This is a genomic window from Xanthomonas sp. D-99 (assembly GCF_017746145.1).
In the GTDB taxonomy this organism is placed as follows: Bacteria; Pseudomonadota; Gammaproteobacteria; order Xanthomonadales; family Xanthomonadaceae; genus Xanthomonas; species Xanthomonas cissicola.
Genome location: NZ_JAGHWU010000016.1, coordinates 287,992 through 339,402, shown reverse-complemented (window position 1 = coordinate 339,402; position 51,411 = coordinate 287,992). Strand labels below are relative to the sequence as shown.

The window sequence follows — 51,411 nt, the reverse complement described above, 5'->3', positions numbered from 1 at the left end:
TTGAGCCGGCGGTTCTCCTCCTCCAGCTCCTTCATGCGCGCGACCATGGACACGTCCATGCCGCCGAACTTGCTGCGCCACTTGTAGAACGTCGCCGAGCTGATGCCGTGCTCGCGGCACAGCTCCGGCACGGGCGCACCGGCCTGGGCCTGCTTGAGCACGGCGATGATCTGGCTGTCGGTAAAGCGGGACTTCTTCATGGAACCTCCTCGAGAAAGGGTACGAGAAAATTCCACTTCTGGCGTCTGCTAATGGGCGGGGGGATTACCCCGCGACGGTGGGCGGGAAACGACCAGTCGGCTTGGTCGGTACTCAGAGTTTTCAACAAGCGATCAGCACTGGCGACACGGCGTATTCGCTCTTCAACAAAACCATCAGCAAACTATCTGGTGCGGTGTCCTCGCCGATTGCGGGACCGTTGGCGGCATGGATGCCGCCATCGAGCCCCCATGGACGGGTTTACGGCGTGTCCCGCGAGCGGTGAGGGCACCGCGCACTCGAGCTCGAGTTCTTCGCGTTCGCTGCAGGGCCCTTGCCCGCCACCATCGCGGGACACGCTGCAAGTGCGTCCTTGTGAGCTCTGTGGCGGCATCCATGCCGCCACGGGTCCCGCGACGGTGAGCGGGCAAGGACCAGTCAAGTTGGTCGGTGCGCAACGTTTTTAATAAGCAACTAGCAATGCGCTGGCGCGGTGCTTCTGTTCTTCAACAAGCAACCGGCCAATGACGACGAGCGTTACGACAGCAAGGCTGCGATCAGGCGCCCTCGCGCAGTAACTGTGCGTCCAGCTCGGCCAGCCGCTGTGGTGTACCGACATCGGTCCAGCGCCCGGCATGGTGGATGCCGTCGATCAGGCCTGCCGCCATCTGCGCGCGCAAGATCGGCGCCAGCGCAAACCGCGGTGCCGTGCCGGTCTGTACTGGCAACGGACCAATCACCGATTGCCAATCGCGCAGCAGTGCAGGTCGATACATGCCGATGCCGGAATAGGTAAGCGTTGCGGGCAGATCTGCGCGCACCTTGCCATCCCCATCCAGCGCAAAGTCTGCGCGCGCTGCATAGACGGGGCGATCGACAAGCACCAGCTGCGCCAGCCCTGCCGGTGCCCGCGACAGCCGGGCAAAGTCGAAATCCGTCCAGATGTCGCCATTGACCAGCAGAAACGGCGCATCGCCCAGCAGCGGCAGCGCATGCAGCATGCCGCCGCCGGTTTCCAGTGGCGTCGCACCTTCATACGAGTAGGTCAGGCGAAGACCGAACGCGCTGCCATCGCCCAACACCTGCGGGAATTGCTCGGCCAGCCATGAGGTATTGATCACCGCCTCGTCCACGCCCAGCGCCGCCAGCTTGCGCAGGTGCCACACGATCAACGGCGCACCACCGGCCGACAGCAGCGGCTTGGGCGTGTGCTCTGTCAGCGGGCGCATGCGCTCGCCGAATCCTGCGGCAAAGATCAGCGCCTTCACATCGGGGCCTGCTGCGCACGCGCAGCCAACGCGGGTTTGATCACCCCGTCAAGCAGGCCGATTAACGGCGCAAGCTCGGCGTAGCGCGGCAGTACTTCGTCCAGATACGCAATGAAACGCGGCACATTGTCCAGATACCAATGCTTGCCATCGCGATGACTCAGACGCGAGAAAATCCCCAGGTTTTTCAGGTGGCGCTGCACGCCCATCCAGTCCGCATCGCGCAGGAAGTGCGCCAGCGGCGGCACCGGCAACCCGGCCGCCGTTGCTCGTGCATGATAGTGCTGCAGCCAGCCGTCTACCCGAGCGATCGGCCAGCTCACCGAGGTGTCCTTGAACAGGCTGATCGGGTCGTAGGCGATCGGGCCGATCACGCAGTCCTGAAAATCCAGCACCGCCGGGCCATCGGGCACGGGCATCAGATTGCGCGGCATGAAATCGCGGTGGGTGAACACGCGCGGCTGGGCCAGCGCGTTGTCCATCAGACGGCGCTGCACCAATTGCAACTGCTCGGCATGGGCGCAGTCCAGCTGCACGCCCAGGTGGCGGCCCAAGAACCATTCTTCGAACAAGCCGGCATCGCGTTGGAGCAGCGCTTCGCCAAACACGCCACTATCGGCAGGTGGGGGGATTTTTTGCAGCAGCAGCAGTTGGGCAATCGCGCCATCCAGCAAGTCGTTGGCGTTGGCGTCGGTGAGCACCTGTGCCAGCGTTGGCACGCCCAGGTCCTCCAATAGCAAAAAACCGTTTTCCAGGTCCTGGGCAAGCACCTGCGGTACGCGTACCCCATGGGCGCCCAATAGCGCATGCATGCGCAGCCACGGCGCAACGTTTTCCAGCTTTGGCGGCGCATCCATCAAGATGCGGTCCACGCCATTCCCGCGCGTGCGCCAATAACTGCGAAACCCCGCATCGACCGATGCGCGCTGCAGCGAGGCCAGTGGATCGTCGAGCGCTTGCTGTGCCCACCGCAGGCGAAGCGCGTCGCGCGCAGGATCCGGATGAAGTGACGTCATGGAGAAAAGAGGCGTAGGGAAGTAATGGATAGACGCAGCAGAAACGCTTTGAAACGCTCAGTGCTTGCTGCCACTGAACAACCGCAACAACGCCAGGATGGCAATCGCTCCGAGCAGCGCGCCAAGGAAACCGGCCGGCTCGCCCGCGCGGTACCACCCCATGTAACGGCCAAACCAGGTCGCGACCACGGCACCGGCAATGCCTAGCACGATCGTCAGCAGGCAGCCCAGACGTTGCGTACCAGGCGTAATGAAACGCGCCAGCAGCCCAACCACAAAACCGACCAGCAGAATGTAGAGCCAGCTGTCGCTACCAAACAGATGATTCATCGCAGCACCGAAGGTGGACGGGATCGGCAGACTAGCATTTCGGATGTCGCTGCCTCACGCAGCGGGCACAGGAGCGCGCAAGCGGATGCACTGCCTTCAGGATGGCATGGTCATCGGCTCCTGCTGCCAGGCGCTCATGGCTTCGGGCAGTTCTTTCCCGGGACGTTGTCTTCCTACAGAGAAGTCGTCTTTCAATAAAGAAATCCCTGCGGGAACCTTGACGATTTAGGTGTGCAAAAGACACCAGTTCTGCGCTGGGCAATGCGCACCAGGCACGTCCCGAAGAAGAGCAACGGCTATCCCCTCTCCCAACGGAAGCGGGGTTGGGGGAGGTGCGGGGCCAGGCAGTGCATGAAGCGGGTTAGCCCGACGACCAAGGTGCACCTGCAGTAGTCCTCATTTAAAAGCGCAGACCGACCTCTCATGACATCGATGCGCGCCAACCGCACGCATCGATGAAGCCACAACTCAACAGCAACCATGCCCACCATGACGGGTGCCGCTATCGGCGGCCACCGGCGAGCCGCTGGTTTCGCCGCGCAGGCAGGCGGCGTGATGGTCGGCAATCACCTTCGAGACGCAGGCAGTCACGCGCTTGCCCATCGGGATGTGCAGGAACTCGTTGGGGCCATGCGCATTGGAATGCGGGCCGAGCACGCCAGTGATCATGAACTGCGCGCCGGGAAACTTCTCGCCAAGCATGCCCATGAACGGGATCGAGCCGCCTTCGCCCATGTACATCGCCGGCTTGTCGAAAAAAGCCCGGCTGGCGTCGTCGATCGCCTTCTCCAGCCATGGCGCCATCGCTGGTGCATTCCAGCCAGACGAGGCCTTTTCCAGATCGAGCGTCACCTGCGCACCATTGGGCGGGTCGCGCAGTAGCGCTGTCTTGAGCAACTCGCCGCACGCCTTCCCGTCGGCCGTTGGCGGCAGTCGCAGCGACAGTTTCACCGCGGTCTGCGGACGCAGTACGTTGCCGGCCGACGCCAGCGGCGGCATGCCGTCCACACCGGTGATCGACAGCGCCGGGCGCCAGGTGCGGTTCAACACCAATTCGGTGAGGTCCTCGTGCATCGGCACCAGGCCATCGACCATCGGGAATTTGTCGAAGATAGCGGTATCCAGTGTGGCAGCGGCGGCCTTCGCTTGGGTCAGCCGCTCGGCCGGCACCTCCACATGCAGGCCATCGAGCAGGATGCGGCCGGTGGTTTCGTCTTCGATGCGCGACAGAAGCTGGCGTAGCAGGCGGAAGCTGGACGGCACCACGCCCGAGGCATCGCCCGAGTGCACGCCTTCTTCCAGCACCTTGACCGTCAGGTTGCCGCCGGTCAGCCCGCGCAGCGACGTCGTGCACCACAGCTGCTCGTAATTGCCGCAGCCCGAGTCCAGGCACACCACCAGCGACGGCTTGCCGATGCGCTCGGCAAGATGGTCCACATAGGCCGGTAGATCGTAGCTGCCGGATTCCTCGCAGGCCTCGATCAACACCACGCAGCGCGCATGCGGCAGGTCCTGGTTGCGCAGCGCCAGGATCGCGGCCAGCGACCCGAAGATGGCGTAGCCGTCGTCGGCGCCACCACGCCCATACAACTTGTCGCCGCGCAACACCGGCTCCCAGGGCCCGAGGTCCGCATCCCAGCCGGTCATCTCCGGCTGCTTGTCCAGGTGACCGTACAGCAGCACGGTGTCGTCCCCCGATTCGGGGCCGGTGGCCGGGATCTCGATGAAGATCAATGGCGTGCGGCCTTCCAGGCGCACCACCTCCACCTGCATGCCGTCGATGGCCTGCGCGCGCGCCCAGGTCTCCATCAACACGACCGCCTGCTCCATATAGCCATGGGCCACCCAATCGGCATCGAACATCGGCGACTTGTTGGGAATACGGATGTAATCGACCAGTTGCGGGACGATCTCGCGGTCCCAGGTGTCGCTGACGAATTGGTCGATCTTGGCGCTGTCCATGGAGGCTCCGAATGCGTGACGTAGCCGGACATTCTACGCCCGCCTTGGGGGGTAGGTATTTCCCTACAAGGCGGCGCGCAGTTCACCGGCTGTGTGAAAAGTTCGTTGGCGATAGGATTGCTGCATGTGGCGCGGGACACTGGCTCCGCTGGCAGGAATGCTGGCTAGGACCATCACCCAAGCCACAAGGAGCGTTGCAATGAAGTCATTTACCGTAGTCCTGAAGTCCCTGCTAATGGCGTTGCTGTTGTCCTCGAATGCGTATGCACTCGATAAGGTCGATATCAACACCGCGTCTGCTGAGGAATTGGACAAGGTGCTGATGAATGTCGGGCGATCAAAAGCCGAGGCAATCGTCGAGCACCGTCAGGCAAACGGTCCCTTCAAAAGTGCCGAGGAACTGGCACTGGTCAAGGGCATCGGACTCAAGACGGTCGAACGGAATCGCGACCTGATCGAAGTTGGAGCCACGATGGCTCCAGCCAAGAAGGCTGCCAAGGGGGCGGCGGTGAAACCGGTGGGACGGCGTTAAGGGGAAGGGATCCGAGATACGGTTCGACGCGAGGATGCGTGGCCGCAACCTAACTGGACAGGATGTCCGGGGGATGGCTGGAAGCCGACAAGGACGTGGAATCGCCCGGTGTTGCACTTGGATGTGCAGCCGGGCGTTTTTCGTTTGGGTCTCTGAAGATCTTGGGATCGCGCATTGCCAGGGTGCTGTCAGGTTGACAGCAAAACCAGCGGGTGGTCTTCAGTCGGATATCGACTGCGCTGCAAAGCCTCGACGTGTTCGAGTGACTCATGCGTAGCGAACACCCGTCGAGCCCGCATCGTGTCGTTAGCCCGCTTCCAGATGTTCAGGTCGCTGGCTATGCGTCTTGCCGATAAAGGCAGACGAAGCGGCAAACTACGGCCTGACCTCGGGGCGCGAGCTTCAGGCACAATGCGCCGATGCAGCTGACAGACCTGAGCAGCCGGGTGATTCCGGCCAATGAATACCGCCGTGAGCGGTGGCGCAATCAGTTGGGTTGGACCCGAGAGATCCTGCGTCTGGGCGATAAGGCGCAGTGGGCATTGCGGCTGTCGATTGCCGAAATCGAGCAGGATGCCGCGTTCTCTGCATTCCCGGGCATCGATCGTGAGTTGGTGCTGCTTCGGGGTAGTGGCATGCGTTTGACGTTCGGCAGTGGCGATGCTGATGTCGAAACCGAAACCGAAACCGAAACCGAAACCGAAGCCGAAGCCGAAGCCGAAACCGAAGCCGAAGCCGAAGCCGAAACCGAAGCCGAAGCCGAAGCCGAAACCGGTACCAGTGCTAGTGCTAGTGGCAGTGCTGGCGCTCGTGCGAACGTCAGCACCGAGAATGCCGAAACCGAAACCGCTGCGGATGCCTGGAAGGGGATGGGTTCAGACGCTAGTGGCGCAGAGAGTGTCGGCGAGCATGCTGCTGTCGATGGATCGCTGAGCGCTGGTGAGCGCGTCGTTGCCAACGCTTCCCGCAGCAGGCGTGTCGACTTAGTGCCGCCCTATCAACGCGTGCGATTTGCCGGCGAAGATGCGGTTGAGGCGGTGCTGCTGGACGGTCCTACCCAGGATTTCAACCTGATGTGGCGGCGCGATTTGCTGCGGACCGAGCTGCTGCATCGTCCGCTGGTCGGCACCATGTTGTTCTTTGCCGACCCGGGTAGCGCCTGGGCGATTCATCTGCTTGCCGGCCAGGCGAGTTTCGGGCGCGATAGCGGTTTGCCGTCGTTGGCCGCTGGCGATACCGCGTGGCTGAGCGCAGCGACGCGCACCCGTTACGTGCTCGACGGTGGCGGCGAGTTGTTGGCGATCCGGGTGAGTCCGTTGCTGGAACCTTGAGCCTGACGGACACCGCTACTTGGTCCTGCCCGCGGCGGATCGGTCAGCGGCGCAAGCCCCTGCTGGTTGTGTGCGGTCCGGATATCTTGGATGTGCGTCTGCCCGCGGTTTGTAGCCCGTGCTTTTGGGTCGCGAGCGGACGGTGTCCTATGTCGCAGGCGTGCTGGACGAAATGCAAACCGTGGCGTCGACGCGTGTCTGGCCGATTAGTGGTATGAAAGGTTCAGCGGCGCGGGTGACGCGGATCATCAGTACACATCGCGTCGGTAGCGGCCGTCGTGTATCAGTTGCTGTCTGACCGATGCACCCAGGATATTGTCTAGCGCATGGTCTACCTCTGGCGCCATGCCGCGAAGGCTGCCGCACACATAGAGGCAGGCACCTTGCTCGACCCATACGCGCACCTCGGCGGCGGCCGCACTCAGTGCGTGCTGCACATAGCGTGCGGGTTGATCCTGATCGCGCGAGTACACGCGGTCCAGACGTTCGAGCCAGCCGGCTTGTTGCCAGTGCTGCAGTTCCTCGGCGTAGAGCGCATCGTGCGCAGCGCTGCGTTCGCCGAACACCAACCAGTTGCGCCGCGCTCCGGCAGCGATACGTGCGCGCAGATGCGCGCGCAGGCCGGCGATGCCGGTACCGTTGCCGATCAGCAGCATGGGCCGATCGGGAGCCGGCGGGTGGAAGCCGGGATTGCTGCGTAGGCGCAATGCAATCGGTGCGCCGATCGGAGCATGCACGCACAGCCAGCCGCTGCCCAGGCCCAGGCTGCCGTCGCTGTGGCGGTGTTCGCGTATCAATAGTTCGATCTGACCTTCTTCGGGGATCGAGGCGAGCGAGTAGTCGCGATGCGGGAGGGCGACCAGATTGCGCACCAGCGTTTCAACGTCCAGTGGCGATGCGGTGCCGATCCCGGAAGCTGTACCCATCGTCGCAGTCGCCTGTGCCTTCGTCTCTTCGGTTGCGTTGCCTGCGGCCAGCGCCACATCCACCCATGCGGCGATTTCCGCGTCTACCGTCGCAGCTGCTTGTTCGGCTGCTTTTCGGGATGGGGCTGCATTTTTCTCCCTGCCGACAGCCAGATCGGCAGGAAGCTGCGCGCCGCTGAGCCAGTCGCGCAGCATGCGGTTGTCGATAGACTGCGCGCCATCGCAGCGATGCCGGCGCAACCAGGCGTCCACCGTGGCAGGTGGATGGTGTGGCGCGATCTCGGCGATGTCGCCTGCTTTCCACGTGGGTAATTGGCCATCGCAAGGCGTCAGCCGCAGCCGATAGATCGGCGCGCCGGCACTGCCGGGATTGACCTGGACGCGCTCGCGCAGTTGCCAGGCTGCGTAGGTCGGTACGCTCCAATGCGGCTGCGTCGCGAGCGCGGGCGCCAGTTCGGCCAGTTGTCGCTGCCATTGGTGCAACGCACGCGGGTCAGCGTTGTCGACCTCGATGCGCGCGAACAAGCGTGTGGCACCGCGCGCCTGCAGGCGATCGTCGAGGCGCCGGCCGAATGCGCAGAACTGCGCGTAACGCCGGTCGCCCAGCGCCAGCACGGCGTAGCGGAGTGCGGCCAGATCCTGGCCATCAGCGGTCAGCCAGCGGTACTCGGCGGCCTGCAGATGGTCGGGTGCATCGCCTTCGCCGGTGGTGCTGACGATGCACAACAACCGCGCCACACGCGCGAGCTGGCTGGCATCCACGGCGTCCATCGGCAGTGCATCAGCGCCCACCCCGGCCGACTGCAAAGCGGCAGCGCTGCGTTCGGCCAGTTCGCGCGCGAATCCGGTCTGGCTTGCCCAGGCGATCAATACGCCATTGCCGTCGCCGTCGCCGTGGCTGTGTTGCGCGGTAACGTAGTTGGATGAGCGCCATGCGACGAGTACGCACAATGCGGCGTACGCCACCGTGCCCAATGCCGCCAATTGCCAGCGGTGCGGCGTCGGTGGGCTCCACCACGCGCCGCCATGCAGGCTTCCGAACCATGCGAGCAGCGCCGCCAATACGAGCATTACCATGCCGTTGCCGACCCAGGCGAGTGACATTGCTAGGCGCATGATGCGCCCAGATGCTGTTCGAAGGCAGGGCTCATCGATTCGTGGAGCGCACCGTTGTTGCGCGACAGGAAGCGCACCGCCAGATGCGCAGTGCGTGCATGGGCGAGTCCGTCATCTACGCCGAGCACCGTCATTGCCGTGGCCCACGCATCTGCATGCATCGCATCGTGTGCGAGCAAGGTGACGGCGGCAGGCGCATGCGGCACCGGTACGCCGGTGCGCGGGTCGAACGTGTGCGCATAGCGGATGCCGTCGGCGTCGAAGCGGTGCCAGCGATCGCCGGAGGTAGCCACTGCCAGCCCATCCAGCGCGAGAACGCGTGCCGGCAATGCCGCGCCGGCATCTTCGTCGGGCGCGGATTCCACCAGCACGCGCCACGCGCTGCCGTCGGGTTTACGGCCGTATCCGAACAATTCGCCGCCGACCTCGATCAAAGCGCTCGCGATGCCGGCCTGCACCAGCGCGTGGTGTACGCAGTCCACGCCAAATCCCTTGGCAATTCCCGAAAGATCCAGCGCCACTGCGCCAGGCTGCAGCACGCGCATGCCGTGCAGATCCAGGCGCTGCCAGCCGCAACGCAAGCCGGCCAGCCCGATCTGCTCGCGCGTGGGCACCCGTCGTCGGCCGCCTGAGGCGCCAAAGCCCCACAGCTCCACCATTGGACCGATCGTGGGATCGAAGGCACCGCCGCTGGCCTGGGCGATGTCCAGCGCGGCGCGTAACACCGTATGAAACTCGACAGGCAGCGTCTGCCAATGACCCGCCCTGGCACGGTTGTAGCAACTGATATCCGATTCGGGTTCCCAGGTGCTCATCTGCTGGACGACGCGATCCAATGCGGCCTGGATACATGCGTGCAGCGGATGCAGGTCGCGCCCGCGCGGCGCCACCAGCTTCACGCTCCAGGTGGTGCCCATGCTGCGCCCCCCCAGGGTGGCGATGTCGTGGTCTGAAGGCGCTGCGGGCATGGCGTGATCGGATGGGGGCGGGAAGCGGCAGCATGCAGCAAATGTGCCCTTGCTGCCGTGCGGGACAGCTTGAGGCCAAGAGCGTCACGATCAGCCGTCCGTGCGTGGAACAGCGCAAAAACCAGTGTGTGCGAAAGATACTCCCCGCAGCGCGCGTTGGCCGCGCCCGCCTGGCGGCGAGCGCTGTGGTCTTTGTGCGCTGCGCTTATTGCGGCAGCACTTCCAACGTGGCGACATAGCCCAGGCGACGTTGCTTGGCTTGCGGCAGCGAGGTCTTGGTGTCTTCGCTGGTGGTTTCCAGCCAGTACATGCCCGCTGCCGGCCAGGTGACGCTGAAGCCGCCCTTGGCATCGGTCTTGAGCTTGATCTCGTTCTGCGCATCGCGATAGCGGGTGCCGCCGCGCACGATGTCGATCTCCAGTCCCGCGGCCGGTTTGCCGTCCAGCTGCAGGGTGAACTGCGCGGCTTCGCCGGCGACCAAGTCATTGGGATGGGTGACCGGAATCAGCTCGATGCCCTTGCCGCTGGGCTTGAACACGCTGGTCGTCGGTGCGCCGCGGGTGACGAAGGTTTCCACGCGGCTGAGCGATTGCGAGACCTGCAGTTCCTTGGCGTCTTTCGGCACTTCGGTGGCGAAACTGGCTTCGTTGCCGCGCCAGCGCTTGGGTTTGCCGTCCTCTTTCCAGCTGGCGAACAGGCCAGCGTTGACGATGGCGAGCTTGTAGGTGCCGGGCTGGGCGAGCTGCAGGTCGAACACGCTGCGGTACTTGCCGGTGGCCGGGTTCTCCGGCTTGAGCGCGCTGCCATCGGGGGCGGTGATGCTCAGGTTGTCCAGCCGCAGCGGCACGTGATTGAAGTAGAACAGGTCGTTGGAGACGGCAGCATCCACGGTGATCCACGGCGCGTCGCCAGCGATGACGGTCTGCGATGGCAGCAACCAGGCCTTATGGGCAAGTGCGCTGAGCGGCAGGGTGGCAAGCAGGGCAACCAGGACGAGCGAACGTTTCATGACAACTCCTTGAAAGACGATGACAACGATGGGGCGCATGTAGGATCAGCGCGAGACTGCAACGCTGTCTGGATGCGTGGAAAGCGCCAGGCGTTAGACAAAACGCGTTGCCGCAACGCGAGGTGTGCACTGAAAAATCCACGCGCTGGAGAGCGCTGCGAGCGCCAACGCAGCGGTCAGGGCTTTGCAACCAGACTGACCGCACCGAGCTCGCTGCTGCCGCTGGCTTTGGCCGTCTGCGCGGACGTCGCCGGCCAGGTGAAAGGCAGCTTGACCAGTTCGCGGCCGCCAACTTCGCGTGCGGCTTCCACCACCAGCGTGTATTGCCCCGCCGGCAGCGACTTCAATGCGCCCTTGCTATCGGAAAACGACAGCGCATGCGCGCCGGCCGGCCGGGTGGGACCGGTGACGCCATCGACCGGCACGCTCAGGGTGCGGCCGCTCTTGCGCCACCACTGGCGCAGATCCGGCAGCCATTTGGTGCCGTGGCCTTCGGCGGTGTCCCTGGATTGATACCAGACCGCCAGATTGGCGGCGACCTTCTGATCTGCGCCTTCCAGCCAGACCGCGACATACGGGCGGTGGTATTCGGCGACGTTGAGCTTGGGGATTTCGACGTTGATGTCGAGTGTGGCGGCATACGCCGGCATGGCGAGCAGGCCGCTCAAGGCGATGGTCAATGTGGCGCGCATGATCGTCTCCGGTAGAAAGATTCAGTGGACCAACAGCAGGGCAAGCAACAGCGGAATCAGCAGGCCAAGGCCGACCAGCGGCCAGGTCATGTGCCGCTGCCGTGCATGCAGGTGGAGAAGGAACAGGCCGGTGATGCAGAACACCAGGCAGGCGATCGCAAAGACATCGATAAACCAGCCCCAGGCCGGCCCGGCATTGCGGCCTTTATGCAGATCGTTGAGATAGGCGACCCAGCCGCGCGCAGTGCGTTCGTATTCGATCGCGCCGGTGCGGCGGTCCAGGCTCAGCCAGGCGTCGCCGCCGGGGCGTGGCAGCGCGACATACACCTCGTCCGCCGACCATTCGCCGTTGCGCGTGCCGATGCTGATATCGAGCTCGCGCCCCAGCCATTGCGCCACGCGCGGCGGCAGCGGTGCATTGCCGTCCTGCCGGTTGCCCAGCGTCTGCAGCAGCGCGGGTGGCAGCGTCAGCGTGCGTTGTTCGGTCGATGGGCTGGCTTCGATGCGCGCGGCGTGATTCAAGGTCAGCCCGGTGACGGTGAACAACAGCATGCCAATCAGACACAGCGCCGAGCTGATCCAGTGCCACTGATGCAGCATGCGCAGCCAGAAGCCGCGGCGTTGCTGCGCGCTGGCGAGGCGAGCGTGGTCTGAGGTCGACATGCTGCGCTCAGGCCACATCTTCGGGAACGCGGGGCTGCAGTTGCCGCTGCCGTGCAGCCACCTCGTGCAGCAAGGCGCGCAGGCGCGGATGGCGCGCGCCGGCCAGCAGTGGTGCGAGCTGTTGCAGAAAGCCGGCGTGGCCACCTGCGATGGCGCGGCGCATCCATGTCTCGGCCTGATCCAGCTCGCCGCTGTCGGCAAGCAGGGTGGCGTAACCGGCCTGGCCGCGGAAATCGCCCGCTTCGGCAGAGCGGCGGTACCACACGCATGCGGCCAGAGGGTCTGCAGCGCAGGCCAGGCCCTGGTCGAGATAGCGCGCCAGGAAGTTCATCGACTTGGCATGCCCGGCTTCGGCCGCGCGGCGGTACAGCGCCAATGCCTGCGCGTGGTCCTGCGCCACGCCGCGCCCGGAGGCGTACATGTGCGCCAGGTTGTACATGCCCCATGCCAGGCCGTGTTCGGCGGCGCGGCGATACCACAGCACGGCCAGCACCGCGTTGATGGCGGTGCCGAACCCGAGTTCATGGCAGCGGCCCAGCTGGTTCATCGCCTCCGCACCCCCTGCGTTGGCGGCCACTTCGTACCACAGCATCGCTGCAGCCGGATCTGCGGCAATGCCGCGTCCTTCGGCGTACATCTGCGCGAGCAGCAATTGTGCGCCTACGTCATGGTTCGTAGCGGCTTTGTGCAAGCGCGCACGTGCCTGTTCCGGCTGCGTGCGCAGCAATGCGCTCAGCTGCGCGATGTCCAGCGCCGGCTCAGACATCGGCCCATTGCCGCAGCAGGTTGTGATACACGCCGGTGAGCTGGATCAATGAGGGATGCCCGGGCGTGTCCTGGGTGAGGCGGCGGATCGAAACATCCAGCTCGAACAACAGGCGGCGCTGCGCGGCGTCGCGCAGCATGCTTTGTGTCCAGAAAAAGCACGCCACGCGCGCGCCACGTGTGACCGGCATGACCCTGTGCAGACTCGTGCCCGGATAGATCACCAGATGCCCGGCCGGCAGCTTGACCGACTGCGTGCCATAGGTGTCTTCGATGACCAGCTCGCCACCGTCGTAGCTGTCCGGGTCGCTGAGAAACAGCGTGGCCGAGACATCGGTGCGCACCGCTTCGGCGCCGCCACGACTGCGGTCGTACCGCACCGCATTGTCCACGTGATAGCCGAACGACTGCCCGCCGCTGTAGTGATTGAACAGTGGCGGATAGATCCTGCGCGGCAACACTGCCGAAAAGAACGTGCTGCTGCGTGCGAGTGCCTCCAGCACCAGCGCGCCGGCCTCGCGTGCAACTGCGCTGTCTTCGGGCAACTGCGCATTGTCCTTGGCCTGTGCCGACTGGTGACCGGCGGTGATGCGGCCGTCTGCCCAGTCGGCCACGTCCAGCTGCGTGCGCAGCTGGCTGAGTTGCGCGGGGCTGAGCACATCGGGGATGGGCAACAACATGCGGTGGTCTCCACGTCGCCCGCGCAGCGCGCACGGCGTGCCTGAGGGTTAGAAGCTGAAGGTGGCGTTCAACACTGCCGAGCGGCCGTCACCCGGCAACGCCCAACCGCTGCCCGCCGTGACGGTTCCTGCGGCGTTGACGGTGAGGTTGTTGCGGATGCTGGTGTAGTACTCCTTATCGAACAGGTTGTTGACGTTCAACTGCAGGCTGAGCCACGCATTGACGCGCAGGCCGACCATGGCGCGATGCACCCAATAGGCGTCGGTCTTGCGGTAGACCGCGGTCGAGGTGTTGTTCGGATAGAAGCTGCCCTGATAGTTGACGCCGTAGCCGAAGGTCCATTGGTTGAGCTGGTAGGTGGTCCAGAGATTGCCGGCGTTACGCGGGGTCTGCACCAGTTCGCGCCCGGCGATGGGGTCGCCTGTCAGGCTGGCGGTGCGATTGGACACGCTCTGCAGCACTTCGCTGTCCAGGAAGGTGTAGTTGGCGAAAAGGGACCAGCGCTCGGTCAGGTAGCCGGCCGCGCCCAGCGCAATGCCGTCCACACGTGCCTTGCCGTCCAGTACCTGCTCGGGGACCAGCGGGTCGCCGCTGTTGACCTTGTAGTTCTCGCGTTCGTTGCGGAACACCGCGGCGGTCAGCGCCAGGCGCTCGTCCAACACGTCCCACTTGCCGCCCAGTTCGAGATTGACCGCGGTTTCCGGTTCGACATTGCAGTTGGCACCCACGGTGGAGGTGGCAATCGGCGTGCACGAGCCGTTGACCGAGGCCTTGGATGGCGTCTTCGCATTTGCATAGGACAGATACAGGCTGGCGTTGTCGACCGGCTTGAACACCAGTCCGGCGCGATAGGAAAACAGATCGTCCTTGCTGCCGGCCGGGAAGCCTGCGGCCACGCCGGTGATGCCGCCGGTAGCGTTGACGGTATAGGTGGTGGTGTCGCCTTCGTTGTGCTCGTAGCGGCCGCCCAGGTTGAGCATCCATTGCTCGTTGAACTGCAGCGTGTCGAACAGGTACACCGCCTGGTTGGTCAGGCTGCCCTTGCTGCGGCCAGTGCGGAAATAGTTCTGCGGGCCGGTCCAGATGTTGTAAGGGTTGTCGAACGACTGCAGCGGGTAGGTGATGCCGGTGGTGGAGCCGTCGGCGTTGCGGAAGAGCGAACCGCTATCCAGTTCGAAATCTTCCTTGCTGAAGGCGACGCCGGCGACCACGCGATGTTCGATTGCACCGGTGTGCAGCGTGGTGGTCAGATCGGTTTGGCTATGTGCGATGAAGTTTTCGGTGTCGCGCACCAGTCCGCGTGGCCCGCTGTTCGGGTTCCAGGTCGACGGCGGCTGGCCCACGCACGCGCGGCCGGTGTAAGCATTGGTGTTGTTGGCCAGGCACCAGGTGCCCTCAGGTGCGGTGGCGGTGGTGCTCTGATCCACACGCTGCAAGCGCGCCAGGCTGCGCAGTTTGACGTTGTCGTCGAAGTCCATTTCCAGCACGCCAGTGAGCATGTCCACGTCGATCTCCTGACGCGACACATTGCGATAGCCGTAATAGGTTTCGCGGTCCACGCCCGGCAACGGGCCATCGTTGAACGGGCTGAGCGCGAACGGCACGCCATACTGCGGCAGGTTGTTGTCGTGCTGGTGCAAGTAGCTCAGCGTAAAGCGCGTGTCCGAACCCAGGCCGAAGGCCACCGACGGCGCAACGCCCCAACGGTGACGGAATTCTTCGTCGCGGCCCGGCACGTCCTGGGTGTGGCCCATCGCATTCAAGCGTACGGCGGTGCCGTTTTCGAAGTCGTAATTGCTATCGGCAGTGAGGCGGCCGTAACGGTCGCTGCCGCCGCCGATCATGACGTTGGTGAAGTTGCCCTGGCCGGCGGTCTTGGTGACCAGGTTGATGTTGCCACCGACCGAGCCTGCGCCGGACATGGCCGAGTTGGCGCCGTTGATGAGCTCGACGGATTCGAGGTTGAAGGTGTCGCTGCGGCTGTACTGCGCGCTGTCGCGCACGCCGTCTGTGGTGATGTCGCTGCTGGCGGTGAAGCCGCGCAGGTTGATGCTGTCGCCGTAGCCGCCACCGCCTTCGCCCGCACCGAAGGTGATGCCGGGCAGGGTGCTGAGTACATCGCGCAGCGACAGCAGATTCTGCTGGTCCATGGTCTGCTTGGTGACCACGGTGATGGTCTGCGGCGTGTCGCGCAGGGCTTCTGTGTACTTGGGCGAAGACGGCTTCTGCGCACGTTCCTGCTGCACCCGGATCGCATCCAGATCCACCGCCCCTGGAGGCGCCGACACATCGTCGGGCTGGGCGAAAGCGGGGGCGGACAGCGTCAGCAACACGGCCGAAGCGAGCGGGGAAATGCGAGGCGTCATGGAAGGTCTCAAGGAGGATGCGAGGCTCCCACCTGGCGATGGCTTGGCGGATGCGGGATGGAATGCGTGGATGCTGCGCCGGCTAACCCGAAGCGCTGCGCCGACAGCCGCCCGGGCCAGGCAAGCCGAGGCGCTGCGCAAGGGCGCGCAGGCGAGGCGAACGAGCGGGGCAGGCGTCGAGCGGGGCTGGGTGCATGGGATCGCAGGCAGGCCAGTTGTTAAGAAGGCCTTAAGGATACGATCTTAAATGCAAATCATTCTTCTTTGCAATATCTGCCAGTCGGTGGCAGACGCTGCGATGCGTGGCGCCGTGCATCGGCACCGTCGCTGCAACGCTCCCGCTTCAACGATCGTCGCGGGTCCAGATGCCGTCGTGTTCGCGCTTGACCGGGAATTTGGGCACGGCCGTGTAGGCAGGCGCGCACAGAGGGCGGCCGTCGCGGACATCGAAGCGCGCGCTATGCAACTGACATTCGATGGTGCCGGCTACCGGATCGAAGCTGCCAGGCGACAGCTCGTAGTCTTCGTGGCTGCAGCGGTCTTCCAGCGCGTACAAGGCGCCATCGAGGTTGAACACCACGATCGGCGTATCGGTGACCTCGTCCCAGACGGTCTGCATTTCACCGGGCAGCAGCGCATCGCTGGCACAGACGAAGGTCCAGGTGTCGCTCACGGGCTTGGCCCGTTCAACTGCTTTTCCAGCACTTCAAAACGCAGATCCTGGCGCAGCGGAATGCCGAAGCGCTCGTCGCCATACGGGAAGGGTTTGACGATGCCGGTGCGACGATACCCACGCCGTTCGTAGAAGGCGATGAGTTCATCGCGCACATCGATGACGGTCATGCGTATCACCGGCAGCTGCCATTGGCGATGTGCAAGGCGCTCGGCTTCGGCCAATAGCGTCTTGCCGAGCCCGCTGCCCTGCAGCGAAGGATCCACCGCAAACATCCCGAAATACCCGGCGCCGTGGTCATCGGCAATGTGCGCACAGGCCACCAGACGCCCATCCTGTTCGACCACCAGCACCAGGCTGCGTTCGCGCAGGATATCGTCGCGCAGCACGGCCGGATCGATACGCGCACCCTCGAGAATATCGGCCTCGGTGGTCCAGCCCACGCGGCTGCTGTCGCCGCGATAGGCCGAGGTCACCAGCAGGACGAGGGCGTCGATGTCAACGACGGTGGCGGTGCGGAAAGTGGTGGTCTGCATGGGCACAGTTTAATCGGGAATGGGAAATGCGGAATGGGGGAAGCGCTGCGCTGCCCGATGAGCCGTGTTCCATGCATCGCATGCCACCGGCGTTCGGGAGAACCGCTCTTTCGATTCTCCATTCCCGATTCCCGATTCCCATCAGCCCAACAGTCGACGCACCTTCACCAACGCGGCGACGAAGCGTTCGATTTCGTCGTGCGTGTTGTAGAACGCCAGTGACGCGCGGCAGGTGGCGGCGACGCCGTAGTACTGCAGCAGCGGATGCGCGCAGTGTTGGCCCGAGCGCACCGCGACGCCTTCCAGGTCGAGCAGGGTGGCCAGGTCGTGCGCGTGTGCACCGTCGATCAGGAACGACACCACCGCGGCCTTGTCGGGCGTGGTGCCGAAGATGCGCAGGCCGTCGATGCGTTGCAGTTCTTCGGTGAAGTGGGCGAGCAGTTCGGCTTCGCGTGCTTCCACGTGCGCCAGGCCGATCGATTCCAGGTAATCCACTGCCGCACCCAGGCCGACGAAACCGGCGATGTTGGGCGTGCCGGCTTCGAACTTATGCGGCGCATCGTTGAAGACGGTGTTCTCGAAGCTGACTTCCTTGATCATCTCGCCGCCGCCCAGAAACGGCGGCATCGCCTGCAGATGCTCGCGACGTGCCCACAGTGCGCCGGTGCCGGTGGGGCCGCACATCTTGTGCCCGGTGATGGCGTAGAAATCGCAGCCGATGCTGGCCACGTCGATGCGCCGATGCGGTGCCGCCTGCGAGCCGTCCACCATGGTGACGATGCCGCGCTTGCGCGCTTCGCGGCAGATCTCGCGTACCGGGTTGACCGTTCCCAGCACGTTGGACACGTGGGTGATCGCCAGCAGTTTGACGTCAGGTGTCATCGCCTTGCGCAAGCCATCCAGATCCAACGCGCCATCGGGCGTGATGTCGGCCACGCGGATGGTGGCGCCGGTACGCTGGGCCACCAACTGCCACGGCACGATGTTGGCATGGTGCTCCATGCGCGAAATCAGGATCACATCGCCGGCGCCCAGCCGCGGCAATGCCCACGAATACGCCACCAGATTGATCGCGAAGGTGGTGCCGCTGCACAGCACCAGCTCATCGGCGCGGACGTTGAGAAAACGCGCCAATTTGTTGCGCGCGCCCTCGAACGCGTCGGTCGCCTCGCTGCCGAGCGCATGCACGGCACGGCTTACGTTGGCGTTCTGGCGGCGGTAGAACTCGTCGGTGGCGGCAATCACCTGCAGCGGCTTCTGCCCGGTGTTCGCGTTGTCGAAATAGATCAGCGGCTTGCCATGCACCTGCCGCATCAGCAGCGGGAAATCCAGGCGCACGCGGTCCCAGTCGGGCGTTGCGCTGGGCGGAACGGCGGACACGTTCATGCCACGCCCGCCGAATTCAATGCACGGTCCAGTTGCAGCGCCAGCACGGCGCTCAAGGCGGCCGGCAGCACGCGCAAGGGTTCGTGACAGAACGCGGCACTCAGCAGGCGCTGCGCCTGTTGCTGCGGCAAGCCGCGCGAGCGCAGGTAGAACAAGGCGTTGTCGTCGAGCTGGCCCACCGTGGCGCCATGCGCGGCCTGCACCTCGTCGGCATCGATCACCAGCACCGGCTGGGTATCGATTTCGGCATTGGACGACAGCAGCAGATTCTTGTTGGACAGCCGTGCATCGGTGCCGTCGGCGCCTGCGCGGATGCGGATGCCACCATGGAAGACCACGCGGCTGCGGTCCGCGCCCACACCGCGCCATACCAGTTCGCAGGCGGTGTCGCGCGCGATATGCTCGATGCCCAGCCGCGTGTCCACATGCCGGCGGCCGTTGCCGAGCAGCACGCCATTGGCGGTGAGCTGGGCGTTGTTGCCTTCCAGGCGCACGTTGAGCTCGTGCCGCGACAGGCCGGCACCTAGCTCCAGGTCCACACGCTGGTAGCGCGCGTCGCGCGCCAGCACCGCGTCGGTGCGCAGCAGCGACGTCGCATGTGCGCTGCCGGCCTGCACGCGCGCGTGCGACAGCGCTGCGCCCTGTGCCAGATGCACGTGCATCACGCTGTTCTCCAGATGCGCGGCGTCGCCGACATGCAGGTGATGCTCGATTACCTGCAGCGCAGCGCCGGCACGCAATTCGATCAGATGGCGGTGATGCCACGACAGATCCTGCTCGCCGGCCACGCCGACGAACACCAAATGCAGTGGCAGCTCGATCTGCGCGCCGGCATGCACGCGTACCAGCACGCCTTCGTCGGCAAGCGCGGCATTCAGGCGCGCAAAGACCTCGTCGCTGCCGTCGAAGCGGCGGCCCAGCAACTGCTGCGCCTGGTCGCTTGCAGCCAACGATGCAGACAGGGTGTCCAACTGCACGCCTTCCGGCAACGTGGACAGATCGCTGAGCGCCTCGGACGGGCGGCCATTGACCAAGACCAGGCGTGGCGAAGGGATGTCGTCCAGCGCGGCGGCATCCACCAGCGTCGGGACCAACGGGGCGGGCTGAAAGCTGCGCCGTTCCAGCTGCCGCAACGAGGTGTATTTCCAGGCCTCGGCACGTGGGCCGGGCAGGCCGGTCTGCAGGGCGGCATCGAGCTCGGCGCGGCGTGCATCACTGCCGCTGAACCCGCGCGCCAGGGAGTCGAGCAGGGCACTCATCAGGCGGCAACCTCGGGAACCACGCGGTCTTTCAGGAAGTGATAACCGTGCTTTTCCAGTTCCAGGGCCAGTTCCGGGCCGCCGCTCTGCACGATGCGGCCCTCGGCCAGCACATGCACCACGTCCGGCTTGATGTAGTCGAGCAAGCGCTGGTAATGGGTGATGACCAGGAACGACCGCTCGGGCGAACGCAGCGCGTTGACGCCGTCGGCCACGCTCTTGAGCGCATCGATATCCAGGCCGGAATCGGTCTCGTCCAGAATGGCGAGCTTGGGCTCGAGCACGGCCAGCTGGAAGATCTCGTTGCGCTTCTTTTCGCCGCCAGAGAACCCTTCGTTGACGCCGCGATGCAGCAGCTCGTCCTTCAGATGCAGCACCGCCAGCTTCTGCCGCACCAGCTTGAGGAACTGCATCGAATCCAGCTCGTCTTCGCCACGCGCCTTACGCTGCGCGTTCAGCGCGGCGCGCAGGAAATAGGTGTTGTTGACGCCGGGAATTTCCACCGGGTACTGAAAGGCCAGGAACAAGCCAGCGGCGGCGCGTTCTTCCGGCGGCAGGTCGAGAAGATCCTTGCCGTCGAACTGCACGCTGCCTGCGCTGACCTCATAGCCGTCTCGACCGGCCAATACATTGCCCAGCGTGGATTTGCCGGCGCCATTGGGACCCATGATGGCGTGCACCTGGCCGGGCTGGATGTCCAGCGACAGGCCCTTGAGGATGTCTTTGCCGGCGATGCTGGCGTGGAGGTTGGTGATCTTGAGCATGGGATTGGGGATTCGAAATTTGGGATTGGTAAAAGCGAGTCAGCCGGTCGGCATCGGTGTGGGGTTCTGCGAATTCCCTATCCCCAATGCCGAATCTCTAAGGCAGCGTCAGCCGACGCTGCCTTCCAGCGAGACTTCCAGCAGCTTCTTGGCTTCCACTGCGAACTCCATCGGCAGTTCGCGGAACACCTGCTTGCAGAAGCCGTCGACGATCAACGACACCGCATCTTCCTGGCTGATGCCACGCGCGCGGCAATAGAAGAGCTGGTCGTCGCTGATCTTGGAGGTGGTGGCCTCGTGTTCGACGGTGGCGCCCGGGTTCTTCACCTCGATATAGGGAAAGGTATGAGCGCCACACTGCTTGCCGATCAACAGCGAATCGCACTGCGTATAGTTGCGTGCACCATCGGCATTGCGGTCCACCTTGACCTGGCCGCGATAGGTATTTTGGCCACGCCCGGCGCTGATGCCCTTGCTGACGATCTTGCTCTTGGTGCGCTTGCCGATGTGGATCATCTTGGTGCCGGTGTCGGCCTGCTGACGATGGTGGGTCAACGCGACCGAATGGAACTCGCCCACCGAATCGTCGCCAATCAGCACGCACGACGGGTACTTCCAGGTGATCGCAGAGCCGGTTTCGACCTGGGTCCAGGTCACCTTGCTGCGCGCGCCACGGCATTCGGCACGCTTGGTGACGAAGTTGTAGATGCCGCCGCGCCCTTCCTCATCGCCCGGGTACCAGTTCTGCACGGTCGAGTACTTGATTTCTGCATCTTCCAGCGTCACCAGCTCGACCACCGCCGCATGCAGCTGGTTCTCGTCGCGCATGGGCGCCGTACAGCCTTCCAGATACGAGACGTAGGCCTTGTCTTCGCACACGATCAAGGTGCGCTCGAACTGGCCCGTATGGCCGGCATTGATGCGGAAATACGTGCTCAATTCCATCGGGCAACGCACGTCCTTGGGGATGAACACGAAACTGCCGTCGGAGAACACGGCCGAGTTGAGCGCAGCGAAATAGTTGTCGCCCACCGGCACCACGCTGCCCAGGTACTGCCTGACGATCTCCGGGTGCTCCTTGATGGCCTCGGACATCGAACAGAAGATCACGCCTTTTTCGGCCAGTTCCTTGCGGAAGGTGGTGCCGACCGAGACCGAATCGAACACCGCATCGACGGCGACCCCGGCCAGCTTGGCGCGCTCGTGCAACGGCACGCCCAGCTTGTCGTAGGTGTCCAGCAATTCCTTGGGCACCTCGTCCAGCGAGGCGTATTTCGGGCCCTTGGGCGCGGAGTAATAGCTCAGCGCCTGGAAGTCGATCGGCGAGATCTGCAGCTTCGCCCACTCCGGCATCGGCATCTTTAGCCAATGGCGATAGGCCTCTAGACGCCAGTCGGTCATCCATTGCGGCTCGTCTTTCTTGGCCGACAACGCGCGGATGACGTCTTCGTCCAGGCCGGGCGGGAGCGAGTCCGATTCGATTTCGGTGATGAAGCCGGCGTCGTAGCGTCGACCCAGCCGTTCGAGGATCTGCGCGTTCTGTGGGGGAGCAAGTTCGGTGGCCATTGGGCTGCCTACAGGTCAGGTGGTCGCGACGCGTGCGGCGATGGAACGCCGACGGGTGTCGCCAGGGAGAGAAAGGGGCTGCAACATCTGCGCGAGCGTGACGCGACGCAAGGCATCGCCGACCACGTCGTTGATCAGGCGCCAGTTCGAGCGCACGCCACAGCGCTGCGCGATACCGCACTGGCTGTGGTCCTGGCTGCATTCGGTGATCGCCAACGGACCTTCCATCGCTTCGACGATCTCCACCAGGGTGATGTCGCTGGCGGCGCGCGCAAGTCGGTAGCCGCCGTGCACGCCGCGCAAGCCTTCAACCAGGCCCGCCTGCGACAACGGCTTGAGAATCTTGCTGACAGTCGGCGCTTCCAGACCGGCCTGTTCGGCCAGCTCGCTTGCGCTGAGCACCTGATCGCAGCGTGCCGCCAGGACGGTCAGCACGACGGTGGCGTAATCGGTGAGTTTGGTGACGCGCAACATGGAGGAGAAGACGAAATCCGAAAGCGGACCGAAATTGTACTCTTTCCAGTAAGGCAGGGCCAACGGCGCGGTTCAGCCGCCGGCAAGCGTGGCCCGTTGCGGTGCACGCTGCGCTTGTGCTTGGCGCATTGGCGCGCTGCGGTCACAATGAGCGGCCCCATCACTGGACCCCTACATGTCGCGCAAAGTTGCCGCCCGCAAGTCTCGTATCCACGGCAATGGCATGTTCGCCCTCGCCCCGCTACGCAAGGGCGAGCGCATCATTCAGTACAAGGGACGGCTGCGCACGCATGCCGAAGTGGATGCCGACGACACCGGCGACGTGGAGAGCGGGCATACCTTCTTGTTTACGCTCAGCGACGACTACGTGCTGGATGCCAACTACGAAGGCAATGTCGCGCGCTGGATCAACCATAGCTGCGATCCTAATTGCGAAGCGGTGATCGAAGAAGCCGAGGGCGACGACCGCCGCAAGGACAAGATCTTCATCGAGGCCAAGCGCGACATCAAACCCGGCGAAGAGCTCACCTATAACTACGGCATCACCCTTGCCGAGCGTCACACGCCACGCCTGAAGAAAATTTGGGAATGCCGCTGCGGCTCGAAGAATTGCACCGGAACGATGCTGCAGCCCAAGCGCTGAGCATGAAGGTGGCGTCAGGCGCTGACGCCACGCACACATCGGTTCACAGGTGCGCAACGGCACGCTTTCTAGGTTTGGGCTTCTTTTTATGAGGAGCCCCATATGTCTTATTCGCTTACAGGCAAGACGGTTGCCGTGCTGGCCACCGATGGCTTCGAGCAATCCGAACTGACCGAGCCCAAGCGCCTGCTGGAAAGCTGGGGTGCCAAGGTCGAGGTCATCGCGCCAGGCGACGGTGCACAGATTCGCGCTTGGAATCACACAGATTGGGGCGATTCGGTAACGGTCGATCGGCAGCTAGATCAGGCAACAGCCGAATCCTACGACGCGCTGGTCTTGCCTGGCGGCGTACTCAATCCCGATACGCTGCGCACCGATGAGCAGGCAATCGCATTCATTCGCGCGTTTTCGACCGCACAAAAACCAGTGGCGGCGATCTGCCATGGACCGTGGCTGTTGCTCGAAAGCGACTTGGTCCGCGACCGCCAGATCACCTCATGGCCGTCGGTCAAGACGGACCTGATCAATGCCGGCGCGCGCTTGCAGGATGCCGAAGTGGTGGTCGATGGTCAGCTGATTACCAGCCGCAAACCGGACGACATTCCTGCGTTCGCCGCGGCAGTGGCCGAGGCCTTGGCTGCATAGGCTCCTCACTGGCCAGTGTCAGCTCGAAACAAGAAGGCCCGGCGCAGGTGCGTCGGGCCTTTCAATTTGGAGTGGTGCGTGGGTTGCGCCATCGACGCCAACCCACGCGGGCCTACTTCCCGGACAGCGCTGCCGCGGGCACCAGCTGCTCGATGTTCTGGTTGAAGTTGACCGCCACACGCCCGTTCTGAATGCCGACCGATTCCACCTGCACCGCACCCATCACGGACGCAATCGCCGGATCGATCCGGTAGATCGGTTCCTTGCGCGCGTAGTCGGCCAGCCAGGTATTGAGCAGCTGCCGCGTGCTGTGGTCGAGCTTTGCGCCCGCGTGGGCGGGGCGGAAGTCGTCGATGCTGGGTTGGTCGAGATAGAAGCCCTGCTTGGCCACGTCGTAGCGCAGTGCGCTGGTCAAGGTCACATTGCCGACCGGTGCAGGAGCGCCGCCCGCGGTCGCCACGGCAAGATCGAACGCCATCTTGAGCCGATCGCCTGGCGGCAACGAGAGCGCCGGGTTGCTGACCGTCATTGCGATCAGCCCGCCCAGTGTGTCGTGTGTCTGCGGGAAGCGGCCACCCAGATACTGCTGCAGGTCGCTGGCCTGCACGCTGATCTGTTTTCCCTGGATCTGCGGTGCGGCCCAGGCGCTGGTAATGGGCATTGCCAAGGCGAGGGCGAGCATGGATCCGGCAAGCGAACGCAGTTTCATCGGGTGACTCCGGCAACATGTGACATCACCTTAGTCGGCGCCGGTGAACCACGGGTTAGCGCAACACCGGTTGCAGCGTAGCCGAATAGATTTCCCAGCCATCGCTACCGGCGCGGGGTTGCAGCCGGTATGCGCCGACCAGGCGTTGCGTGCCGGTGGTGGTGCGTACCGTCAATTGCACCGGCACTTCGATACGCTGTGGCGGCTGCGCCTGATCCAGCGCAATGGGCGGGTCGTTGTTGATGCGTATCGATTGGATGTTGGCGATGGCGCGCAAGGCAGCGTCGTCCGGCACCGGGGCAGGGCGGCCGCCGGTCCATAAGGCATCGGCCTGCGCGCGCGCCGTTCCCGGCAACGCGCCGAGGTAACGTTGAACGGTGGCGCTTGCTTGGGCGTAGTTGGCCAGCGCAAGAGCATCGGTGGGATTGGCCGCAGGGGCAGGTGATGCGGTCGTGGTGCCGGCAGTGCCCTTATCGAGAGGGCGCGATGTGCTCGCAGCATGCGTCGCCGACGCGTCGGTTGCCTGCGGATCGCCAGTGCGATGACAGCTGCAACCAGAAAGTGCGGCTGCGACAACGAGTATTCCCATCCAGCGCATGGCGCGTCCCCATCCCCGAGGTGCGCAGTGTAGCGGGTACGTGCGGCGATGCGTCTTCAGGCACCGGTGGCGGGGTGCACGCGCTGCAGGCGTTCCAGCAGTAGCTGCAGTTTGGGACGCAATGCGTCCAGTGCATCGCTGGGCTGCGCGCGTGGGCGGGCCGCCAGGTCTTCCAGCAATTGCGAGCCTACGGTCAGTGCCGCGCATTCGTCGCTGCTCAGATCGCGGCGCAGGTGTAGTTCTTCGAGCAGCCGCATCCAGTCGGCGCGCGAACGTTGTTCGAATTCGATGGTGCAGCGGTCGTCACAAGGGCGGCCGTCGTTTTCGATGGGCGTGACCGTGATGCGATAGCGTTTGCGGGACATATGGGTCGCGTCGTTCTGGGCTGTGCTCACCATAGGCGCAGGACGCAACCGTCTCGATAGGGTGGCCCATGACGCAGTGTTCCAACGTGCTCAGTTTGCTGGCTGTGCGGCGGGTTTGCGCAGGAGCGGCAGCGGATCGTACGCACCGTTGCGTCCATAGACACCATAGTGCAGGTGTGGCGGCGTGCCGCGCGCGTTGCCGGTGGTGCCGACCTTGCCAAGCAGGGTGCCGGGCTCGACCACATCGCCTACTGCTAGGCCGGCAGCCCAGTCGTCAAGATGCGCGTAGTAATGCCGTTCCATCGCCGGACCCAGGAGCCAGACCTGTTTTCCGCCCAGGCCCTGGTCGCGGATGGCGCTGACCACGCCGCGCGTTGCCGCCACCACCGATGTACCGCGTGGCGCGAAGATATCCACGCCCGCGTGTGTGCGGTCGCGGCCACGGGGTGCGCCAAAGGTGTCGGCAATCTGTCGCGCACGCACGCCTTCCACCGGCACATGCAACTGCGCAGGTGGCGGCATTTGCGACAGCTCCCAGCTGGTACGGAGCTGATGGGCGATTGGCAGCTGCCAGGCCCAGCGGGTTGCTACTGCCAGCACGCACAACAGCGCAATGGAGACAACCATGCTGCGCAGCCGACGTGCGGGGCTACGTGTGGAAGCTCGGCGTGGCGACGATGGCAGGGTGTTCGACGGACCGGTCACGGGCACCTGCAGATGGCGAATCAGCATGCAGGGTAGGGCAGTGCCGATGAGCGGTATGTGCTGCACTGTCTGGGACGATAAAAAAAGACGGCCCGCAGGCCGTCTTCGTGATACCGGATGCGTGCTCGATTAGAGCGCCGCGTCCTTCAACTTCTTCAGTGGACGTGACTTGAGCTTGGTGGTCGCAGGCTTGGCGGCGAACATCTGCTCTTCCTTGGTGAACGGGTTGATGCCCTTGCGCTTCGGCTTGGCCGGCACGTGCACGGTGGTCAGCTTGAGCATGCCCGGGATGGTGAAGCTGCCGACGCCCTTCTTGCTCAGCGATGCGTGTGCGGTGGCTTCCAGCGACGCCAGCACGGCGCGGACGTCCTTCGGAGCCAACTGGGTGCTTTCGGCAATGTGCGCGACCAGGCCGGTCTTGCTCAGTGCTTCCTTGATCGGCTTGGGCGCAGCGGACTTGGCGGCAGCGGCCTTGGCCGGCTTTGCGGTCTTGGTCGCGGCGACCTTTTTCACTGCCTTCTTGGGGGCAGCCTTCTTAGCGGCGGTTTTTGCCATGAGTGATGTGTTCCGTATTCGTTGGTGGTGTTGGGTCTGCCGACCCAGTCGGCAACGCGAAATGTAGGGCAACTGCTGCGCGCCGCCAATAGGCAAACGATGAAACAGCACGAAAAAAGCATCTTTCGACGGGGATTCGTTCACCAGCGGCAGAAAAAACGGACAAAACGCATCGGCTTGCCCGTGCCATGCGCACGTTCGCTGCAGGTCTGACGCACAGCAGCAGATCGTTTGCGCGAGCAAAGGCCGCAACGCGCATCCGTGAGGACGATGCAGCCAGCCGATAAGGCCAGCCGTTTTGGGGGATGCACGTAACGGGGGCCACGCGCCGACGAGATGGCTGCCATCGATTGCAAACGTGGACGCGCGTTGCATGTGCGGCAAATAGATCGGTTTTTGGGCGCGATGCAGCCTTCGGCGCCGTATCGCCCTGCATCCACCTTCCGGCGATCCAGGCGCTGGCGCGGCGCTTTGCGCAGATGTTCGAATTCGTTTTCGTCTTGCCATGCGCGCCGCGCAAAGGTGCCACGCGATGCGCTAGATACAGACGCCGCCGCGTTTCAATCAGCCATTGGCAGCGGACAAACTGCGGCCGCGTTCGGTCGCTGCGGCAATGGCCTGGGCGGTGAGGGCTTCAAAGCCGCCGGCCTGGAACGTCTCGATGGCGGCGTGGGTCGTACCGTTTGGCGAGGTCACGCGGCGACGCAGGACCTCCGGTGGTTCGCCCGATTCGGTGAGCATGCGTGCGGCGCCGAGCAGCGTTTGCAGCACCAGGGTGCGCGCGGTTGCGGCGGGCAGGCCCTGCGCTTGCGCGGCAGCTTCCATCGCTTCTGCCAAGAGGAAGACATAGGCCGGTCCGCTGCCGGAGACCGCGGTCACCGCATCCATCTGCGCTTCGTCGTCGATCCAGACGGTGACGCCGGCGCTGCCCAGCAGTTGGGTGGCCTGTTGGCGTTGCGTCGCGGACACACGCGCGTTGGCGTACAGCCCGGTGACGCCGGCGCCGAGCAAGGCGGGTGTGTTGGGCATGGCACGAACCACGGCGATATCGCCGCCCGACCAGCGCTGCAGCTGCGTGGCGGTGATGCCGGCCGCGATGGAAACCAGCAGCGGTTGTTTTGCCTGCGCAAGGTCGGCCAGTTGCGTGCACACCATTGGCAAGATCTGCGGCTTGACCGCCAAAACCCAGGTCGTGGCCGCATCGACAGCGGCGCGCGCATCCTCGACGACCTGCACGCCGAAGTCGCGCGCCAAGGCTTCGCGTAGATCGGCCACCGGCTCGGCCACGCGGATGCTGGCAGCCGGCGCCCCCTGCCGGATCAGCCCGGCGATCAGGCTACGCGCCATGTTGCCGCCGCCGACGAAGGCGATGGACGTCGTAGCGGAAGACGAGGGCGAGGACGAAGCAGGTGTGTTCATTGCAGCACCTTAATAAGACGAGTCGATGTGGGAGGCGATGCGATCAGGCAGAGGCGTCCGGCGCCCGACCGCGCGCGCCGAACAACGCCGTGCCCACCCGCACCATGGTGGCGCCGGCCGCGATCGCTTCGGCGAAATCCGAGCTCATGCCCATCGACAAGGTGTCCACCTGCCGATGACGGGCCTGCAGCTGCTGGAACAGCGCCTGCATGCGCGAAAACGCAGCCTGGCGTCGTGCCTGATCGGGGAACGGGGCAGGGATCGCCATCAGTCCGCGTAGCTGCAAGCGTGGTTGCAGGGCGATCGCTTCGGCCAGGCTGTCGATCGCTTCGGGTGCGCACCCATGCTTGCTGTCCTCGTCGTCGATGTTGACCTGGATCAATACATTCAACGGCGCGCGGTCGTCCGGGCGGTGACGCGCCAGCAGCGGAATCAATTTGGCGCGGTCCACCGTCTGCACCCAATCGAAGCATTGGCTCGCCAGTTCGGCCTTGTTGGATTGCAGGTGGCCGATCAAATGCCATTCCAGATCCAACGCACGCAACTGGGCGATCTTGGCGTCGGCTTCCTGCACGTAGTTTTCGCCAAAGGCGCGCTGGCCCTGCGCGGCCAGGGCGGCAACGGCGTCGGCCGGCTTGGTCTTGGAGACCGCCAGCAGCCGCACGTCGGCACGCGCTTGTGCGGCCGCTGCGGCGTGGATGGCATCGAGAATCTGTTGCAGCGACGAAGCCGGCACGTGGCGTTCCGGAGAAGGCGGGAGCGCTATAGTGCCGCCCGCAGACGCTTCCATCCAGTTGGGGGCTGCCGGACGCCTGGATCGATGCGCCGGCGCTGCGCGCGTTTAAGAGGAGTGTCTGGAAGCAAGGTGGGCAACCGTCTCCAAGCCCGACCAAGGCCCGGGGCGATGGACTGGCAGTGCGACCCGCTACGCGCGGGCAAGCGCTGCGCTCGCCAGCAAGTCCTTGATGCCACCGCGCACCAGCCATTCGGCCTTGGGCCGTTCCGCAGCCGGGCGCAGGCAACAGTTTCAGCCAGACGCGTCGCGGCCGGCCTGAACCGGCGACAGGCCGCTTCCCGCCGGCAGCCAGAACGCTATACTGCCGGCCGGGGAGTACCTTCCAATCGCAGCCTAGGGGAAAAGCAGCGCATGGATATCGCTGAACTATTGGCGTTTTCTGTCAAGAACAAGGCATCGGACCTGCACCTGTCTGCAGGGCTGCCGCCGATGATCCGTGTCGATGGCGATGTCCGTCGCATCAATATTCCGGCTCTGGACCACAAGCAGGTGCACGCGCTGGTCTACGACATCATGTCGGACAAGCAGCGTCGCGATTACGAAGAATTTCTCGAGGTCGACTTCTCGTTCGAGATTCCGTCGCTGGCGCGCTTCCGCGTCAATGCGTTCAACCAGAACCGCGGCGCCGGTGCGGTGTTCCGTACCATTCCGTCCGAAGTGCTGACGCTGGAAGACCTTGGCTGCCCGCCGATCTTCCGTCAGCTGATCGATCAGCCGCAGGGCCTGATCCTGGTGACCGGCCCGACCGGCTCGGGCAAGTCGACCACGCTGGCCGGCATGATCGACTACATCAACAAGAACGAATACGGCCACATCCTCACCGTCGAGGACCCGATCGAATTCGTCCACACCTCGCAGAAGTGCCTGATCAACCAGCGCGAGGTGCACCGCGACACCCACGGCTTCAACGAAGCGCTGCGCTCGGCGCTGCGCGAAGACCCGGACATCATCCTGGTCGGCGAATTGCGCGACCTGGAAACCATTCGCCTGGCGCTCACCGCTGCGGAAACCGGTCACTTGGTGTTCGGCACCCTGCACACCAGCTCGGCGGCCAAGACCATCGACCGCATCATCGACGTGTTCCCGGCCGGCGAAAAGCCGATGGTGCGCTCGATGCTGTCCGAATCGCTGCGCGCTGTGATTTCGCAGGCGCTGTTGAAGAAGGTCGGCGGCGGCCGTACCGCAGCATGGGAAATCATGGTCGGCACCCCGGCCATCCGCAACCTGATCCGCGAGGACAAGGTGGCGCAGATGTATTCCTCGATCCAGACCGGCCAGCAATACGGCATGCAGACGCTCGACCAGCATCTGCAGGACCTGGTCAAGCGCAGCCTGATCACGCGCAACCAGGCCCGCGAGTACGCCAAGGACAAGCGGATATTCGAGTAGCCGGGATTGGGGATTCGCAACGGCGGTTCCCTGACCGGACCCCGCTCTTGCGAATCCCGAATCTCCACTCCCGAATCCCTGCTCCAGAGGAGCACGCCATGAGCACCATCGACTTCACCTCCTTCCTCAAGCTGATGGCGCATCAGAAGGCGTCGGACCTGTTCATCACCTCGGGGATGCCGCCGGCGATCAAGGTGCACGGCAAGATCAGCCCGATTACCCAGACCCCGCTGACCGCGCAGCAAAGTCGCGATCTGGTGTTGAACGTGATGACGCCGTCGCAGCGCGAGGAATTCGAAAAGACCCACGAGTGCAATTTCGCCATCGGCGTGTCCGGGGTCGGGCGTTTTCGTGTGAGCTGCTTCTACCAGCGTAATCAGGTGGGCATGGTGCTGCGCCGGATCGAAACGCGCATCCCCACCGTGGACGAGCTGAGCTTGCCGCCGGTGATCAAGACGCTGTCGATGACCAAGCGCGGCATCATCATCTTCGTCGGCGCCACCGGGACCGGTAAGTCGACCTCGCTGGCGGCGATGATCGGCTACCGCAACCAGAACTCGACCGGGCACATCATCACCATCGAAGACCCGATCGAATTCGTGCACAAGCACGAGGGCTGCATCATCACCCAGCGCGAGGTCGGCATCGACACCGACAGCTGGGAGAACGCGCTGAAGAACACCCTGCGCCAGGCGCCGGACGTGATCATGATCGGCGAGGTGCGCACCCGCGAAGGCATGGACCATGCGATCGCCTTCGCCGAAACCGGCCACCTGGTGTTGTGTACGCTGCACGCCAACAACGCCAACCAGGCGATGGACCGCATCATCAACTTCTTCCCCGAAGATCGCCGCAACCAGCTATTGATGGATCTGTCGCTCAACCTCAAGGGCGTGGTCGCGCAGCAGCTGATTCCGACCCCGGATGGCCGCAGCCGTCGCGTGGCGATGGAAATCATGTTGGGCACGCCGCTGGTGCAGGACTACATCCGCGACGGCGAGATCCACAAGCTCAAGGAGATCATGAAGGAGTCCACCAACCTGGGCATGCGCACCTTCGACCAGAGCTTGTTCGAGCTCTACCAGGCCGGCGAAATCAGCTACGAAGATGCGTTGCGCTACGCCGACTCGCAGAACGAAGTGCGCCTGCGCATCAAGCTCTCGCAGGGTGGCGATGCCAAGACCTTGTCGCAGGGCCTGGACGGTGTAGAGATTTCCGAAGTGCGCTGAGTGCTGCGCGCCTCGGTGCCTGCGTGCACCGGGTGCCAGTGGCGACGGGTAACAAGCGCGGGGATCGGACCAGGCATGCACGGAGCTGAGCTGCTGCCGCCACGGTGACGCCGCCCGTCTGCGCGTGGCTGCCATTTCGTGCCCGGCGTGCGGCCGGCGTTGCGCCAGGATCGCACTGCCGACGCGGTCCTGGCCGCCGCGTGGAGGGAGCGCCTGAGCGCGCCAGGGAAAACGACGGTCCGGCTCGAATCGTCCGCGCGTCTGCCGGCGATCGAGGAGCGCGGCCATCCCTTTATCGCGCTGCTCCGGCATGCCCGGCTGCTGCGGAGGGGGGCGGCGGTCGACGGCCGGCCGAGGTGCCCCGGTCACGCACCGGCCTGGCGAGGCCTGCCCGGTTTCAGATGTAACCGGGTGGGTCGATAGTGTCTAATATCGCACCCCACTGCAGTGCCCAAGTCCGTGAGCCTTCCCGATTCCGATCTGCGACCGGAGCAAGAACCCTTGCCCGACGATGGTGCCGTGGTCACTGCCGGCCCGCTCACTCCTCCGCCGGATTCGGCCGGAACTGCCGCCGACGACCACGCCTTCCATCATTCGGTGGCTGAGGATGCGCAAGGCATGGTGCTGGCGACCCTGGTCGCATCGCTCGGTCTGGCGATCTTCGCCAAGGGCGGGCTGATGATCGGCGGCATGGCCGGTGTGGCCTTCCTGTTGCACTACGCACTGCACTGGAACTTCGGCCTGGTGTTCGTGCTGGTCAATCTGCCGTTCTACTGGCTGAGCGTGCGCCGGATGGGGTGGGAGTTCACCCTGAAGACCTTCGCGGCAGTCGGCGCGTGCGGCGTGCTGACCAACCTGCTGCCGCGCTGGGCCGACTACGCGCACATGAGCACGGCCTTTTCGGCGATCGTCGGCGGGGCGCTGTCTGGCCTGGGTATTTTGTTCTTCATTCGCCACCGGGGCAGCCTGGGCGGCATCGGCATCCTGGCGGTATACCTGCAGCGCGAGCGTGGCTGGAGCGCCGGCAAGGTGCAAATGAGCTTCGACGCGATGCTCATGCTGGTCGCTTTCTTCGTGCTGACCCCGGACAAGGTGCTGTATTCGGCCATCGGCGCCTTGATGCTGAGTCTGGTGCTGATGTTCAATCACCGCCCGCACCGGTATATGGGCGTGTGATGCGTGCCGAAGATCACTCGCATGGCGCGTCCAGGAGCGGCTGACCATCCGTCGCATGCAGCTGTCAGCGGGCGCGGCTGGCGCGCCCAGAACTGCAGCGTGCCAGCGATGCATGCCGCTTTCCGTGCACCGGCCAGGCCCGCCTGGCGTTAGCACCGTCGTTTGTCAGCAGTTCTAGGTGTTTTCGCGTGCCGGGCAGTTGGTAGGCAACTGCAGCCGTTGCATCAACCCGCGCGCATCGAACGGCGCATGCACCTTCATGTCGTTGTCGAAATAACAGTACACATCGCGCATTGCGCGTTTGCGGGCGCGTGCGCCGACGCGGGCTGCATCGTCCGGTTCGGCTCCGCCGGCCCACGCGGCGATGCGTGCTGCCCAGCGATCCAGGGCGGGATCGCTGTAGCCGCTGGCGTACAACTGCGCATCGCCATGCAGACGCACATAGACGAAATCGGCGCTGACGTCCTCCAGGTACGGGAATTTGCCTGCGGTGTCGGCGACCACCACCGCGACATTGTGACGCCGCAGCAGCCGCATGCAGGCCGGATCGCAGAAGCTGTCGTGACGCACTTCCAGTGCGTGACGGATCGGTCGCCGGCGATCGATTGCCAGCGCGCTGCGGCCCTGCATCAGCGCGGTGTCGCGCTTGCGCGCCCTCGCCAACGCGGCCTCGCTATCGCGCGGCAGGCTGCCGAGAAATGCGTCCAGCAGCTCGGCATCGAACCGTAGGGTCGGCGGCAACTGCCACAGGATCGGGCCCAGTTTGGCGCCCAGCCGCAACACTCCGGAAGCGAAGAAGTTGGCCAGCGCCTGCTCGCAATCGCGCAGGCGCTTCATATGGGTGATGAAGCGCGGGCCCTTGACCGAAAAGACGAAATCCTCAGGCGTTTCGTCATGCCAGCGCTGGAAGCTTTCCGGGCGCTGCAGCGAATAAAAGGAGCCATTGATTTCCACGCTGGGAAAGCGGCCCGCGGCGTATTCGAGCTCGCGCCGTTGGGCCAGGCCAGCCGGGTAAAACGTGCCGCGCCAGCGTGCGTAACGCCAGCCGGAAATGCCGATGCGAATAGCCATAACCCCGAGCATTTCGCGTGCGGCGTGCAAGAGGTGTCTAGCCGCGCTGGACCGTGCGAGTCTTTGCCGGCTTCTGCGCCTGCAACCAGGGCGGCGCCAGTGCCCGGATCTGCGCAAACACCGGGCACTGGGCATGATGCGCGCCAGGGAGATAGCCCAGGCTCATCAGGAACTCGCCGGTGATTTCGCCGCCGGTGAAACGAAAGGTCTTCTTGAACAGCTTGACCCAGGCCGCCTTGTCGAGCGGGTGGTGGGCGTCCAGCCATTGCGCGAAGCTGCCGTGGGTGGCACGTAGCGCCTGGATGACCTGTGCGTTGTGGATTGCCGCCAGCACCTTGAGACGATTGCGGATGATGCCGGCATCGCCCATCAACCTGCTGATGTCCTGGTCGCCATACGCAGCAACGGTGTCCACGTCGAAGCCGTCGTAAGCCTGCTGGAAATTGACGCGCTTGCGCAGGATGGTTTCCCAGCTCAGTCCGGCCTGGTTGATCTCCAGGACCAGCCGCTCGAACAACTCGCGTTCGTCGCGCTGCGGAAAGCCGTACTCGTGATCGTGGTAGTGGCCATGGACCGGATGGCCTGGGGCGATGCTGCAATAACCGCTCATGTGGGTGCCTGTGGTTGTGGGGCGAAGCTTGCCAATCGCGCGCCAGTCGCTGCCACGGCGGGCGAGCAGCAGTTGGCGCAGAGGCCGGGATGCCGTTTGCGCGGCCGCACCGCTTCGGCGGCGCTGCAAGTCGCACTCATCGCGTTCAAGCTGAACGCGTCGGTCGGGCGCTGCAGATGGGCCACCGCGAAGGCAGCCGCATCGGCCGGCAAGGCCCAGTATGGCAGCGGCTCTGCGCGCGGCGAAGCGAACGGCTAGAATGCGGCCATGTCTGTTTTGCCCACGCCTCTGGCCAACCAACTGCTGATTGCGCTCCCGGCGCTGTCCGACCCCACCTTTTCGCGCAGCGTCGCGCTGATCTGCCAGCACGACGAGAACGGCGCCATGGGCGTGCTGGTCAACCGGCCCTCCGAATACACCCTGGGCGAAGTGTTGTCGCAGATGGGTATCGACACCGACGATGAGCCGCTGCGCGAGCAGGTCGTGCTCAGCGGCGGGCCGGTGCACCCCGAGCGCGGTTTTGTGATCCATGACGATGCGCGCGAATGGGATTCCAGCCTGGAAGTGGGGCAGGGCGTGTTCCTGACCACCTCGCGCGACATCCTTGAGGCGATGGCGGCCGGCAACGGCCCGCGCAATGCGCTGGTCGCGTTGGGTTGCGCGGGTTGGGGCGCCGGCCAGCTGGAATTCGAACTGGGCGAAAACAGCTGGCTCACCGCGCCGTCGGATGCCAATGTGCTGTTTGCGACCGCGCTGGAAGATCGCTTGCAGACTGCTGCCGGGCGTATCGGCGTGGATCTGTTCCGGCTCACGGATTATTCCGGGCATGCCTGAGGCGGGCGCGATCCGCCCCGATGGCACGGTGCTGGGCTTCGACGTGGGGTCGCGCCGGATCGGTGTGGCGGTCGGAAGCGCGCTCGGCGCCGGCGCGCGCGCGGTGGCCGTTATCAATGTGCATGCCAACGGCCCGGATTGGGGTGCGTTGGACCGCGTGTACAAGCAATGGCGCCCGGACGGCCTGGTGATCGGCGACCCGCTCACGCTGGACGACAAAGACCAGCCCGCACGTAAGCGCGCGCACGCGTTCGCCCGCCAGCTGCGCGAGCGCTATGCGCTGCCGGTTGTCCTGATCGATGAGCGCTCCAGTTCGGTCGAGGCTGCGCAGCGTTTCGCGCGCGAGCGTGCCGATGGGCGCAAGCGCCGCCGCGATGCCGAAGCGCTCGATGCGATGGCCGCCGCGGTGATCGTCGAACGCTGGTTGGCCGCACCCGACCAAGCCACCCTTCTTCCTTGACTCCCGACCTGCGATGACCACCATGCAACTCGATTCGGACGGACGCTTGCGCCACCTGCTCACCCTGGAAGGACTGCCGCGCACCACGCTGCTGCAGTTGCTCGACCGCGCCGGCCAGATCCGCGATGCAGCGGTCGGGCGCGTGGGCAAGCGCAGCGTGCTGGCGGGCACTGCAGTGTGCACGCTGTTCTTCGAACCCTCCACGCGCACGCGCAGCTCCTTCCATCTGGCGGCGCAGCGGCTGGGCGCGGACGTGCTCAATTTCGATGCATCCACCTCATCCACCCGCAAGGGCGAAACCGCGCGCGATACTTTGAAGAATCTCGAAGCGATGGGCGTGCGCGGCTTCGTGGTGCGTCACCCCGACGACGGCGCGGTGGAAGCGCTGGCGGCTGCCGCGGGCGAGGGCACCGCGCTGATCAATGCCGGCGACGGACGTAGCGCGCATCCCACCCAGGGCTTGCTCGACATGCTCACCCTGCGCCAGGCCAAGGGCACCGATTTTTCCAAGCTCAAGGTCGTCATCGTCGGCGACGTGAAGCACTCGCGCGTGGCGCGCTCGGACCTGCATGCCTTGCGCACGCTGGGCGCGGGCGAAATCCGCGTTTGCGGGCCGGCCAGCCTGCTGCCCGAGGACGACATGCTGGAGGGCTGCGTGGTCGGTCAGGATTTCGATGCCATGCTCGAAGGCGCCGACGCGCTGATGATGCTGCGCCTGCAGCGCGAGCGCATGGAAGAAGGCCTAGTGCCCTCGCTGGAGCAATACCACACCGAATATGGTCTGACCCGCGAGCGCCTGGCGCGTGCCGGTCGCGACGCCGCGGTGCTGCACCCGGGCCCGATCAACCGCGGCGTGGAAATCACCGATGAAGTGGCCGATGGCGCGCAATCCTGCGTGCTGCGGCAGGTCGCCAACGGCGTTGCCGTGCGCATGGCCGTGCTGGAAACCCTGCTCGGCTGAGCGCGGCTGCGCCGCCGTATTGTGAGTCGCTCCAGGAGCGGCGCCCCCACCGTGCAACCAACGCGCGGTGGCCTTTGATCCATGAAGCGTCGATTGCGATGAGGCAGCGGCCTCTCGCCGAACGTCCACCGTGGTCGGTCGCGCGGTGGCGTTCGATGCGCAACTGCATGCGTGTAGACAAACAGGCGCTTGCCGCCTAACGTGCCCGGCGGTCTGCTCTTGCGAATCCCGATTCCCGAATCCCGAATCCCGAATCCCGAATCCCAGCACCACCAGCTAACACCCACTCACCTATCGTGGGCGCTCCTTTCAGCGCAGGAGATCGCAATGGGTATTTCACGTCACGCTACCGCTCACTGGGAAGGCGACCTCAAGACCGGCAAGGGCCAGCTCAGCACGCCCCAGAGCGGCCTGATGGACAACACCCGTTATGCCTTCAGTAGCCGCTTCGGCGACGAGAAGGGCACCAATCCGGAAGAGCTCATCGCTGCCGCGCATGCCGGCTGTTTCACCATGGCGTTGTCTGCGCAGTTGACCGAAGCCGGTTTTCCGCCGACCTCGCTAGACACGCGCGCCGATGTGGATCTGTCGATGGAAGGCGGTCCGCAGTTGTCGCAGATTCGCCTCAAGCTCAAGGGCGTGGTGCCGGGTATCGATGAGGCCAAGTTCCGCGAGCTGGCAGACACTGCCAAGAAGAATTGCCCGGTGTCCAAGGCACTGAGCGCCGTGCCGATCAGCCTGGAAACCGAGTTTTCCAGCTAATGCCAATACCGCTGCGACGCGTCGGCGCAAACGCCCGGCGCGCGCAGCTGGCGGCAACCTGAATAGGGCTTTTTACGGCCGGTTTGGTTCAGTGCGGTTTCACTGGCGCAGGCCGAGCATCGGCAGCGTGTCCTCCCTATGAAGCTGCCGCAATGAAAACTCTCGTGCTTGGTGCTCTGGTGATGGGTCTGGTCGTGGCCGGCAATGCCACGGCGCAGCGCTATGACAGCGGCTACCGCGATTACGGCCGCAGCGGCTACGAGGATGGCCGTTACGAATATGCGCGCGTCGTGCGCGTGGATCCGATCATCGTTGCCGACTCGTACAACGAACGCACCAGCGAACGTTGCTACGATCGTCCCGCCGATGGTTACTACACCAGTAATGACGGGTACTACCGCGACGGCGGCTACGCCCAGGCCGGTGTGTCCGATCGCGGCGTGGCCAGTGTCATTGGTGGTATCGCGGGCGCCGTGCTCGGCAGCCAGGTCGGCGGCGGCAATGGGCGTCTGGTCGGCACCGCCGTTGGCACCATGGCAGGCGTAGCGGCGGGCCGCTCGATTTACGAGGCCAATCACCGCACGTACCAGGGCAACGTGAGGGTCTGCGAGCCGGTGTCCTACCGCCGCGAACGCGACCGCGTGGATGGCTACGACGTGACCTACGAATACGCTGGCCGCACATACCACACGCGTAGCGACTACAACCCGGGCGACCGTATCCGCGTGCGCGTCGACGTGCGCCCTGACTGATCAGTGCCGGATGGATGCGGTGCCGCTGGTTCCGGTATCGGGCTGAAAAGAACGCTGCGGGCAACCGCAGCGTTCTTGCGTTTTGCGGCGCGATCGCGGGCTGCAATGGCGCCTCAACAAGGCTTGGGCGCTGATCGATGCGACGCACCTTGCTGTTTCACACAAGCGCTGATGCGCGGTGCACGGGCCGTGATCGGAAATTGGCTGCACCTGCAGGCCACCTCGCTGCGTTGGATCCTGCGCCGCAGCGTTGCTACCGCCCTAGAACGTGTGATGCACGTTCAGATGAGATGCGTTGGCCGCTGACGGCCAACCCGCCGGGAAGCGCCCTGTGGCTCGTCGACTAAGCCCAGTCCAGCGTGCCGCGAATCACCGTCTGCACCTGGCCACCCGACCACACGTCGCCGTCGGCATCGATGTGCAGTTCCAGCAAGGCATCGAAGCCGATTTCGCGGCCCTGGCTGACCACATAGCGACGCTCGGTGCCGGGCAATGCGTCACGGCTGTCCAGCCATGCGGCGAGGACCGCATTGGCCGCGCCGGACGCCGCATCTTCGAAGCGCCGGCCATTGCCGACGAAGGCACGTACTGCCAGGTCGTAGGCGCCCGGTGCGGCGGCGCGTGCATACGCAAACACGCCCATGCTGCCGGTAGATTCTGCCAACCCGGCGATCGCGTCCCAGTCCGGCTGCAGGCCGCGCAGCGCGGCTTCGCTGTCCAGTTCCACCACCCACCACGTGCGGCCGCCGTCCATCAGCGCAGGCGGTAGCGTCCCCAGTGGCCAGCCCTGCAAGGCATCGCGCAGGCGCGGATCGTCGGCGTCCACCTGCTCGGCCACGCGTGCGCGTGGCGTGCGGATCGCGATGCTGCGGTGGCCGCCGCGCTGCTCAACGCGCAGCGGCAACTGACCAGCGATGCCGTCCTGCACCAGGACGCCGTCCTGTGGTGCGGCCAGGCCGGCCTCGAGCACGGCATGCGCAGTGCCCACGCTGGGGTGGCCGGCAAACGGCACCTCTTTTTGCGGCGAAAACATGCGCAGCCGATAGCTGCTGTGCGCGTTTTCGACGGGGACGACGAAGGTGGTCTCCGGCAGTTTGGTCCAGCGTGCGATGGCCTGCATCGCCGCATCGTCCAGACCTTGCGCATCCAGCACCACTGCCAGCGGATTGCCGCTGCCGGGGCGGGCGGAGAACACATCCAATTGCAGGAAACGGCGAGTGGTCATGGGCGTTGATCCGCAGTGAGGGCGCGGCAGCTTACCAATCGATGCGGCCGTCGATCACCTGCAGCGTCGCTCCGCCAATCCAGACTTCGCCTTCCGCGTCCACGTCCACATGGACGCGGCCATCGCGGCCAACCTCGCGGCCCTGACTGGCGACGTAGCGCGACTGCTCTCCGGGCAGGCGGCCATCGCCATGCAGGCGTGCGGCAATACAGGCATTGGCGCTGCCGGTCACCGGGTCTTCCGGAATGCCATCGCCTGGGCAGAAGGCACGGACGACCAGGCCTGCGTCGTGGTCATGCATGGGCGCATAGATGGCCAGCCCGCAGGCGGCACTGGCCTGGGTCAGGCGCGCAATGGCGGCAAGGTCCGGGGCTGCCTGCCGTACCGCCTGTGCGTCGGCCAATTCCAGCAGCCACCAGTTCGGGCCGTTGTTCCAGAGCGCGGCCGGCTGCGCGCCCGCGCGCAGGCCAGCGCAGGCGGCGCGCAGCGCGTCGGCGTACGTGTCGCCCGTGTCGATGGCGCGTGCGCGCGGCGCGCGCAGCCGCACCAGCAAGGCGCCGTGTCGGTCGAACACGTCCACCGGCAGCACGCCGGCTGCGCATTGCTGGCGCAGCCGGCCGTCGGGCTTACAGGCGGTCACGCCGTGGGTCACCGCCGCCCACGCTGCGCCGACGCTGGGGTGGCCGGCAAACGGTAGCTCGGTCCGCGGGGTGAAGATGCGGATGTGGTAATCGGCATCGGGCACGCTGACCGGCAGGAAGAAGACCGTCTCGGACAGATTCAGCCACGCGGCAATCTGCTGCATTTGCGCAGACGACAACGTCTCTGCATTGAAGACCACGCCCAGTGGGTTGCCGCTGCCGGCCCGGGCGGCGAAAACATCCAGTTGCAGATAGCGGTGCTTGCGCATCGTGGGGAAATCTCGATCGAAGGAGGGCGCGGCGATGGTTGCAGGGCAAACCGACACGGCAGTGGACGTGCGACGGCACGCTGTGATCGCACGCGGGGCCATGCGAGCGGCATTGGCAGTAGAATCGGAGGTTCCGCTCGGCATCCCGGGCATCTTCCCCCCATCCTAAACGCCTATCTCAATGTCAGCTCCCCACTCTACCGATCGTTGGATCGTCCTCAAGTTCGGCGGCACTTCGGTGTCGCGTCGTCATCGCTGGGACACGATTGGAAAACTGGCGAGCAAACGGGCGAACGAAACCGGCGGCCGCGTGCTGGTGGTGGTGTCTGCATTGTCGGGCGTGACCAACGAGCTCACCGCCATTGCCGACGGCGCCGCCGATAGCGCGCAGCGCGTGGCGGCACTGGACCGACGCCATCGCGAATTTCTGGCCGAGCTCGAACTGGACGCCGATGCAGTGCTGGGCGAACGGCTGGCCGCACTGCACGCAGTGCTGGGCGATGCGCGCGCTGCAACGCGCACGCTGGATTGGCAAGCCGAGGTGCTGGGGCAGGGCGAGTTGCTGTCGTCCACCATCGGCGCGGCGTATCTGCATGCCAGCGGCCTGGACATGGGGTGGCTGGATGCGCGCCAGTGGCTGTCCGCACTGCCGCCGCAGCCCAATCAGAGCGAATGGTCCAAGCGGCTGTCGGTCTCGTGCCAATGGCAGTCCGACGCCGATTGGCGCACGCGTTTCGCCTCGCAACCGACGCGCTTGCTGATCACGCAAGGCTTCATTTCGCGTCATGCCGATGGTGGCACCGCGATTCTGGGCCGTGGCGGTTCGGATACCTCGGCGGCGTACTTCGGCGCGCTGCTCGGCGCCAGCCGGGTGGAAATCTGGACCGACGTGCCTGGCATGTTCAGCGCCAACCCGAAAGAAGTGCCGGATGCGCGGCTGCTGACCCGGCTGGACTATTACGAAGCGCAGGAAATCGCAACCACCGGCGCCAAGGTGCTGCATCCGCGCTCGATCAAACCGTGCCGCGATTCCGGCGTGCCGATGGCGATCCTGGACACCGAGCGCCCAGATCTGCCGGGTACCAGCATCGACGGCAATGCCGAGCCGGTGCTGGGCGTCAAGGCGATCAGCCGCCGCAACGGCATCGTGCTGGTGTCGATGGAAGGCATCGGCATGTGGCAGCAGGTCGGCTTTCTGGCCGACGTGTTCACGCTGTTCAAGAAGCACGGCCTGTCGGTGGACTTGATCGGTTCGGCCGAGACCAACGTTACCGTGTCGCTGGATCCTTCGGAAAACCTGGTCAACACCGATGTACTGGCGGCGTTGTCGGCCGATCTGTCGCAGATCTGCAAGGTCAAGATCATCGTTCCTTGCGCGGCCATCACCTTGGTCGGACGCGGCATGCGTTCGCTGCTGCACAAGCTCTCCGACGTGTGGGCCACGTTCGGGCAGGAACGCGTGCACATGATTTCGCAGTCGTCCAACGACTTGAACCTGACCTTCGTCATCGATGAAGCCGATGCCGACGGTTTGCTGCCGATCCTGCACGCGGAACTGATCGACAGCGGTGCGATGCCGGTCAGCGAAGGCGAGGTGTTCGGCCCGCGCTGGCGCGAGATCATCGGCTCGGTACGTCCGCGACCCACGCCGTGGTGGCATGCCGAGCGCGCGCATCTGCTGTCGCTGTCCAAGGCCGGGACGCCGCGTTACGCATACCACCTGCCCACGGTGCGGGAGCGTGCGCATGCGCTGGCGCAGATTGCCGCGGTGGATCAGCGCTATTACGCGATCAAGGCCAATGCGCATCCGGCCATCTTGATGGCGCTGGAACAGGCCGGCTTCGGGCTGGAATGCGTCTCGCACGGCGAATTGCGCCGCGTATTCCAGGCGCTGCCGGAACTGTCGCCGCGGCGCGTGCTGTTCACGCCGAGCTTTGCGCCCAAGGCCGAATACGAAGCGGCCTTCGCGCTGGGCGTGACGGTGACCGTGGACAACGTCGAAGCGCTGCGCAACTGGCCCGAGGTGTTCCGTGGCCGCAATATCTGGCTGCGCATCGATCTGGGGCACGGCGACGGGCACCACGAGAAGGTCAACACCGGCGGCAAAGCGTCCAAGTTCGGCCTGTCGTCCACGCGCGTGGATGAATTTGTCGAGGTGGCGCGCACGCTCGAACTCACCATCACCGGCGTGCATGCGCATCTGGGCAGTGGCGTGGAGACCGGCGAGCACTGGCGGATGATGTACGACGAGTTGGCCGGCTTCGCGCGCCGTATCGGCACTGTGGAAACCATCGATATCGGTGGCGGCCTGCCGATTCCGTACAGCGCCGAAGACGAGCCGTTCGATCTGGAGGTGTGGGCCAAGGGCCTGGCCGAGGTCAAGGCCGTGCATCCGGGCTACCGCCTGGCGATCGAGCCGGGCCGCTATCTGGTGGCAGAAGCCGGCGTATTGCTGGCTAGCGTCACCCAGGTGATCGAGAAGGACGGCGTGCACCGCGTGGGCCTGGATGCGGGCATGAATACTTTGATTCGCCCGGCGTTGTACGACGCCTGGCACGACATCGAAAACCTCAGCCAACTCGACGCGCCGGCCGATGGTACGTTCGATATCGTCGGGCCGATCTGCGAATCGTCGGACGTGTTCGGCAAGCGTCGCCGGCTGCCTGCGACCACCGCGCCGGGCGATGTGGTGCTGGTCGCCGATGCCGGTGCCTACGGCTACTCGATGGCCAGCACCTACAATCAGCGCGAATTGCCGCGCGAAGAGGTGATCGATGCGCCCACTGGCTGAGTTCGTCGCACTCAGCACGTTGGCCGGTGGCGTGGCGATGGTGTTTTCCACCGCCATCGACATCGCCGGGCAACCGGCCCCGTGGACCGATAGCTTGAAGTGGGCAATCCCCGCGTTGGTCGCTGCCGGCATCGGCGCGTGGAGCGCAGCGCTCTGGCAGCGTCGGCGTGCCCAGCGGGCACGAGCGCAGCACGCCGGCGGCATGGCATTGCGCACCGTGGTGCTGGGTGCGCTTGGCTATCTGCCGGCGCTGCTGCTGTATCTGCTGGTCGCGTTGGCCATCACCGGCGACGCAACGGTGATTCGCTCGGACGTGATGCTGCTGCTGTTCGTGATCGGTTGCCTGCCGCTGCTATGGGCGGCGGTGCCGTTTTCCATGATTGAATATGTCCTGTGCCGACGTTATCTGCGTCGTGTACGTGTTTCTGCAGGTAGTCCATGAGCGCTTTCGACAAACATCAGATGTCCACCTTCCGTTTCGTGCGTTGCGCACTCGACGCGCAGACCGGCGTGGCCACGCTGGTGTATGCCTTCGATCAAGGTCCGGAGCTGGTCGAGACCGTGGCAGTGCCGGGCGCCCCTTTTGTGCTGGAAGGCGCGCAGGCGACTGCCGTGCAACAGGCGTTGCGGCTGCTGCATCTCATTGCAGGGATCAGTTATTTCAAGGCTGCTGTGCCGCCGAACATCGCCATCGACAGCTACGCCATCGATGCCGAGACGGCCGCGCTGGTGGAAAGCGTGTATCTGCACGGCCTGGGCGAATTTGCCTACCGAAATGGCTTGCATCTGCACGGCAAGATCCACTTCCCGGTGGCGGCGCAGGCCTCTGCCGCCGCGCCGGCAGTGGGGTTGCGCGAGCATGCGCTGGTGGCGATCGGTGGCGGCAAGGATTCGCTGGTCAGCATCGAGGCGCTGCGCCAGGCCGGCGTGGCGCAGACCGTCAGCTGGATCGGCGGTTCGCAACTGATCCGTGCCTGTGCAGAACGCACCGGTTTGCCGGTCCTCAACATCGGCCGCGTGCTGGCACCGGAATTATTCGAACTCAATCGCCAGGGCGCGTGGAACGGGCATATCCCGGTGACCGCGGTGAACTCGGCCATCCTGGTGCTGGCGGCGCTGCTCAACGGGGTGGACCAGGTGGTGTTCTCCAACGAACGTTCGGCAAGCTACGGCAGCCAGATTCCCGGCACCGGCGAGGTCAATCACCAGTGGTCCAAGGGCTGGGCGTTCGAGCAGGCATTCGGCGATTACGTGCAGCGGCATGTGGCGGCCGATCTGCGCTATTACTCGTTGCTGCGGCCGCTGTCCGAGTTGGCGGTGGCGCGGCAATTCGCCAAGACCGATCACTACGACGCGCACTTTTCCAGCTGCAACCGCAACTTCCACATCATGGGCGAGCGCCCGGTGCATCGCTGGTGCGGCGTGTGCCCGAAATGCCATTTCGTGTTCCTGGCGCTGGCGCCGTTCATGCCCAAGACGCGGTTGGTCAACATCTTCGGACGCAATCTGCTCGACGATGCGACCCAGGCCGGCGGCTACGACGCGCTGCTGGAATTCCAGGACCACAAGCCGTTCGAATGCGTGGGCGAAGGCCGCGAATCGCACGCGGCGATGGCGGTGCTGGCCAGCCGCGCCGAGTGGAAGGAGGACGCGTTGGTGAAGCGCTTCATCCGTGACATCCAGCCGCAACTCGACCCAAGTGATCTGCAGGTCGAGCCACTCATGGCCATCGATGGCGAGCACCGGGTTCCGTCGACGCTGTGGGAGCGCGTGCGTGCGAATTTCGCAGCTTGAAGGCAAGACCGTTGCGTTGTGGGGCTGGGGGCGCGAAGGACGCGCAGCGTATCGTGCGCTGCGCGCGCAGCTGCCGACGCAAGCGCTGACGGTGTTCTGCAACGCCGAAGAGGCGCGCGAGATCGAGGCGCTGGCAGATGCGGCCTTGCAGGTGGAAACCGATGCCAGCGCGCAGGCGCTTGGGCGATTCGAGATCGTGGTGAAGTCGCCCGGCATCAGCCCGTATCGCGCCGAGGCACTGGCAGCTACCGCGCAGGGTACGTGCTTCATCGGCGGCAGCGCGTTGTGGTTTGCCGAACACGCGCAGGCGGACGGCAGCGTGCCTGGCGTCATTTGCGTGACCGGCACCAAGGGCAAGAGCACCACCACCGCGCTGCTGGCGCACCTGCTGCGCGCGGCCGGGCATCGCACCGCATTGGTCGGCAATATCGGCCAGCCCTTGCTGGAAGTGCTGGCACCGCAGCCGCCACCGGCGTATTGGGCGATCGAGTTGTCCAGCTACCAGACCGGCGATGTCGGGCGCAGCGGCGCGCGCCCCGAGCTGGCGCTGGTGTTGAATCTGTTTCCCGAGCATCTGGACTGGCATGGCGACGAAGCGCGCTATGTGCGCGACAAGCTGTCGCTGGTAACCGAAGGCCGGCCGCGGATTGTCTTGCTCAACGCTGCCGACCCGCTGCTTGCCGGGTTGCAGTTACCCGATAGCCAGGTGCGTTGGTTCAATCATTCCGCCGGCTGGCATCTGCGTGGCGACGTGGTGTACCGCGGCGAGCAGGCCATTTTCGATACCGCCGATGTGCCGCTGCCGGGCGAGCACAACCGCCGCAACCTGTGCGCGGTGCTGGCGGCGGTAGAGGCCTTGGGCCTGGATGCGGCGGCACTTGCGCCGGCGGCAGCGAGCTTTCGTACATTGCCGAACCGCTTGCAGTGGCTGGGAAGCGTGGATGGCATCGGCTACGTCAACGATTCGATCAGCACCACCCCTCATGCCTCGCTGGCGGCACTGGCGTGCTTTGCGCAGCGACGCGTGGCGCTACTGGTTGGTGGCCATGATCGCGGGCTGGATTGGCACGATTTCGCCCAGCAGATGGCGCAGCGGGCGCCGCTGGAAATCGTGACCATGGGCGCCAACGGCCCACGCATCCATGCATTGCTGGCGCCGCTGGCCGAGGCGGGGCGCTTCGGCTTGCATGCGGCCAACGATCTCGAACACGCCATGGGACTGGCGCGCGCTGCGCTGGGCGAGCAGGGCGGCGTGGTGCTGCTCTCGCCGGGGGCGCCCAGCTTCGGCGCCTACAGCGACTACGTAGCCCGCGGCCGGCATTTCGCCCAGCTGGCAGGGTTCGATCCGGCAGCGATCAGCGCGATTGACGGATTGGGTATCCACTAGAAGCCGCCGACAGGAACCGGCGCGGTTCATCGCCAGGCAGGCGCGGCCGTGATGTCTCACCCCGATAGTGCCGCTCCTGAGCGCTGTCCAAGGTTCACCTGAGGGCTGTCCGCTACGTGTTGCTGCCTGGCCCAGTTCCGAGGTCAAGGCGTTGCCCGGGTCGCCCCGAAAACCGTAGCTCGCCACGGATGCGGATACGCCCGGTGCGCTTGGCCCAGCCAACTGGCCGCGCCGCTGCCGGCCGCGCCGATGATGACCCCTCCTGCACGGTGCCAGCGCCTACACTCGCCACACCATCCTGGGAGCAAGCACATGTACAAGCAACGGACATGGCGTGGCGTTGGGTTGATCGGTGTCCTGGCTTCGCTGGCCTTCCCCGCAGCAGCGGCGATGCAGGCCAAGCCGCTGGAATGGAAGATCGGCAAGGACACCTACAGCGGCGTGCTGGTGTACGACGATGCCGGCGATGCCAAGCGCCCGGGCCTGGTGATGGTGCCCAACTGGCGCGGTGTCAACGACTCGGCGGTGACCAAGGCCAAGCAGCTGGCCGGCGACGATTACGTGGTGCTGGTGGCCGACGTGTACGGCAAGGGCAAGCGCCCGGCCAATGACAGCGAGGCTGGGCAATTCGCTGGCGCCCTGAAAAAGGATCCGCCGGAGCTGCGCGCACGCGCGCTCAAAGCGGTAGAGGTGCTCAAGGCGCAGGCCGGCAAGGCGCCGTTGGACGCAGCGCGCATCGGTGCGGTGGGCTTCTGCTTCGGCGGTACCACGGTGCTGGAACTGGTGCGCTCAGGCGCGCAGCTGGCCGGTGTGGTCAGCCTGCATGGCGGCATCGCGACTCCCAGCCCGGCCGCCGCCGGCTCGGCCAGGACGCCGCTGCTGGTGCTCAACGGTGCCGACGACAAGAGCGTGAGCAAGGCGGATATCGCCGCGTTCGAAACCGAAATGAATGCCGCCGGCGCGGATTGGCAATTCGTCAATTTCAGCGGCGCGGTGCATTGCTTTGCCGAGGCAGATGCCAACAGCCCGCCGGGCTGCCTGTACAACCCGCGCGCGGCCAAGCGGGCGTATCGCATGCTGGGCGATTTCTTCGAAGAGCGGTTTGGGCGATAAGCCGGGATTAGGGATTGGGGAGTCGGGATTCGCAACAGCGTGGTCCCGTACTCCAATGCATCAATCCCGGGTTGTGCTCAGCGGTCTGCGCCTAACAATCGTTTGGCCATCACATGTCGGGATTCGTAAGGTGCGACCAATCGCTTTTGCGAATGCCTAATCTCCAATCTCAAATCCCGTCCGGCGCGCCCAGCGCGCCGGATCAGTGCGTGCGCTCGACCGCGTAGCGCGCCAGGCCGCGCAGTGCCGCCACGGCAGGGCTGGGCGGCAGGGTTTCCAGCGCCTGTTCGGCGGCAGCGGCGTATTCGGCCGCGCGTTGACGGCTGTAGTCCAGCCCGCCGGTGGCATGGATGGCTGCCAGCACTTCCGGCATGGCCGCTGCATCGCCTTGCTCGACGATCTGTCGCAGGCGCTCTCGGGTGCTCGCATCCGAATGCGCCATCGCGTGGATCAGCGGCAGGGTTGCCTTGCCTTCGGCCAGGTCGTCGCCCAGGTTCTTGCCCAGGTCCGCGGCCTCGGCGGCATAGTCGAGCACGTCGTCGGCGATCTGGAAGGCAAAGCCCAGCTGCATGCCGTAGTCGTACAGGTGCTGCTGCACCTGCGCACTTGCGCCGGAGGCAAGCGCACCCAGACGCGTGCCGGCGGCGAACAGCACCGCGGTCTTGCGCTCGATCACGCGCAGGTAGGCGGCTTCGTCGGTGTCCGGGTTGTGCACGTGCAACAGCTGCAGCACCTCGCCTTCGGCGATGCGGTTGGTGGTGTCGGCCAGGATCTGCATGACTTGCATGCGGTCCAGTTCGACCATCAGCTGGAAGCTGCGCGAATACAGGAAGTCGCCCACCAGTACGCTGGGCGCATTGCCCCATAACGCATTGGCGGTGCTGCGTCCGCGGCGCAGGTCCGACTCGTCCACCACGTCGTCGTGCAGCAGCGTGGAGGTATGGATGAATTCGATGATCGCCGCCAGTTGGTGATGCTCCGGGCCGGAGCCGCCAGCGGCGTGGCCGGCCAGCATCACCAGCATCGGGCGCAGGCGCTTGCCGCCGGCAGAGATGATGTGGTCGGCAATCTGGTTGATCAGCACTACGTCCGAGGCCAGACGGCGGCGGATCAGTGCGTCGACCGCGGCCATGTCGGGCGCGGCGAGGGACTGGATCTGGGGCAGGCCCAGCACGGTGGGGAGGTCTTCGGCGATGGTCATGCGCAGGCGTTCGTGATGTGGGCCGATTATAGGTGCCCCGGCCGGATCCGTCCCGCCAGGCACGCCCGGCATCTTCACATTTGCCGCCCTGCGCAGTTGGGACGTTACCCGCAAAGGTCCGTGCGGGCTGGATTTCCGACCCTTGGCAGGGCACTTGCCGGGCAGCGCCGCGCGGCAACCTGCCAGGACCGCCGAGCGGCAGGTGCGGTAACATTGCCGCACAGACATTCATCGTTGCGCGCTCCCGGCGCCAGCGCATCATCTCGGAAGCACCTATGGCCCGCGGCATCAACAAAGTCATCCTCGTCGGCAACCTCGGCAACGATCCCGATACCAAATACACCCAGGCCGGCATGGCAATCACGCGCGTGAGCCTGGCTACCACCAGCATGCGCAAGGACCGCGACGGCAATAACCAGGAACGTACCGAGTGGCACCGCGTGGTGTTTTTCGGAAAGCTGGGCGAAATTGCCGGCGAATACCTGCGCAAGGGGTCGCAGGTGTATGTCGAAGGCGAACTGCGCTACGACAAGTACACCGGCCAGGACGGCGTCGAAAAATACAGCACCGACATCGTCGCCAACGAGATGCAGATGCTCGGCGGCCGTGGTGAAGGCGGCGGTGGCGGGATGGGCGGCGATCGCCCGCAGCGCTCGGCACCGCGTCAGCAGGGCGGCGGCGGTGGGCAGGGCGGTGGATACGGTGGCGGTGGGCAGGACTATGCGCCGCGCCGTCAGCAGCCGGCCCAGCAACAGTCGGCACCGCCGATGGACGATTTCGCCGACGACGATATCCCGTTCTGAGGACCGTTCGTCGTTGCGTCATCCAGGAAGGCCCGCATTGCGCGGGCCTTCTGCGTGATGGGAAGTACGCGCAGACAGCGGCCGGTTTGGGCAGGATGTTGGCAAGAGCCTGGCGGGTGTCGCGCGTGCTCGGAGGCGCGCGCGGTGTGCGTGCAGCGCCCATCCATCGCAGGCTTGCGCGCAACGCACGCGGTGGGTGCGCCGTCGATGCGTTGCTCAAGCTCGCGACATCCACCTCGCGACAGCCGCCTGATCTCTACGGCAGGTTCGGCGTCCCTGCAGGTCTAGGCCGACGTGCGATTGCGTCCCTTCTGCTTGGCGCGATACAGCGCCGAATCGGCGTCCTGCACGATGCCGTTGGGGCTCAGCGGCGCTTCGCCCGGTTCGAACGTGGCTGCGCCGATGCTGACGGTGACGTGCGCGCTGGTGGGGCTAGACAGGTGCATCAGGCCGAGCTCGGCAACCGCATTGCGCACGGCGTCGGCCAGGCGCAGCGCGCCGGCGGCATCGGTGTGCGGCAGGATCATGCCGAACTCTTCACCGCCGTAACGCGCGGCGAGGTCTTCGCTGCGGCGCGAGCATCCGGCAATGGCGCCTGCGATCAGGCGTAGGCAGGCATCGCCGTTCACGTGGCCATAGGTGTCGTTGTAGAGCTTGAAGTGATCGACATCGATCATCAGCACCGACAACGGCGCCTCCAGGCGAACCGCGTCCTGCAATGCACGCGATAACCGGTGGTCGAAGGCGCGACGATTGGCGATGCCGGTCAATGCGTCTACCCAGGCTTCGGTGCTCAGCTTGGCCTCGTTGCGATGCATGCGGCGCAGTTGCAGGTCCAGCCAGATCCCCACGCCCAGCAGCAGGGTGCAGCCCAGTGCGGCCACCACGATGCGTTGGCGCGCGGCTTGCCGCCAGTTCGCCAACGCATCGTCCACCGAAACGCCGGTCAGCACGGTCAGCGGATAGGGTCGCGCAGGCGCAAAGCTGGAGATGCGCTCCACGCCGTCGATCGGCGAGCGATAGGTGGCGGTGCCGTGCCTGCGTGCGCGCATGGTCACGTAGATCGACGTCCCCGCGATCGAGGTGCCGATCACGCCCTGTTTGTCGGGCCGGCGCACCATCACGATGCCATCGTCGTTGGTCATGCCGATGGTGCCGTGCGGGCCGACTTCGAAGGTGCTGTAGTAGTTCTGGAAATACTTCAGCTGCAGGGTGACCAGCACCACGCCGGCGAACTCGCCACGGGGGGTATTGAGACGGCGGCTCAAGGTCATCACCCAGGAGCCGTCCGAGCGGCTCTGCACGGGCGGGCCGACCAGCGACAAGGCGTCGCGATGGTCGCGGTGGTATTTGAAATAGGCACGGTCGGCGTTGTTGTGCGTCCTGGGGGTGCTGTCCAGCGACGAGCTCACCCAACTGCCGTCTGCGGCATAGATGAAGATGCCATGCAGGCGATCGGAGCGGCGCGCTTCGCGCACCAGAAACTCATGCGTCGCAGAACGCGCGGCGCTGGAGCCCTGGTCGTGTTCGACCCGCGACACCAGCCCGGACAGCACTGCGTCGGCAATGGACAAGGTGTCGCTGGCATGCTGCGCCAGCGAATTGGCCAGATTCAACGACTGCGCCTGGGCGCTGCGCAGCGCGGTCGCGCGCTCTTCATGGATGGACCAGTATTCCGAACCGAGCAGTAGCATCCACGAGGCAGTCAGCACGAAATGCAGCGCGATGCGCTGAGCACGTTGCCGCCGCCGCTTGCTTGTTGACGTCACTGTGGCTACCTGTCTGGATACCAGGGCGATGCAACCGCCGTGCCAGCCTACGCGTGGCGGCACCCGCACCTCGATGGATCAACACGTGCAATGACAGATCTGTGATTGCTGCCTCGCCTTGCATGCAACAGCCCGCTTCCCGCGTCGCCACGCGCGGCAGCCGCTGCAGCGCATCAGCGCGCACGGCGACAGATGTCAGAGCCAGCTCGACTGCGTTTGCGTAACGGACAGCATGCTATTGCAGGCACTGAATCACGC

51 protein-coding genes are annotated in these 51,411 nt (G+C 65.0%); 18 read left to right on the top strand and 33 right to left on the bottom strand.

All coding sequences use genetic code 11. From position 1 onward, the window contains the following. From J7360_RS08580 to J7360_RS08560, 5 genes are all read right to left on the bottom strand, one after another. Positions 1-200 (bottom strand): transposase (locus J7360_RS08580; RefSeq protein ID WP_059001059.1); only part of this gene is annotated, 200 nt, incomplete at its 3' end. Positions 201-755: 555 nt separating this feature from the next. After that, a complete protein-coding gene (murU, locus tag J7360_RS08575; RefSeq protein WP_007966117.1) occupies positions 756-1,466 on the bottom strand; it encodes an N-acetylmuramate alpha-1-phosphate uridylyltransferase MurU in 711 nt (236 codons plus the stop codon). Beyond that, positions 1,463-2,482: a phosphotransferase gene (locus J7360_RS08570; RefSeq protein ID WP_057662283.1), complete on the bottom strand. Its 1,020-nt coding sequence runs from the start codon at positions 2,480-2,482 to the stop codon at positions 1,463-1,465. Before J7360_RS08570 ends, murU begins: the two co-directional genes overlap by 4 nt. 57 nt (positions 2,483-2,539) lie before the next feature. Further along, the gene (locus J7360_RS08565; RefSeq protein ID WP_042675747.1) at positions 2,540-2,812 is read right to left on the bottom strand and encodes a GlsB/YeaQ/YmgE family stress response membrane protein; all 273 of its coding nucleotides are present in this window, start codon (positions 2,810-2,812) and stop codon (positions 2,540-2,542) included. A 468-nt stretch (positions 2,813-3,280) separates the two neighbouring features. Further along, the gene (locus J7360_RS08560; protein WP_007966124.1) at positions 3,281-4,774 is read right to left on the bottom strand and encodes a M20 family metallopeptidase; all 1,494 of its coding nucleotides are present in this window, start codon (positions 4,772-4,774) and stop codon (positions 3,281-3,283) included. A 157-nt stretch (positions 4,775-4,931) separates the two neighbouring features. On the opposite strand from J7360_RS08560, the gene J7360_RS08555 reads away from it, so the two are divergent. Continuing rightward, the gene (locus J7360_RS08555) at positions 4,932-5,306 is read left to right on the top strand and encodes a helix-hairpin-helix domain-containing protein (RefSeq protein ID WP_343237348.1); all 375 of its coding nucleotides are present in this window, start codon (positions 4,932-4,934) and stop codon (positions 5,304-5,306) included. A 419-nt stretch (positions 5,307-5,725) separates the two neighbouring features. Continuing rightward, complete coding sequence (locus J7360_RS08550; RefSeq protein ID WP_209033656.1) at positions 5,726-6,637, top strand: HutD family protein; 912 nt, start codon at positions 5,726-5,728, stop codon at positions 6,635-6,637. A gap of 248 nt (positions 6,638-6,885) precedes the next feature. On the opposite strand, the gene J7360_RS08545 is transcribed toward J7360_RS08550, so the two are convergent. The 15 genes from J7360_RS08545 to J7360_RS08475 form a co-directional block, all read right to left on the bottom strand. Next, positions 6,886-8,679, bottom strand: coding sequence for a flavodoxin domain-containing protein (locus J7360_RS08545; RefSeq protein ID WP_209033654.1), 1,794 nt, complete (start codon positions 8,677-8,679; stop codon positions 6,886-6,888). Then, on the bottom strand, positions 8,670-9,647 hold the full coding sequence (locus J7360_RS08540; protein ID WP_209033652.1) for an FAD:protein FMN transferase: 978 nt from the start codon (positions 9,645-9,647) through the stop codon (positions 8,670-8,672). Before J7360_RS08540 ends, J7360_RS08545 begins: the two co-directional genes overlap by 10 nt. A 205-nt stretch (positions 9,648-9,852) precedes the next feature. After that, positions 9,853-10,656, bottom strand: coding sequence for a DUF4198 domain-containing protein (locus J7360_RS08535; protein WP_022558854.1), 804 nt, complete (start codon positions 10,654-10,656; stop codon positions 9,853-9,855). A 176-nt stretch (positions 10,657-10,832) separates the two neighbouring features. Beyond that, positions 10,833-11,348, bottom strand: coding sequence for a DUF2271 domain-containing protein (locus J7360_RS08530; protein ID WP_007966136.1), 516 nt, complete (start codon positions 11,346-11,348; stop codon positions 10,833-10,835). 21 nt (positions 11,349-11,369) lie between these two features. Continuing rightward, complete coding sequence (locus J7360_RS08525) at positions 11,370-12,011, bottom strand: PepSY-associated TM helix domain-containing protein (protein ID WP_089095705.1); 642 nt, start codon at positions 12,009-12,011, stop codon at positions 11,370-11,372. 7 nt (positions 12,012-12,018) lie between these two features. Beyond that, on the bottom strand, positions 12,019-12,777 hold the full coding sequence (locus tag J7360_RS08520) for a tetratricopeptide repeat protein (RefSeq protein WP_209033650.1): 759 nt from the start codon (positions 12,775-12,777) through the stop codon (positions 12,019-12,021). After that, on the bottom strand, positions 12,770-13,456 hold the full coding sequence (locus J7360_RS08515; RefSeq protein WP_057662301.1) for a Fe2+-dependent dioxygenase: 687 nt from the start codon (positions 13,454-13,456) through the stop codon (positions 12,770-12,772). The genes J7360_RS08520 and J7360_RS08515 overlap by 8 nt, the downstream gene beginning before the upstream one ends. 48 nt (positions 13,457-13,504) lie before the next feature. After that, the gene (locus J7360_RS08510) at positions 13,505-15,823 is read right to left on the bottom strand and encodes a TonB-dependent siderophore receptor (RefSeq protein WP_209033648.1); all 2,319 of its coding nucleotides are present in this window, start codon (positions 15,821-15,823) and stop codon (positions 13,505-13,507) included. Between the two features lie 343 nt (positions 15,824-16,166). Then, a complete protein-coding gene (locus J7360_RS08505; RefSeq protein WP_008571843.1) occupies positions 16,167-16,496 on the bottom strand; it encodes a non-heme iron oxygenase ferredoxin subunit in 330 nt (109 codons plus the stop codon). Next, the gene (locus J7360_RS08500) at positions 16,493-17,032 is read right to left on the bottom strand and encodes a GNAT family N-acetyltransferase (protein WP_022558859.1); all 540 of its coding nucleotides are present in this window, start codon (positions 17,030-17,032) and stop codon (positions 16,493-16,495) included. The genes J7360_RS08505 and J7360_RS08500 overlap by 4 nt, the downstream gene beginning before the upstream one ends. Before the next feature lie 141 nt (positions 17,033-17,173). Next, positions 17,174-18,418, bottom strand: coding sequence for a cysteine desulfurase (locus J7360_RS08495; protein ID WP_057662307.1), 1,245 nt, complete (start codon positions 18,416-18,418; stop codon positions 17,174-17,176). Further along, a complete protein-coding gene (gene sufD, locus J7360_RS08490) occupies positions 18,415-19,677 on the bottom strand; it encodes a Fe-S cluster assembly protein SufD (protein WP_022558861.1) in 1,263 nt (420 codons plus the stop codon). The genes J7360_RS08495 and sufD overlap by 4 nt, the downstream gene beginning before the upstream one ends. Continuing rightward, positions 19,677-20,441 (bottom strand): Fe-S cluster assembly ATPase SufC, encoded by a 765-nt coding sequence (sufC, locus tag J7360_RS08485; protein WP_017158996.1) that lies wholly within the window; start codon positions 20,439-20,441, stop codon positions 19,677-19,679. The genes sufD and sufC overlap by 1 nt, the downstream gene beginning before the upstream one ends. A gap of 108 nt (positions 20,442-20,549) precedes the next feature. After that, the gene (gene sufB / locus J7360_RS08480) at positions 20,550-22,007 is read right to left on the bottom strand and encodes a Fe-S cluster assembly protein SufB (RefSeq protein WP_057662309.1); all 1,458 of its coding nucleotides are present in this window, start codon (positions 22,005-22,007) and stop codon (positions 20,550-20,552) included. A gap of 15 nt (positions 22,008-22,022) precedes the next feature. Beyond that, positions 22,023-22,481 carry an SUF system Fe-S cluster assembly regulator gene (locus tag J7360_RS08475; protein ID WP_003487759.1) on the bottom strand — a complete coding sequence of 153 codons (459 nt, stop codon included), beginning with the start codon at positions 22,479-22,481 and terminating at the stop codon, positions 22,023-22,025. Between the two features lie 175 nt (positions 22,482-22,656). On the opposite strand from J7360_RS08475, the gene J7360_RS08470 reads away from it, so the two are divergent. Together J7360_RS08470 and J7360_RS08465 are read left to right on the top strand one after the other, a co-directional pair. Beyond that, entirely contained in the window at positions 22,657-23,124 is a 468-nt protein-coding gene (locus J7360_RS08470; protein WP_003487757.1) for an SET domain-containing protein-lysine N-methyltransferase, read from the top strand. 102 nt (positions 23,125-23,226) lie between these two features. After that, positions 23,227-23,769 (top strand): type 1 glutamine amidotransferase domain-containing protein, encoded by a 543-nt coding sequence (locus J7360_RS08465; protein WP_057662313.1) that lies wholly within the window; start codon positions 23,227-23,229, stop codon positions 23,767-23,769. Positions 23,770-23,881: 112 nt separating this feature from the next. On the opposite strand, the gene J7360_RS08460 is transcribed toward J7360_RS08465, so the two are convergent. The 7 genes from J7360_RS08460 to J7360_RS08430 all read right to left on the bottom strand — a co-directional run bounded on the left by J7360_RS08460 (position 23,882) and on the right by J7360_RS08430 (position 28,856). Further along, complete coding sequence (locus J7360_RS08460) at positions 23,882-24,478, bottom strand: DUF1439 domain-containing protein (RefSeq protein WP_005913303.1); 597 nt, start codon at positions 24,476-24,478, stop codon at positions 23,882-23,884. 55 nt (positions 24,479-24,533) lie between these two features. Next, positions 24,534-25,076, bottom strand: coding sequence for a hypothetical protein (locus J7360_RS21635; RefSeq protein ID WP_057662315.1), 543 nt, complete (start codon positions 25,074-25,076; stop codon positions 24,534-24,536). Positions 25,077-25,132: 56 nt separating this feature from the next. Beyond that, entirely contained in the window at positions 25,133-25,474 is a 342-nt protein-coding gene (locus tag J7360_RS08450; protein WP_003489901.1) for a DUF3861 family protein, read from the bottom strand. 57 nt (positions 25,475-25,531) lie between these two features. Next, positions 25,532-26,173, bottom strand: a complete 642-nt coding sequence (locus J7360_RS08445) for a M23 family metallopeptidase (protein ID WP_007966167.1) — start codon at positions 26,171-26,173, stop codon at positions 25,532-25,534. A 102-nt stretch (positions 26,174-26,275) separates the two neighbouring features. After that, on the bottom strand, positions 26,276-26,701 hold the full coding sequence (locus tag J7360_RS08440; RefSeq protein WP_008571830.1) for an HU family DNA-binding protein: 426 nt from the start codon (positions 26,699-26,701) through the stop codon (positions 26,276-26,278). 564 nt (positions 26,702-27,265) lie between these two features. Then, a complete protein-coding gene (proC, locus tag J7360_RS08435) occupies positions 27,266-28,120 on the bottom strand; it encodes a pyrroline-5-carboxylate reductase (RefSeq protein ID WP_209033646.1) in 855 nt (284 codons plus the stop codon). Positions 28,121-28,163: 43 nt separating this feature from the next. Next, the gene (locus tag J7360_RS08430; RefSeq protein WP_057662318.1) at positions 28,164-28,856 is read right to left on the bottom strand and encodes a YggS family pyridoxal phosphate-dependent enzyme; all 693 of its coding nucleotides are present in this window, start codon (positions 28,854-28,856) and stop codon (positions 28,164-28,166) included. A 411-nt stretch (positions 28,857-29,267) separates the two neighbouring features. Between J7360_RS08430 and J7360_RS08425 the strand changes: the two genes are divergently transcribed. The 3 genes from J7360_RS08425 (at position 29,268) to J7360_RS08415 (ending at position 32,710) form a co-directional block, all read left to right on the top strand. Continuing rightward, positions 29,268-30,305 carry a type IV pilus twitching motility protein PilT gene (locus tag J7360_RS08425; RefSeq protein WP_003489919.1) on the top strand — a complete coding sequence of 346 codons (1,038 nt, stop codon included), beginning with the start codon at positions 29,268-29,270 and terminating at the stop codon, positions 30,303-30,305. Positions 30,306-30,403: 98 nt separating this feature from the next. After that, positions 30,404-31,534, top strand: a complete 1,131-nt coding sequence (locus tag J7360_RS08420; protein WP_003489921.1) for a PilT/PilU family type 4a pilus ATPase — start codon at positions 30,404-30,406, stop codon at positions 31,532-31,534. 501 nt (positions 31,535-32,035) lie between these two features. Then, positions 32,036-32,710, top strand: a complete 675-nt coding sequence (locus J7360_RS08415; protein ID WP_016851096.1) for a YitT family protein — start codon at positions 32,036-32,038, stop codon at positions 32,708-32,710. A gap of 174 nt (positions 32,711-32,884) precedes the next feature. Here the strand turns inward: J7360_RS08415 and J7360_RS08410 are convergent, their stop codons facing one another. After that, entirely contained in the window at positions 32,885-33,811 is a 927-nt protein-coding gene (locus J7360_RS08410; protein WP_176215041.1) for a DUF72 domain-containing protein, read from the bottom strand. Between the two features lie 7 nt (positions 33,812-33,818). Further along, the gene (locus J7360_RS08405) at positions 33,819-34,391 is read right to left on the bottom strand and encodes a DNA-3-methyladenine glycosylase I (RefSeq protein WP_078587306.1); all 573 of its coding nucleotides are present in this window, start codon (positions 34,389-34,391) and stop codon (positions 33,819-33,821) included. Positions 34,392-34,658: 267 nt separating this feature from the next. On the opposite strand from J7360_RS08405, the gene J7360_RS08400 reads away from it, so the two are divergent. The 5 genes from J7360_RS08400 to J7360_RS08380 all read left to right on the top strand — a co-directional run bounded on the left by J7360_RS08400 (position 34,659) and on the right by J7360_RS08380 (position 38,160). Next, complete coding sequence (locus J7360_RS08400) at positions 34,659-35,225, top strand: YqgE/AlgH family protein (RefSeq protein WP_209033644.1); 567 nt, start codon at positions 34,659-34,661, stop codon at positions 35,223-35,225. Next, positions 35,218-35,685, top strand: coding sequence for a Holliday junction resolvase RuvX (gene ruvX, locus J7360_RS08395; RefSeq protein WP_003489932.1), 468 nt, complete (start codon positions 35,218-35,220; stop codon positions 35,683-35,685). The genes J7360_RS08400 and ruvX overlap by 8 nt, the downstream gene beginning before the upstream one ends. 13 nt (positions 35,686-35,698) lie before the next feature. Continuing rightward, a complete protein-coding gene (locus J7360_RS08390; RefSeq protein ID WP_007966179.1) occupies positions 35,699-36,646 on the top strand; it encodes an aspartate carbamoyltransferase catalytic subunit in 948 nt (315 codons plus the stop codon). Between the two features lie 327 nt (positions 36,647-36,973). Next, a complete protein-coding gene (locus J7360_RS08385) occupies positions 36,974-37,408 on the top strand; it encodes an OsmC family protein (protein WP_007966180.1) in 435 nt (144 codons plus the stop codon). A gap of 152 nt (positions 37,409-37,560) precedes the next feature. Further along, positions 37,561-38,160: a glycine zipper 2TM domain-containing protein gene (locus J7360_RS08380; RefSeq protein ID WP_015472432.1), complete on the top strand. Its 600-nt coding sequence runs from the start codon at positions 37,561-37,563 to the stop codon at positions 38,158-38,160. A 343-nt stretch (positions 38,161-38,503) separates the two neighbouring features. On the opposite strand, the gene J7360_RS08375 is transcribed toward J7360_RS08380, so the two are convergent. Both J7360_RS08375 and J7360_RS08370 read right to left on the bottom strand, forming a co-directional pair. Then, on the bottom strand, positions 38,504-39,385 hold the full coding sequence (locus J7360_RS08375) for a PhzF family phenazine biosynthesis protein (RefSeq protein ID WP_007966181.1): 882 nt from the start codon (positions 39,383-39,385) through the stop codon (positions 38,504-38,506). A 31-nt stretch (positions 39,386-39,416) separates the two neighbouring features. Then, a complete protein-coding gene (locus tag J7360_RS08370) occupies positions 39,417-40,295 on the bottom strand; it encodes a PhzF family phenazine biosynthesis protein (RefSeq protein ID WP_007966182.1) in 879 nt (292 codons plus the stop codon). Positions 40,296-40,476: 181 nt separating this feature from the next. Between J7360_RS08370 and J7360_RS08365 the strand changes: the two genes are divergently transcribed. The 5 genes from J7360_RS08365 to J7360_RS08345 all read left to right on the top strand — a co-directional run bounded on the left by J7360_RS08365 (position 40,477) and on the right by J7360_RS08345 (position 47,380). Beyond that, entirely contained in the window at positions 40,477-43,086 is a 2,610-nt protein-coding gene (locus J7360_RS08365; RefSeq protein ID WP_057662329.1) for a bifunctional aspartate kinase/diaminopimelate decarboxylase, read from the top strand. Then, positions 43,070-43,528 (top strand): hypothetical protein, encoded by a 459-nt coding sequence (locus tag J7360_RS08360; protein ID WP_017157219.1) that lies wholly within the window; start codon positions 43,070-43,072, stop codon positions 43,526-43,528. The genes J7360_RS08365 and J7360_RS08360 overlap by 17 nt, the downstream gene beginning before the upstream one ends. Continuing rightward, a complete protein-coding gene (gene murL, locus J7360_RS08355; RefSeq protein ID WP_057662332.1) occupies positions 43,525-44,880 on the top strand; it encodes a UDP-N-acetyl-alpha-D-muramoyl-L-alanyl-L-glutamate epimerase in 1,356 nt (451 codons plus the stop codon). Before J7360_RS08360 ends, murL begins: the two co-directional genes overlap by 4 nt. After that, entirely contained in the window at positions 44,861-46,267 is a 1,407-nt protein-coding gene (murD, locus tag J7360_RS08350; RefSeq protein ID WP_057662335.1) for a UDP-N-acetylmuramoyl-L-alanine--D-glutamate ligase, read from the top strand. Before murL ends, murD begins: the two co-directional genes overlap by 20 nt. A 312-nt stretch (positions 46,268-46,579) precedes the next feature. Then, positions 46,580-47,380: a dienelactone hydrolase family protein gene (locus J7360_RS08345; protein ID WP_057662338.1), complete on the top strand. Its 801-nt coding sequence runs from the start codon at positions 46,580-46,582 to the stop codon at positions 47,378-47,380. A gap of 202 nt (positions 47,381-47,582) precedes the next feature. Here the strand turns inward: J7360_RS08345 and J7360_RS08340 are convergent, their stop codons facing one another. Further along, complete coding sequence (locus J7360_RS08340) at positions 47,583-48,581, bottom strand: polyprenyl synthetase family protein (protein WP_057662341.1); 999 nt, start codon at positions 48,579-48,581, stop codon at positions 47,583-47,585. 275 nt (positions 48,582-48,856) lie between these two features. Here J7360_RS08340 and J7360_RS08335 point away from each other — a divergent pair, with 275 nt between their 5' ends. Further along, positions 48,857-49,384, top strand: coding sequence for a single-stranded DNA-binding protein (locus tag J7360_RS08335; RefSeq protein WP_017157214.1), 528 nt, complete (start codon positions 48,857-48,859; stop codon positions 49,382-49,384). A 284-nt stretch (positions 49,385-49,668) separates the two neighbouring features. Here J7360_RS08335 and J7360_RS08330 read toward each other — a convergent pair whose 3' ends face one another. Continuing rightward, positions 49,669-51,216 (bottom strand): sensor domain-containing diguanylate cyclase, encoded by a 1,548-nt coding sequence (locus J7360_RS08330; RefSeq protein ID WP_170922401.1) that lies wholly within the window; start codon positions 51,214-51,216, stop codon positions 49,669-49,671. Between the last annotated feature and the right edge of the window lie 195 nt (positions 51,217-51,411).

What these genes read in the sequence shown, in the direction of transcription:
- J7360_RS08570 (WP_057662283.1), bottom strand. Translation starts at nt 2,482, where the DNA reads ATGACGTCACTTCATCCGGATCCTGCGCGCGACGCGCTTCGCCTGCGG.
- J7360_RS08565 (WP_042675747.1), bottom strand. Translation starts at nt 2,812, where the DNA reads ATGAATCATCTGTTTGGTAGCGACAGCTGGCTCTACATTCTGCTGGTC.
- J7360_RS08560 (WP_007966124.1), bottom strand. Translation starts at nt 4,774, where the DNA reads ATGGACAGCGCCAAGATCGACCAATTCGTCAGCGACACCTGGGACCGC.
- J7360_RS08555 (WP_343237348.1), top strand. Translation starts at nt 4,932, where the DNA reads ATGCTGGCTAGGACCATCACCCAAGCCACAAGGAGCGTTGCAATGAAG.
- J7360_RS08550 (WP_209033656.1), top strand. Translation starts at nt 5,726, where the DNA reads ATGCAGCTGACAGACCTGAGCAGCCGGGTGATTCCGGCCAATGAATAC.
- J7360_RS08545 (WP_209033654.1), bottom strand. Translation starts at nt 8,679, where the DNA reads ATGCGCCTAGCAATGTCACTCGCCTGGGTCGGCAACGGCATGGTAATG.
- J7360_RS08540 (WP_209033652.1), bottom strand. Translation starts at nt 9,647, where the DNA reads ATGCCCGCAGCGCCTTCAGACCACGACATCGCCACCCTGGGGGGGCGC.
- J7360_RS08535 (WP_022558854.1), bottom strand. Translation starts at nt 10,656, where the DNA reads ATGAAACGTTCGCTCGTCCTGGTTGCCCTGCTTGCCACCCTGCCGCTC.
- J7360_RS08530 (WP_007966136.1), bottom strand. Translation starts at nt 11,348, where the DNA reads ATGCGCGCCACATTGACCATCGCCTTGAGCGGCCTGCTCGCCATGCCG.
- J7360_RS08525 (WP_089095705.1), bottom strand. Translation starts at nt 12,011, where the DNA reads ATGTCGACCTCAGACCACGCTCGCCTCGCCAGCGCGCAGCAACGCCGC.
- J7360_RS08520 (WP_209033650.1), bottom strand. Translation starts at nt 12,777, where the DNA reads ATGTCTGAGCCGGCGCTGGACATCGCGCAGCTGAGCGCATTGCTGCGC.
- J7360_RS08515 (WP_057662301.1), bottom strand. Translation starts at nt 13,456, where the DNA reads ATGTTGTTGCCCATCCCCGATGTGCTCAGCCCCGCGCAACTCAGCCAG.
- J7360_RS08510 (WP_209033648.1), bottom strand. Translation starts at nt 15,823, where the DNA reads ATGACGCCTCGCATTTCCCCGCTCGCTTCGGCCGTGTTGCTGACGCTG.
- J7360_RS08500 (WP_022558859.1), bottom strand. Translation starts at nt 17,032, where the DNA reads ATGCAGACCACCACTTTCCGCACCGCCACCGTCGTTGACATCGACGCC.
- J7360_RS08495 (WP_057662307.1), bottom strand. Translation starts at nt 18,418, where the DNA reads ATGAACGTGTCCGCCGTTCCGCCCAGCGCAACGCCCGACTGGGACCGC.
- sufD (WP_022558861.1), bottom strand. Translation starts at nt 19,677, where the DNA reads ATGAGTGCCCTGCTCGACTCCCTGGCGCGCGGGTTCAGCGGCAGTGAT.
- sufC (WP_017158996.1), bottom strand. Translation starts at nt 20,441, where the DNA reads ATGCTCAAGATCACCAACCTCCACGCCAGCATCGCCGGCAAAGACATC.
- sufB (WP_057662309.1), bottom strand. Translation starts at nt 22,007, where the DNA reads ATGGCCACCGAACTTGCTCCCCCACAGAACGCGCAGATCCTCGAACGG.
- J7360_RS08475 (WP_003487759.1), bottom strand. Translation starts at nt 22,481, where the DNA reads ATGTTGCGCGTCACCAAACTCACCGATTACGCCACCGTCGTGCTGACC.
- J7360_RS08470 (WP_003487757.1), top strand. Translation starts at nt 22,657, where the DNA reads ATGTCGCGCAAAGTTGCCGCCCGCAAGTCTCGTATCCACGGCAATGGC.
- J7360_RS08465 (WP_057662313.1), top strand. Translation starts at nt 23,227, where the DNA reads ATGTCTTATTCGCTTACAGGCAAGACGGTTGCCGTGCTGGCCACCGAT.
- J7360_RS08460 (WP_005913303.1), bottom strand. Translation starts at nt 24,478, where the DNA reads ATGAAACTGCGTTCGCTTGCCGGATCCATGCTCGCCCTCGCCTTGGCA.
- J7360_RS21635 (WP_057662315.1), bottom strand. Translation starts at nt 25,076, where the DNA reads ATGCGCTGGATGGGAATACTCGTTGTCGCAGCCGCACTTTCTGGTTGC.
- J7360_RS08450 (WP_003489901.1), bottom strand. Translation starts at nt 25,474, where the DNA reads ATGGTGAGCACAGCCCAGAACGACGCGACCCATATGTCCCGCAAACGC.
- J7360_RS08445 (WP_007966167.1), bottom strand. Translation starts at nt 26,173, where the DNA reads ATGCTGATTCGCCATCTGCAGGTGCCCGTGACCGGTCCGTCGAACACC.
- J7360_RS08440 (WP_008571830.1), bottom strand. Translation starts at nt 26,701, where the DNA reads ATGGCAAAAACCGCCGCTAAGAAGGCTGCCCCCAAGAAGGCAGTGAAA.
- proC (WP_209033646.1), bottom strand. Translation starts at nt 28,120, where the DNA reads ATGAACACACCTGCTTCGTCCTCGCCCTCGTCTTCCGCTACGACGTCC.
- J7360_RS08425 (WP_003489919.1), top strand. Translation starts at nt 29,268, where the DNA reads ATGGATATCGCTGAACTATTGGCGTTTTCTGTCAAGAACAAGGCATCG.
- J7360_RS08420 (WP_003489921.1), top strand. Translation starts at nt 30,404, where the DNA reads ATGAGCACCATCGACTTCACCTCCTTCCTCAAGCTGATGGCGCATCAG.
- J7360_RS08405 (WP_078587306.1), bottom strand. Translation starts at nt 34,391, where the DNA reads ATGAGCGGTTATTGCAGCATCGCCCCAGGCCATCCGGTCCATGGCCAC.
- J7360_RS08400 (WP_209033644.1), top strand. Translation starts at nt 34,659, where the DNA reads ATGTCTGTTTTGCCCACGCCTCTGGCCAACCAACTGCTGATTGCGCTC.
- ruvX (WP_003489932.1), top strand. Translation starts at nt 35,218, where the DNA reads ATGCCTGAGGCGGGCGCGATCCGCCCCGATGGCACGGTGCTGGGCTTC.
- J7360_RS08390 (WP_007966179.1), top strand. Translation starts at nt 35,699, where the DNA reads ATGACCACCATGCAACTCGATTCGGACGGACGCTTGCGCCACCTGCTC.
- J7360_RS08385 (WP_007966180.1), top strand. Translation starts at nt 36,974, where the DNA reads ATGGGTATTTCACGTCACGCTACCGCTCACTGGGAAGGCGACCTCAAG.
- J7360_RS08380 (WP_015472432.1), top strand. Translation starts at nt 37,561, where the DNA reads ATGAAAACTCTCGTGCTTGGTGCTCTGGTGATGGGTCTGGTCGTGGCC.
- J7360_RS08375 (WP_007966181.1), bottom strand. Translation starts at nt 39,385, where the DNA reads ATGACCACTCGCCGTTTCCTGCAATTGGATGTGTTCTCCGCCCGCCCC.
- J7360_RS08370 (WP_007966182.1), bottom strand. Translation starts at nt 40,295, where the DNA reads ATGCGCAAGCACCGCTATCTGCAACTGGATGTTTTCGCCGCCCGGGCC.
- J7360_RS08365 (WP_057662329.1), top strand. Translation starts at nt 40,477, where the DNA reads ATGTCAGCTCCCCACTCTACCGATCGTTGGATCGTCCTCAAGTTCGGC.
- J7360_RS08360 (WP_017157219.1), top strand. Translation starts at nt 43,070, where the DNA reads ATGCGCCCACTGGCTGAGTTCGTCGCACTCAGCACGTTGGCCGGTGGC.
- murL (WP_057662332.1), top strand. Translation starts at nt 43,525, where the DNA reads ATGAGCGCTTTCGACAAACATCAGATGTCCACCTTCCGTTTCGTGCGT.
- J7360_RS08345 (WP_057662338.1), top strand. Translation starts at nt 46,580, where the DNA reads ATGTACAAGCAACGGACATGGCGTGGCGTTGGGTTGATCGGTGTCCTG.
- J7360_RS08340 (WP_057662341.1), bottom strand. Translation starts at nt 48,581, where the DNA reads ATGACCATCGCCGAAGACCTCCCCACCGTGCTGGGCCTGCCCCAGATC.
- J7360_RS08335 (WP_017157214.1), top strand. Translation starts at nt 48,857, where the DNA reads ATGGCCCGCGGCATCAACAAAGTCATCCTCGTCGGCAACCTCGGCAAC.